This window comes from Actinoallomurus sp. NPDC052274 (genome assembly GCF_040679475.1).
In the GTDB taxonomy this organism is placed as follows: domain Bacteria; phylum Actinomycetota; class Actinomycetes; order Streptosporangiales; family Streptosporangiaceae; genus Actinoallomurus; species Actinoallomurus liliacearum.
This window is the reverse complement of sequence record NZ_JBFAUT010000029.1, coordinates 54,688-106,913: the sequence shown is the minus strand read 5'-3', so window position 1 is coordinate 106,913 and position 52,226 is coordinate 54,688. Positions and strand designations below refer to the sequence as shown.

The following is a 52,226-nucleotide window of genomic DNA, read 5'->3' as shown; positions in this document are numbered from 1 at the left end:
TGATGTCCGCCTTGTTCGGCGGGGCGATGACGTCGTCGATCGCGATGGTCACGCCGGAGCGGGTCGCCCACCGGAAGCCGGTGTCCTTCAGCGCGCCCGCGCCCTCCTGGCGGGCGCCGACGCGGGCAAGGTGCTGGCCGCGGTGCTGCCCGAGCCGGTCGACCACGTGCTGATCCAGGCCGACCTGACGGCGGTCGCCCCCGGCCCGCTCGTCAGCGACCTGGCCCGCGAGCTGGCGCTGGCCGCCGACGTCGAGTCGACCGGCGGCGCCACCGTCTACCGCTTCACGCCCACGTCCGTACGCCGGTCCCTCGACGCGGGCCGTGGCGCGGCGGAGCTGATCGACCTGCTGAAACGGCATTCGGCGACCGACGTGCCGCAGCCGCTGACGTACCTCATCGAGGATGTCGCCCGCCGGCACGGCCGGCTGCGGGTCGGCGTCGCCTCGGCGTACGTCCGCTGCGACGACCCGGCCGTGCTCGACGAGATCCTCGCGGACCGGCGGTCGGAACAGCTCCGGCTGCACCGCCTCGCGCCGACCGTCCTGGCCTCGCGCGCCTCCCGGAGCGAGCTGCTGGAGTCGCTGCGCACGCTGGGGTACGCGCCGGTGGCCGAGTCGCCGGAGGGCTCGGTCGTGATCACCCGTCTCGACGCGCGGCGCGCCGAGACGACTCACGGCACGTACGAGCCGGCGCACCACTCCCAGATCAGCGTCGCGGGCCCGGACGAGTCGGTCGTGACGGCCGCCGTACGCGCGCTCCGGGCGGGCGAGCGCGCCTCCCGGACCACCGCCCCGGCCGGCGCGCCGCCGCGCTCCCCCGCCATGGCGATGGTCAAGCAGCTACGGCAGGCCGCGGACCGGGGCGCCCGCGTGTGGATCGGCTATCTCGACCAGCAGGGCCAGGCGTCCAGCCGCATCATCGAGCCGGCCCGGGTGGAGGGCGGGTTCCTCACCGCGTACGACGCGACGCGGGCCGCCGTCCAGCGGTTCGCGCTGCACCGCATCACCGGCGTCGCGGAGGTCGACGGGTCGTCCTGAGCAGGGCCGTCCTGTTCGCCGTCGGTCACTCCGAGCGTTTGCCGAAGTCGGCGCTGCACCAGTGTTCCGGGCGGACCCGGAAGAGTGCGAGACCCTCGTCGCTGGTGCTCCGCAGGTAGCGGTCGCCGAGATCCTGTCCCAGGTACCGGTGGGCCAGTTCGGCGCGCTCGGCCTCGCCGGCCGGCTCGTCGACGGCCGTGACCGGCCCCTCGACGGTGACGTACCGGTAGGGCGGGTCGTCGTTGTGCACGCACAGCGAGACCCGGCCGGCCTCCCGGATCGACTCGGCCTTGCGGCTGTGCGCGCCGGTGATGAAGTACAGCTCGCCACCCGGCCGGTAGGCGTACCACAGGGGCGTCGTGACCGGCCCACGGTCGCCGCCGTCACCGGTGACGCTGAGCACGCCGATCCGCACGCCCGCCAGGAACGCCTCGCGCTCCTCGACGCTCATCACCTGGCTCACGCGGGGATCCTTACCGCGCCGCGCCCATCGCCAACGCCCGCGGCGGCAAAGATTCGGCGCGGATCCTCTCTGCGCGTCGCGCGGCCGGACGAGGATCCACCGGACATCCCCTAACCGCCCGCGTACCGGCCCGGGGTGACGCCGAAGGCGTGCCGGAACACCTCGATGAACGCGCTGGGGCTGCGGAAGCCGCTGGCGGTGGCGACCTCGGTGACCGAGGCGCCGGTGGCCAGCAGGGTGAGGGAGTGGTGCAGCCGTAGCTGGGCGCGCCACTGCGGGAAGGTCATCCCGGTCTGTTCCCGGAAGAGGCGGCTGAGCGTGCGTTCGGACGCTCCGACGGCCCGGCCCAGCTCCGCCAGCGTGCGCCGGTCCGCCGGGTCGTCGGTGAGGATGCCGGTGAGGTCGCGCAGCCGCGGATCGGCCGGGGAGGGCAGGCGCAGGGCGAGCGACTCGACCCGGCAGAGCTGGTCCAGGGCGACCGCCTGGAGGTTGCGCCGCTGCGGGTCGGTCAGTCCGGTGTCGTCGGTCAGCGCGACGATCACCTCGCGCATCAGCGGGGTGACGGCCAGGACGGTGGGCTCGTCGAGCCGGAGCGGATTGACCTCGGGCTCGAACAGCAGGGTGCGCATTTCGGTGGGGCCGTGCGCGCGGTGGGAGTGCGCCACCGTGGCGGGGATCCACACGGCGCGGTGCGGCGGGACCACCCAGGTGCCCGCGGCGGTCGAGACCTCCAGCACGCCCCGGCTGGGATAGATCAACTGGTGCCGCGCGTGGTCGTGCCAGTCGATCCGGGAACTGGGCGGCAGCGCTCTCCGGGTCGAGCCCTCGAGGTCGAGGCGGGAAACCGACATCGATCGGCAGAATAGCGGAAGCCCGCCGAGGTCACCGCTCGGGATCCTGTGGTCATGCCTCACTCAGGACTTCGATCATGAGCACCGACGAGCACGCCCCCGGCGCCGGAACCCTCGAGCGGCCGCCCGGCGACCCGCCCTCGCGACCGTCACCGTGGCGCCGCATGTGGCTGTGGGGGGTCGCGCACGCGGTCGACGACCTCTACCAGGGCCTGGTCCCCGCGAGCGTGCCGTACTTCGTGCTCGACCGGCACTACGGGTACGTCGCGGCGTCCGGGCTCACCATGGCCGCGACCCTGGGCAGCGCGGTGCCCCAGCCGTTCATCGGCCTCGCGGTCGACCGGATGCGGCTCGGCTGGCTGGCCGCCGCGGGCGTCGCGATCGCCGGGACGGGGCTCGGACTCGCGGGCCTCGCCGGTTCGTACTGGCTCGTCTGGACACTGATCCTGGTCTCGGGGCTGGGCGTGTCGATGTTCCATCCGGCGGCCGGCAAGGGGGCCCGCGAGACGGCCGGCGACAGCGCCGCCGCGATGAGCGTGTTCGCGGCGGGCGGCAGCGTCGGGTTCTTCATGGCGCCGGTGCTGGCCACCCCCGCGCTCATGTCGATGGGCGTCGGCGCCCTCGCGCTGTTCATCCCGCCCGCCCTGCTGGTCGGCTTCGTCCTGTTCCGGCGGCGGCCCCGGCAGGGGGCCGACGCCGCCGTGGCGACCGCCCGGTCGGGCACCGACCACTGGCCGCCGTTCCTCGTGCTGACCGGCATCGAGGTCGTACGCTCCGTGGCGTTCACCGGCGTCAACACCTTCATCGGGCTCTACTGGATCCGGCACCTGCACGCGTCGCGGGAGGTCGCGGGCGCGGCGCTGGCGTGCTTCCTCGTCGGCGGCGTCTGCGGGACGCTCCTCGGCGGCCGCATCGCCGACCGGATCGGCCTGGTCCGCACGGTCCAACTCGGCGGGGTCGTGGCCCTTCCCGCGCTGGCGGGTCTCCGTCTGGTCCCCGGGGCCGCCTTCCCGCTGCTGTTCGCGGTGCTGAGCGGCGTCGCGCTGAACATCCCGTTCGCGGTGCTCGTCAAGCTCGGCCAGGACTACCTGCCGACGCGGCCCGGTACGGCCGCCGGCGTCACCCTCGGGCTGGGGGTCAGTGTCGGCGGTCTGATCGCGCCGGTGTTCGGCCTGGTCGCCCGGGCGTACGGCCCGCAGGGAGTCTTCGTGGCCCTGTGCGGGGTCCCGGTCGCCGCCCTGGTGCTGGGCCGGTTCCTGGTCGAACCGAGCGGGGCCAACGGCAATTCACCATCACCACGGCAAGATGGAACCAAACGGTGATCGGATGAGTCGGATTTATCCGCCATGCTTGGCGTGTCGATTACATTCCTCGACCTACGAGCTGGGGGCTCTCCGTGACATGGCAGGACCCGTATGGGCAGTACGGCCAGGGCGGCCAGAACCCATACGGCCAGGACCCTTACGGTCAGCAGGGCCAACAGGGGTGGCAGCACACCCAGCCCGGCTGGCAGGACCCGTACGCCCAGCAGCAGAACGCGTACGGGCAGCAGGGGTACGGCTACTACGGGCCGCCCGGAGCGCCGCCCGCCGGCTCGAACGGGAGCGCGGTCGGGGCGCTGATCGCCAACATCGTCTCCGCCCTGTTGTGCTGCGGCGGCATCGCCTGGCTGCCCGGGATCATCCTCGCCGCCATGGCGATGAACCGGAACAACACCGACCCGCAGTCCGCCAAGCAGCTCAGCATGTGGTCGTGGATCTGCTTCGGGATCAACATCGTCCTGGTGATCGTCCTGTTCGTGGTGCTGTTCGCCATCGGCACGTTCAGCCACACGGGCGGTAGCACGCCGACGTACTGACCGATCGGGCGTGGGAAGCCTCACGGGGTCTCCGGCTGTTGGACACTGAGACCCCACCGCCAGAAAGGCATCACGTGACCGACGGCCCGCTGATCGTCCAGTCCGACAAGACCCTGCTGCTCGAGGTCGACCACGACGCGGCGAACGCCTGCCGGAAGGCGATCGCGCCGTTCGCCGAGCTGGAGCGCGCGCCCGAGCACGTCCACACCTACCGGATCACCCCGCTCGCGCTGTGGAACGCCCGCGCCGCGGGCCATGACGCCGAGCAGGTCATCGACGCGCTCATCACGTACGCGCGGTACCCGGTGCCGCACGCCCTGCTCGTCGACGTCGCCGACACGATGGGCCGGTACGGCCGGCTGCGGCTGGAGAAGCACCCGACGCACGGCCTCGTGCTCGTGTCGTCGGACCGCGCGGTGCTCGAAGAGGTGCTGCGCGCCAAGAAGCTCAAGGCGATGTTCGGCGAGCGCGTCGACGACGACAGCGTGGCCGTGCACCCCAGCGAGCGCGGCGCCCTCAAGCAGGCGCTGCTGAAGCTCGGCTGGCCCGCCGAGGACCTCGCCGGGTACGTCGACGGCGAGGCCCACGCGATCAGCCTGGAGGAGAACGGCTGGGAGCTGCGGACGTACCAGCGGGACGCCGCCGAGTCGTTCTGGCACGGCGGCTCGGGCGTCGTCGTGCTGCCCTGCGGCGCGGGCAAGACGATCGTCGGCGCCGCCGCGATGGCGCACGCCTCCGCGACCACGCTGATCCTCGTCACCAACACCGTCTCGGCCCACCAGTGGAAGCAGGAGCTGCTGCGCCGCACCTCGCTGACCGAGGACGAGATCGGCGAGTACACCGGCACGAAGAAGGAGATCCGGCCGGTCACCATCGCGACGTACCAGGTCCTGACCACGCGCCGGAAGGGCGTCTACGCGCACCTGGAGCTGTTCGACGCCCGCGACTGGGGCCTGATCCTGTACGACGAGGTGCACCTGCTGCCCGCGCCGATCTTCCGGATGACCGCCGACCTGCAGACCCGCCGCCGCCTCGGGCTGACGGCGACGCTGGTGCGCGAGGACGGCCGGGAGGGCGACGTGTTCTCGCTCATCGGCCCGAAGCGGTACGACGCGCCGTGGAAGGAGATGGAGGCGCAGGGCTGGATCGCCCCGGCCGACTGCGTCGAGGTCCGCGTCACGCTCACCGACTCCGAGCGCCTCGCCTACGCCACCGCCGAGCAGGAGGACCGCTACCGCTTCTGCGCGACCACCGCGACCAAGACGGCGGTCGTGGAGGCCCTCGTCGAACGCCACCGGGGCGAGCAGCTCCTCGTCATCGGGCAGTACATCGACCAGCTCGACGAGCTCGGCGAGCGTCTCGACGCGCCGGTCATCAAGGGCGAGACCAAGATCAAGGAGCGGGAGCGGCTGTTCGACGCGTTCCGCAGCGGCGAACTCCAGGTCCTGATCGTCTCCAAGGTCGCGAACTTCTCGATCGACCTGCCCGAGGCCGCCGTCGCCATCCAGGTGTCGGGAACGTTCGGGTCGCGGCAGGAGGAGGCGCAGCGGCTCGGCCGCGTCCTGCGCCCGAAGGCGTCGGGCAAGGGCGCGCGGTTCTACTCCGTCGTCGCCCGCGACACGCTGGACCAGGACTACGCCGCCCACCGCCAGCGCTTCCTGGCCGAGCAGGGCTACGCCTACCGCATCGTCGACGCCGACGCCGTCCACAGCGACGAGGACATCTGATCCGCCGGCGCGGGCGGCCCGCCAGGCCCTGCATCGGCGATTGCACCGGTGTCGCCGGTGACGCCGGGCTCAGTCGATGCGGAAGACCGGGACGGTGGCGGCGATGGCCTGGAGCCGCTCACCGTCGGCCTTCTTGATGTCCTCCTCGAAGAACCGGGCGACCTCCCAGCCCCACCGCTTGAAGTACTGGCGCAGCAGCGCCGGCTTGTCCTCGTCCGGCACCTCGGTGACCGTGATCGCCTCGGTTCGCCGGCCGAGCCGCAGCTCGCCCCCGCCGGCGGCGCGGATGTTGCGCACCCACTGGGTGTGGCCGCGCGGGGCGACCAGGTACCGGGTGCCGTCGTAGGTGAGCACGTTGACCGGGTTGGTGCGCCACTCGCCGCTGGCCCGCCCCCGTACGGCCAGGATGCGCGTGCCGAGAAGGCTGATCCCCTTGCGGGTCAGGAAGTGCACGAACCTGTTGAAGTAGACCTCGAACCCGGCGGCCTGAACGTGACGCGGCTGAACGGCGGTCATCTCGACTCCCTTATGTGAGCAGTGCTCTCGTCTGAGAGCAGTGTGCACCCAGAACATGGTCGAAAGCAAGAGCAGTGCTCTCGTATTTGTGCACCGATCTGTCCGCTGTCAGACTGGGGACATGAACGCGAGCCGCACCGCACGCGAGCGGGCCAGGTCCGAGCTGATCAGCGAGATCAAGGAGGCCGCCCGCCGCCAGCTCTCGGTCTCCGGCGCCCAGGGACTGTCGCTGCGCGCCGTCGCCCGCGAGCTCGGCATGGTCTCCTCGGCGCTGTACCGCTACTTCGCGAGCCGCGACGAGCTGCTCACCGCGCTGATCATCGACGCGTACGAGGCGCTCGCCGCCGAGATCGAGGCCGCCGACCGCGCCGCTCTCTCATCCGGCTTCCGGGGCCGCTGGGAGGCGGCCTGCCGGGCCACCCGCTCCTGGGCGACCGCGCATCCGCACGAGTACGCCCTCCTCTACGGATCGCCCGTGCCGGGCTACCACGCCCCCGAGGCGACCATCGCCCCGGGCTCCCGCGTGCCCACGGCACTCCTGGCCATCGTCCGCGACGCCCACGAGGCCGGCGCGCTGACCGTACGGACGGACGAGCCGCCCCCGCCCCCGGCCCTCATCGACCAGGCGGACCGGATCGCGGCCGTCCTCGCGTCCGATATCCCGCACAGCGTGGTCATCCGGAGCGCCACGGCCTGGACCCAGCTGTTCGGCATGATCACCTTTGAGCTGTTCGGCCAGTACGCCAACAGCCTCGACCCGGCTGACGCCTTCTTCGCCTACAGCGTCGACCGCCTGGCCGACCTGATCGGCCTCCGGGAGACCTAGCGGATTTCCGCCCCGGTTCTCCGTCGCTACGGCGACGAGAAGCCAGGGCGATAACCGCTGTGTGCGCCCCGAGAGCGTGCGAGGCTGCCAGCGTTGATCTGGCGCGTTATGCCCGCCACCACCTCGCCGAAGGCACTCACCGACGAGGGAGACGATGAACCGGAAGTGGGATGACGTCAAGCGGGAAGCCGCGCAGATCCGCGAGGAGCAGGGACGAGAGTTCACCGACGAGATGCGGGCGGTGATTCGGCGGCAGATGCTGGACGAGATCCACGCCTACGAGCCGGCTTCGGCGACGACTCTCGCATCGTCGCCTGAGCCGGAACGATGCGGATCACTGGCGATCGCTGCGCTCTATCGGCAGCGTTGGCCAGGGATCAGGTGGTGACGGCTACTTCTTGTTCTCCCTCAGCACCACGTCGATGGTGATGGCCGTTGAAATGACCAGGCTGCGCAGCGGGTCCGGGAGCTGGTACGGGATCTGGACCGCGTAGCGGTCGGCCGTCGTGAACCAGGCGGCGGCCAGCCCCTCCCACTGCTTGTTCACCCGGGCGACCTCGACGCCCTGCCAGTCGGTGATCGTGAAGTCCCAGGCGAAGAAGTCGCCGCGGATCTCGCCGAGCTGGCGGTCCTGCGGGTCGAGCAGCGTGAACCGCGGCCGGAGGCCGAAGTGGCACTGGATCGCGCCGATGGGCGCGCCGTTCGGCCAACTGATCTGCACCTTGGGCGTCACCAGGGCGAAGGGCTTGTCGATGATCAGCATCGGCATGCCATCGGGCCGTACGACGTGCAGAGTGTGCCGAGTGTTGCCCGAGTACTCCGAGAACATGAAGCGCATGGCCTTCTTGCCACCGGAGAGGTTGGGCTCCCCCACCGTGGCGACCGGCTGGCCCTGACCGTTGAAGACCGTGTACCGGGACTCGACGGCGAAGACCTTCTTGGGCTGCTCGACGAGCAGGATGGGGGAGTTGAAGAGATCCACGGCCGGAAGCTTACGACCTTGATCGGACCGATGTCCTAATGACTCCGCGCACCGTGGATCACCTGGTCGAAGACGGCGGAGGCCGACGCGGCCGGGGCCGGGACGCCCAGGGCGATCGGCCGGTACAGGGACGGGCCCACCACCACGTCCATGAGGAGGTCCGGGTCGATGTCGCCGCGCAGCAGGCCCTGGTCGATCGCCCGGCCGATCAGCGTACGCGCGTGCTCCCGGAGCGGGCGGACGAAGCGGCGGCGGTACTCCTCCGCGAGGACCGGATCCCCCGTGATCTCGGCGGCGAGGGCCGGGAGCGCCCGGCCGGCGACGGTATCGGCCAATCGCTCGTACGTGACCTCGAGCAGCCGGCGGAGGTCGTGCAGGGGGTCGCCGGTCTCCTCGATCGACCGGTCCCCCAGTTGCGCGGCGATGGCGTCGAGGACCATCTCCCCCTTGGACGGCCAGCGCCGGTAGATGGTCGGGGTGGCGGCCGTCGCCGTCGGAACGACCGGCCGCCCCGCCCTGTGGAAGCCGTACCTGCCGGCCGGGATGGCCGGGGTCATGCTGCTCAACGTGGCGCTTCCGCACGTCCCCGCGGCCGTCGTCGCGCGCGGCTACGCCCCCGGCCTCGTCACCGCGGTCGGACTCAACCTGCCGATCGGCCTCGCGGTGCTGCGCGGCGCGGTACGGGAGGGCGCGGTCACCCGGCGCGGCCTGCGCCGCACCGTGCCCGTGGCGCTCGGCGTGCTGGCCTGCACTCCCCTCGCCGTGGCCGCGACCCGGGGCAGCCTCGGCCCGAGGGGCCGGCTGAGTCCCGACCGGACATGCGAAAGGGGCGGTCCCAGCACCCGGGACCGCCCCTCAAGCGAGTGGGCTCAGAAGTCCATGCCGCCCATGCCACCGTTGGGGACGCCGGCCGGAGCCTGGTCATCCTTAGGCCGTTCGAGTGCCTCAGCAATGGCGGTGAACTCGGCGAGCGCGGCGGTGAGGTCTTCGACGATCTCGCGGGCGATGACGTCGGGCGGCAGGAGGCTGTCGGCGTCCTCCAAGCTCGGGTCTTTCAGCCAAGTGATATCGAGGTTGACCTTGTCGCGGGCGATCAGCTCCTCGTAGGAGAACGGTTTGAAGCGCTCGGTCTCCTCTCGGGTGTCGAGGGGTTCCCCGGGCCGATAGCACTTGACGAAGTCGTCCAGGTGCCCGCGAGTGAGGCGATTCTGCTTGAGGGTGAAGTGCTGGCCGGTACGGAAATCGTAAACCCACAGCGTCGAGGTCCACGGCGCGTCAGGCCGGGCCGGCTTCTTGTCGAAGAACAGCACGTTGGCCTTGACACCGCCCGCATAGAAGATGCCGGTCGGCAACCGCAGCAACGTGTGCACGTCGAACTGCTTGAGCAGCCTCCGGCGGATCGCCTCACCCGCTCCGCCCTCGAACAGCACGTTGTCGGGCAGGACGACGGCCGCGCGGCCGGGGATGCCGAGCATCGAGGCGATGTGCTGCAGGAAGTTGAGCTGCTTGTTCTTAGTGGTGACCCAGAAGTCCTGCCGGGTGTACTCGATGTCCTCCCGGTTGGCCCGGCCGTCTTCTCCCACCACGGTGATGGACGACTTGCGGCCGAACGGCGGGTTGGCGAGTACAACGCTCGGGTACTCGTGCGGCGCCTCGGCCAGCGCGTCCCGTACCTCAATCAGCGAACGGCCGTTGGGCTTGCCGATCCCGTGAAGCAGCATGTTCATCGCCGCGAGCCGGGCCGTACCGTCTACCAGCTCTATCCCCCGGATTCCTTCACCGGCCAGCCGGTCCCGCTGCTCGGGTGTCAGGTCTCTGCCGTGTTCCCGCTGAATGTAGTCGTGTGCCGCAAGGAGGAAGCCTCCCGTACCGCAGGCCGGGTCACAGATCGTGTCCTCCGGGCCGGGCCGGACACAGTCGACCATCGCGGCGATGAGCTCACGGGGCGTGAAGTACTGTCCGGCCCCGGACTTGACGTCCTCAGCACCCTTGGCCAGCAGTTCTTCGTAGGCGTCTCCCTTGACGTCGACGCCCTGGCGGGACCACTGCTCCTTGTCGATCAGATCGACGATCAGCCTCTTCAGCTTGGCCGGGTCCTGGATCCGGTTCTGCGCTTTCCGGAAGATGACCCCGAGCGTGTCACCTCGCTGCCCGAACGCACGGAGGATGTGGTTGTACTCGTCCTCCAGCGCCTGACCGTCCGCGTCCAGCAGCGACTGCCAAGCGTCCCCTACTGGGTTGAGCTGCACATCCGGGAAGCTCTTACGGGTGGCTCGCTCGTGCCCCATCTTCAAAAACAGCAGGAACGTGAGCTGCTCGACGTAGTCGATCGTGGAGACACCGTCGTCCCGCAACACGTCGCAGTAGTTCCACAGTTTCGCGACCAGCCGCCGCGTCTCCGGACTGCTCACAACAACGTCTCTTTCTGAGGAGTCTTATCGCCCTTGCTGCGCCGCGCCCGCCGCACCGGCCTCCGCACCGCCCAATCCGCCCGGATCCGCTCCAGCAATACCGACGCAGGCTCATCTGCCGGGTCCTGCTCTACCAGCCGCCCCGCGAACGCCTCCGCCAAGAGCGACTTTCGCAATCCTTGCGCTCGCTTCGAACCGACCTCTACCGCATTAGCGAAGCGCTGGATCGAATCGAGTCTTTCATTGACTTCGACAACGATGCGTTCTTGCTCTTCTAGAGGAGGAACCGGAAACTCAACGTTCTTCAACCGAGTCGCTGACAGATGGGCGATGTTCGTAGTGATGCGAACCTCACGGAGGAAACGCCCGGCATGCATGTGGCGGCGGAACACCAATAGCGCCCACTCTGGCAGGATGCCAGACCTGGAACGGAACCGCAGCAAGCTGTTAGTGAACGCCACACCCTCAGGGATCCCTCGGTACATCGCAGGGCGGCCGAGATACTCGGGACTCTGCCCTTCATTAAGGAGGATGTCCTTTTCTGCAAGACGGTAGCGTTCGAAAATATCCGGAGGGAAGTTCATTTCCATCAGATCGGACGCATCAATCCGATCTTCGAAGACATTAGCCACTCGCAGATACGGACGCATGTGTGGGCCGACGTGCCAGTCGGGATGCCGCGCCCGTCCGAGCTCAACTCGCCCAGCCTCAGCGACGGTTACCAGTCTCCAGTGATCAGGCCCTGGGACTGGCACCGCCTCTACCAAGACTCGCTTGGTCAGTAGCCTCAAGCGCCGAGCAACGCGACCTATTCCTAGATTCGCAGCCCCAAGGCGGGAGAGGTGATCTTCGATGGTGGCGACGATGCGGCGCTGCTCGACAAGCGGAGGAACAGGAATCGGAATTTGACGAATCCCAGACATACCCAGGCGCGGACGCCCGACACCCTTGATACGCGAAGCCGCCCAATCTCGAGTCGACGGCGCCATCAGCGCGTAAAGCACCCATCGAGTATCCATTTGAGGATGAATGCGTGCGCGGATGCAGTCAGCTTTTACTATGGCAGAGGTTCCCAAGTCTGGAGCGATGCATACTCGAGGGAGTTCTTCCCCCAACGACGCAAGTAGCAAATCGCCCGGCTGGACCTCATGGTCACATAGCTCTTCGAAATACTCCCTGCTGATGAATGCCTTTTCATCGCGGAAGACTCCATCACCGATGTTCTGGAGTCGAATGACACGCGCACCGGAAGTAGTGTAGTGACGTGTAGCCAGCTTCGATCCAAAGGGGCCATCGGTAATCGGACGTTTATCGACCGCGAGTATGTCTTCCAACGTCGCCCATGCCCAGCCAGAGGGAAGGTCGGTCATGCAGTCAGGCCCCGGTTCAGGTCGACAAAAAGGCTCTTGTATGGTCGTTCACTTAAGGGCACAGAAGGCCATTGACTCCGCTACGATCGGCGAAGAAATGCCTGTCGAGTGCGGTGTGGCCGTGCCAGCGTGGTTGGTAACCGTGCCGCGGAAGTCGTCCAGCCACCCGTGCTCGTCCGTTGTGCGCTCAACACCGCCCTGCTGCTTCATGAGCCAAGCAGCGTAGCGCTTCGCTACGACACCGCGGGTGCGGGGTCACAGGCTAGCGAGCTTGGCGGTCAGCTTAGGGGTCGGGGCGTCGGTGCGAGCGCCAGTCGTAGCCGGCGACTTCTTCGGCCTGGAGCACGATCTTCGGCTCGTTCACCCGTAACAGCCAGCGGAAGTCGGCGTGCCAGTGTTCGGGCTCGCCCTTGACCGGGTTGGCCGGGATGGTGTGCAGGTCGATGTCCACCGGGATCACGTCGTGGACGGGCTGAACTACCGCGTCATGCCAGGAGATGCCGGTCTCCTCTTCCAACTCCCGCAGGGCCGCACCCGGCAGGTTGAGATCCCCCGGTTCCAGGTGGCCTCCGGGCAGCAGCCACCGCCCGAGTGCCTTGTGCTGGATCAGCAGCAGACGCCCGTCCTGATCGATCACGACGGCCCCGCACGTGGCGTGCCCGCCGTTGAATTGCTTGCGTGAAATCAGATCGGCTCCGACCTCCAGCGCCTCGGACAGGGACCGAAGATGGTCGGCCTCGTCAGGGTGGCGGTCCAGGTAACGCGCCAGGGCGGAACGGATCTCCTCGGTGCCGATGCTCATGGGGTCCCATCGAAGTAGCGCAGCCAGGCCGCCGCGATCAGGCTGCGTTCGGTCGCGTCCAGTTCGTGCAGTCCGGGTTCGTGCCTGGCAGCGGCCAAGAACCCAAGCGCGGCCAGGATCTCGGGCTGCGCAAGGAAGATGAAAGCACCTACGCTCACGCCCTGAGGGAAGTTGACGGCATTGGCTTCTGTCAGCAGGTACAAGTAGTGCCCGGTACGGAGGTACTGCGAGTGATGACCGCCTCGATCAAGGGCCCACTCGTATCATCTGCTGATCGGCGACGCGTCCCGATCACAGCACGCGCCTTTTCCATCACTGGTGTGATGTAAACTAGGCCGGCCGCCACGCTGGCGGGTAGGGCCAAGTGGCCGCCGTCAGGACCGCGCGGGTCAGTTCGTCGGGGTCCATGGCCTCGACCAGCCGCCATCCTTCTAAGACCCGCACTGTTGCCCACCAGGAGCGCGTGCGGTGGCCGTACCAGAACACCAGGCCGGGGAACCGACGCCGGAGCACGATGAACGGATCGGCCGCCATCGGCCTTGCCGGGCCACCGGGCAGGTGGAGCGTGGAGGGAGCCCGAGACCCGGCCGGGTCGGAACTCATGACCGACGGTCGGATTCGGCGCCGCGGGCCTTGAGGTAGTTGGCCAAGCACGCCGCCGCACCGGCCGCGTCGTCCACCGGGTGCCGTGCCAGGTCGTCCCGCCGCCACACGAACGATCCAGCGTCAATCTCGACCCACACCTTCCGGTCGGTCAGGTCACCGCGAACCGACAACGCCGGCCGCGCGTCGCTGACCCCCACGTGCACGCCGAGCTTCGCCAGCTCCCGGCACAGGTCGACCAGCCGGGACAACTCCCGGCTATGGCCACTTTCGTTCATCATCCGTTCTCCCCATTCGGTGTAGAGGCGGATCTGGGGCTCGTTCAGCGCGTCTGGGCCTTTTCCGAAAATTAGCGCTTTAGCGGTATCGATCAGGCGGTTGTATGTTCCGCCCACGTCAGAGCCTCGTTGAACGCCGGGTGCGCTGATAAGGACGCGCCGGGGAGCACATCGGTGACACACCGGACCCGCCACGGCTACACACAGGACGGGAAAGGGGTCACCAGGGGTCACCTGACAAAGATTCCGCAAATTTGTGATGCAAGCGTTTACCCTAATCCCGTGAGCGCATCATCTTCCCTTTCATCGTCCGCCGGACCAGCACGGCACCCGCTCGTCGAGGCACGCCGGAGCCGGGGTTGGTCGCAAGAAGTACTCGCCCATCTCCTCCGGCAGCGCGGCTTGGGCACGACCCGAAAAACGGTCATGCGCTGGGAACGAGGAGTCACACCGGACCAGGCGGCGCAAGCGGCGATGGGCGAGTTGTTCGAGGTCGATCCGGAGATGCGGGTACGCACTGAGTGGCCCAACTGGCTGCCCGTCGATCCGCTTGGCAACGTCAGCGCGCCCTGGAATCTCGCGGGTACGATCGAAGCACTCGTCGAGACAGCGGAGCATGCGATCATGGATCGTCGCCATTTCGTCCTCCTTATGGGCGCAGAACTCCTCCTCCCCGTCTACAACTGGCGTATCAACCCAGGTCCGTTCGTCGCTCTCCAGGCACGCGGACGGCACGTGAGCGAAGCCCTGGTCAGCGAGATAGAGAAGCTCGTCATGATTCGCGGCGAGATGAGCCAACACGGCGGCGGCGGGATGCTGAACATGCTCCACTCCGATCTTCGTTACGTCACGATTCTGCTGAAAAACGGCACTTACTCCGAATCAATCGGCCGACGACTCTTCGGAGCGGCTGCCGACCTCGGCATGCATGCAGGCTGGGCCGCAGCCGAGTACGAACGGGAATCCGCCGCGCAGCAATACCTCTTCGCCGCCCTCCGCGCGGCAGCCGCTGCAGGGGACCATGCGCGCGGTGTACGCATCGTGGGGCGCCTCGGAATGCGGGCCTGCGAGACCGACCGGCTGCGCGATGCGACGCAGCTGATGGACGCGGCGACCGCAGAGGCCGAACGCAAGACACCCGATGTCGTCCAGGCGATCGCCTGGACCTATGCCGGGCGTGCCTACGCCAAGGCCGGTGACGGCGCCACCGCCCGTCGTGCCCTGGCCGGCGCGAGCACACGCTTGGGCCGGGCAACGAGCGGGGACGCCCCCGCGTGGTCGCGCTGGTTCGACGAATCCTGGGTCGCAGCCGAGACGGGCCGGGCACTATGCGACCTGGGCGATCACAAGAATGGCCAGAAGGAGATCATCGCAGCGATCCGCTCGTGGGCTGGTGCGTATCCTCGCGACCGCATCGCGTGTCTCAGCGTTCTCGCCGTCTCGCATCTGCGGACCGGTGATGTTGATGCCGCCTGCGACTCCGGCACCCAGGTCGTGGACCTCCTCGCCGACCAAATCAACTCCGACCGCGCGCAGAAGCTTCTGCGGGACTTCCAAAAGGAACTCGCGCCCTTCAAGGATTCGGCGAGTGCCCGCGACTTCACCGACTACGCTCGTTCCCGTCTCGTAGCGGCCTGACGGGGCACCGCATTGGGAGGGCGTTCATGCACCCATGTACGCGCATGTCCTGGCCTCCTGATCAGGCCGACGTCACCGTCGGGCTGTAATACGACCCGATCACCACTACGTGAAGACACGCCTGTCCGGGTACGGCGCACAGAGGTCGAGGAGGGGTCACCACGGGTCACTTCACGAAGACTTATCCGAATCGATGGCATCGCCGTTTACCCTGGTGCCGTAAGAGCATCGTTCACTCGTTCATCACCCGCTGGGACAGTGCAAATTCCACTCGTGAGGCACGCCGCAGCCGGGGATGGAGATATCGACACACGTTCCCCGAAAAGGATCGTTCGTAATGCATGAAAGCCCCCTGATCAATCCATCCGACCGTTTCCCGCTCGGGCTCCCCGGGCACACGGTGCCCGTCAGTTCCCAGGCACCCACGGAGACGGCCCGTCCCTGGGGAATGGACCGCGCTATTCCTCCTACGCCTATCCGCTTCATCGGTAGGCATGAGAAGCCCACCAGCACCACGAGGGTAAACAAACCGACGGAATACTCCGACGACAGCAAGATTCGCAGAGATACGGTGACGGAGACAGTGACCGATTGATGTCCGCTGAGACGGTTCTCATGCTCGCGGAACGGGACGACAGAGAAGCCGTGTATGTCTCGGACGCGCTCGCAAGACGTGGCGTAGGGACCACGTGGTTCGACACGGCATGGTTCCCCTCCCAGGCCGGCGTCAGCGCCCGGCTTGGCCGAGACGGCTGGTATGGAGAGATCACCACTCCGGAAGGGGCCGTCCGACTGGAAACGATCAGAGCGGTGTACTACCGCCAGTCGCAGCCGTTCACCTTTCCCGCGTGCCTGAGCGAGCCAGAACGGCGATTTGCCACAGTCGAAGCCCGCTTCGGATTCGGCGGAATGTTCATGTCACTCCGGGCCAGGTGGGTGTCGCACCCGGCGCGGCTAGCCGATGCCGAGTACCGGCCGCTTCAGATGGCCACCGCTGCGCGGTGCGGATTCCGCACACCTGCGAGTCTTCTCACCAACCATCCCGGCGACGCCCGCGAATTCGGTCGCTCCGGTGACGGCGCCGTGTACAAGGCGATCATGCACAAGCTGATCAGCGAAGACGATCAGGTCAAGCTGATCTACACGACTCCAGTCGATCCGGTTACCATCGACGACCGGGTCGCCACGACGCTGCATCTCTTCCAGGGGAACGTGCCCAAAACCCATGATGTGCGCGTCGTCGCCACTCGCTACGGGCCGGTCCACGCTGTCGCAATACACACCGTGGATCCGGCCGCCCGTCAGGACTTTCGGACCGGCTACGACACGCTGACCTACGAGATCACCAGAGTTCCCGCCGACGTCACCGCGTCCTGTCACGCTTATCTCAAAACGCTCGGCCTGGAACTCGGTGTGTTCGACTTCAGCGTGACGGACGACGGGACATGGTGGTTCCTGGAATGCGGCCCCGGTTCGCAATGGGCATGGCTTGAAGCGGAGACCGGTGCGCCCATCGCCGATGCCATAGCCGACACCCTCATAGGAGCGCCCGTATGAGCAGCGCCACCGACGACTGGCGGGTCCACGCGGCGGCCCTTGCCGACCAGCTCACCGAGCAGCGCGTCATTACCGATCCGGCATGGCGCGACGTCGTCGCGTCGGTGCCCCGGCACATGTTCGTGCCCGAGTTCTACAGCGACGACGAACCATCTGGCCTCCGGAGCACCGGCAATCCTCGATGGCTCCCTGTCGTGTACTCCGACGACACCCTCGTGACCCAGCGCAAGGAACACCCGGATCAACCGGGGTTCGAGTGGTCCACCAGTTCCAGTACCCGGCCCAGCCTCATGCTCCGGATGCTGCACATCCTGGACGTAAGGGCGGGCATGTCCGTGCTGGAGATCGGCACCGGCACCGGCTACAACGCCGCATTGCTGTGCGAACGCCTCGGCTCGGAGCACGTCACCACCGTGGACATCGACCCCGAACTGATCGACGCCGCATGCGTCCGCCTCTCAGACGCCGGATACCGCCCGACCGTCGCCGCATGTGACGGTCTCCGGGGGTACCCGGCTCGCGCCCCCTATGACCGGGTCATAGCCACCGTGGCCGTCGAACAGGTGCCGCACGCATGGGTCGAGCAAACCCGCCCAGGTGGGCTGATCCTGGCCGATGTAAGGCCGCGGGGGATGACGTGGGCCGGGGCACTCGCACGGCTCACCGTTGCCCCTGACGGAACCGCGAGCGGCCCCCTCGTGTCGTGCACGTGGGGGTTCATGTCGGCCCGGCCCGACGCCGTACGGCCCGGCATCCCCGACGTGGTCCCCATCGATGCGACCAGCGTCCACAGGCGGAAGAGCGAGATCGGCAGCGAGGCGTTGCGCAGGCCCGGCCTGTCTCTGCTGACCTGGCAGCGTCTTCCAGGGATCAACGCATTCCCCGGTCCGGACGCGACACGGATCACCACTCCGGACGGATCATGGGCTGACGTCACCAGGGCCACCCCTGCAAAGGTCGAATACGGCGGCCCGGTGGACATATGGGGACAGGTCGAACAGGCCCACGCCTGGTGGACCGAGCACGCGAGCCCCGACGTGGAGGCTTTCGGACTGACCGTCGGTCCCACCGCACAACGTCTCTGGCATCTGAAGCCGGACGGGCACAGCTGGGTAGGACCCGGCCACCCGTAAGGTCGCGTTTCAGGCTCAGGATTCCGGCAGGACGCCCGTCACGCGGTGAGGTTCTGGTTCAGGTCGGTGAGGAGCGTGGCGGCGCGGTCGTCGCCGAAGGCGTGCAGGAAGCCGTCGACGCCGCCGCGTTCGGTGAAGGGGGACTCGTCGAGTTCGGTGTGGTCGATGGCGGCATGGGTGATCACCACGTCGCGGATGTGGTCCAGCCACCAGCGCTGGTCCGCCGTGAACTCGACGCCCGCCTGCCGCTGCTTGGCGAGCCAGGCGGCGTACCGCTCCTCCACGACACTGCGGTGGGGCCTGGGCTGCTCGTCGATGCCGAGTTCAAAGCGGATCAGGCCGATGAGATCGATCGGGCCATGCTCGACGCCGGGCCGGTCGGTGGCGAGCTGGAGGCGTTCGTAAGCCTTCCACAGCTCCTCGGGCGTCCACGCCTGCGGCGGGCGGGCGATGCGCGCAGCCAATTCCTTGAGCCTGGCGTAGGCGACACGACCGGACTGGCCACTGCGGTACGCGGCCTCGATCGCGGTGATCTCCTCGCGGTGTTCCTCCAGGTACGCCCGCCACGAGGTGACGACCTCCTCGGCGCGAATACGGGGATCCTGGGCGGCGGCCTCGATCAGGGTGTCGCGGTTGACCTCGTCCCAGTACACGTCGTGGGCGCGGCGGATCTCCAGCAGGCGGCGACGCAGCTCGGCGTTCTCGGCGAGCGGGCGCACGGCCTGGACCACCAGGTCATGGACGGCGTTCTTGCCACCGGCGGCGAAGGCCTCCTGCACCCGGTCCGGATCGGCACAGCTCGACACCGACGCGATGACCTCGTTCAGCGGGCGACCGGCCAGGGTCTCCAGCTCAGCACGTTCCTCCAGAGTGATCTCTTTGTTGAGGCGAGCCAAACGGCCGGCCAGAGTGGAGACCTCATCCGGCCTGATGGTGAGCGTGCCTACTTTGTTGAGCAGAGCCTCCAAGCTGATCTGGCGTTCGCTGTGCTGGACGAGCGGCGTGGCGTCCACCCGGGGCGAGTCGGTGACGCCGACGGCGTCAACGATGACGAAATGGGTTTTGGCGTCGGTGTCGGGGGTGACCTGCTTGAGCTCGGCCGGGTCGATGGTGCGGGCACCACGGCCCTTCATCTGTTCGAACAGTGCCCAGCTCTTGACCTCGTTGAGAAAGAACACGCACTCCAGCGGGCGGATGTCGGTACCTGTGGCGATCATGTTGACGGTGACGGCGATCCGCAGGTCCGGAGAGTTGCGGAACGCAGCGATCAGGGCGTCGGGGTCGGCGGCCTTGTAGGTGATCTTCTGGCAAAAGTCGTTGCCCTGGCCGAACACCGTCCGCGTCATCTGCACGATCTCCTCGGCATGGTTGTCGTCCACGGCGAAGATCAGCGTCTTGGGCACGTACTTGCGGCCAGGGAAGATCTCGGTGAAGAGCCGGTCGCGGAATGTTTCCAGCACCAGCCGTAGCTGCCCGGTGCTGATCACCTTGCGGCCGAGCTGGCAGCCGGTCCAGGTGAAGTCGTCGTCCAACTCCTCGTACCGCCTGCGACGGGTGGGCCGGCTCATGATCGGCACGACGGTGCCCCGGCCGATGGTGGCACCCTGCTCGGCCTGCTCCGTGCGAATCCGGTAGACGTCGAAGTCGACGTTGACCGAGTCGACGACCGACTCTCGGTAGGTGTATTCGCTGACCAGGTTCTGGCGGAAGAACCCGAACGTCTGCTTGACGGGGGTGGCGGTCAGCCCGACCAGGTAGGCGTCGAAGTACTCCAGCACCTGACGCCACACGCCATAGATCGACCGGTGGCACTCGTCCACGATGATCAGGTCGAACGTCTCCGGCGGCAGGTCGGCGCTGTACTCGACGTCGACCACGCCTCCGGCATCGTAGGAGTCGAACGCCTCGTCCTCGACGTCCGGGTCAACCGCCTGACCACGCAGTCGGGCGTACAGGCGTTGCACCGTGGAGATCACGACCTTGGTCGAGTCCTTCATCGCGGCGCCGCCTAGGCGCTCGACGTTGTACAGCTCGGTGAACTTACGGCCGTCGTCGGGCGTGATGAAATTGTCGAACTCGGTGTACGCCTGCCTGCCAAGGTTGTTGCGGTCCACGAGGAACAGCACTCGGCGGGCCTTGGCGTGCTTGAGCAAGCGGTAGATCTCGGTGACCGCCATATAGGTCTTGCCCGCGCCGGTCGCCATCTGGATCAGCCCGCGCTGCTCATCGCGGGCCAGTGACTCCTCCAGCCCGGTGATGGCACGGACTTGGGCCTTGCGCAGGCCTCGAGTGTCCAGCGGCGGCAGGGTGCGCAGCCTGGCGCGCAGCGTGAGGGCCTCGGGCTCGGCGTCGGCCTCGCGCATCCAGCGGTACAGCGTCTCCGGTCGGTGGAAGGAGAACACCTGGCGGGCACGGGGAATGGGATCGAGACCGTTGGTGAAGTGCGTCTCCACCGCTGTCGTCTCGTACCGGAACGGCAGTGGAATCCGCCAGGAGGCGAGCTGCTGAGAGCCCGTGAGCGACTCGGCGTAGCGGGCCGACTGGGCCTCCACCGGCGACAGGATTCGCCCCTCGCGCTTGGCCTCGATCACCCCGACCAGCTTCTGGCGCACGTACAGCAGGTAGTCGGCCACGCCATCGGCGGTCGCCACCTCCCGAACGGCCACGCCCTCGCCGGCGAACAGGTTAGTCCCCTTAGGGTTTTGCACGTCCCAGCCGGCCGACCGCAGCATCTCGTCCACGCGCGTGCGGACCTCGGCCTCGGTCAGCGGCTCGCCCGCCGCCTGCTGGGCGCGCGCGATGAAGGCGTCCCGCTCGACGGCCTCGACCTTCCGGGCGCTCCGCAGTTCCGCGTTGAAGCGGGCCTCCGCCTCGGCGAGGCGCTGCTCGGCCTCCTCGACCAGCGCCTGCAGCCGTTCTTGGTCGACCAGGGCCTGCGCGAGCTCCTCTTCGACCTGCTGGCGGGCGCGGGCCTCGGCCTCCAGCTTGGAAAGCTGGCCGTCCCGGTGCACCATCACTTCGGCCAGCCGCTCGCGCATTCGCTCCAACTCCGCGCGCAACTCGCCGAGCTGAGCGCGTTCCGTGGACGTCGCGGCGGCCCGTTCGGCGGGATCGGGCGGCGGCACGAAACCCTGCGGAGCCTGGCCACCGGTCACCACACGGTGGAACCAGACGCCCAGTTCGAAGCACGAGCGTACGCATGACAGCGCCGCACGTACGTCTCCCCAATGTGAATGGACCGCCCGATTACCCGAGATTCGGACATCGTCGAACGCCTGGCGAATCTTGGGCACAAGGACACCCGCGTCAGCGAGGGCTTTGACCCGGGCGTGCTGCGTATTGCCCACAACCGTCGTCTGCGTGTGGCTGACCAGTAGTTTCGCCAGAGTTTCCGTGAACCGCCGAGCCTTGGCCATCGCCGCGTCCGGGTCGCGGTAGAGGTACGACTCCGCGGCGGCCCCGTCGATGACCAGCAGTGGTTCGTGCTGCAGGAGGAAACCGAAATTCCGCGACCGTTTCGCCAGCTCATCGATCGGTTGCGCCATGACCCCTCAGCTACCCGTGGAGTTGCGAAGAACGTTGCAGAATATCGCAAGGCTCCACTTGTGCCCAGTGATCGCCGAAAATGAACCCCCAAGGGCTTTACCGGCAGCGATTCGGGCCTGGACGAAGGGACGGGCATGCGAAAGGGGCGGTCCCAGCACCTCGGACCGCCCCTTAAGCGAGTGGACTCAGAAGTCCATGCCGCCCATGCCACCGTCGGGAGCGCCGGCCGGAGCCTTCTCCTTCTCCGGCTTCTCGGCGATGACCGCCTCGGTGGTGAGGAACAGCGCCGCGATGGACGCGGCGTTCTGCAGCGCCGAGCGCGTCACCTTCGCCGGGTCGATGATGCCCGAGTCGAACATGTTGACGTACTCGCCGGTCGCGGCGTTCAGGCCGAAGCCCGGCTCGAGGTTGCGAACCTTCTCCGCCACGACGCCGCCCTCGAGGCCGGCGTTCACCGCGATCTGCTTCAGCGGCTCCTCCAGCGCACGGCGCACGATCTGCGCACCGGTCGCCTCGTCGCCCTCGAGGTCGGTCTTCTCGAACGCCCGGACGCTCGCCTGCAGCAGCGCGACGCCACCGCCGGGGACGATGCCCTCCTCGACGGCCGCCTTCGCGTTGCGCACGGCGTCCTCGATGCGGTGCTTGCGCTCCTTCAGCTCGACCTCGGTCGCCGCGCCGGCCTTGATGACGGCCACGCCGCCGGCCAGCTTGGCGAGACGCTCCTGGAGCTTCTCGCGGTCGTAGTCGGAGTCGGAGTTCTCGATCTCCGCGCGGATCTCGTTGACCCGGCCCGCGATGTCGTCGGGGTTGCCGGCGCCGTCGATGACCGTGGTCTCGTCCTTGGTCACCACGATGCGCTTGGCCTGGCCGAGCATGTCCAGCGTGGTGTTCTCCAGCTTGAGGCCGATGTCCTCGCTGATGACCTGGCCACCGGTCAGGATCGCGATGTCCTGCAGCATGGCCTTGCGGCGGTCGCCGAAGCCCGGGGCCTTGACGGCGACGGACTTGAAGACACCGCGGATCTTGTTGACGACCAGGGTCGCCAGGGCCTCGCCCTCGACGTCCTCGGCGATGATGACCAGCGGCTTGCCGGCCTGCATGACCTGCTCCAGAACCGGCACCAGGTCCTTGTTCGCCGAGATCTTCGAGCTGACGATCAGGATGTACGGGTCGTCGAAGACGGCCTCCATACGCTCCGGGTCCGTCACGAAGTAGTGCGAGATGTAACCCTTGTCGAAGCGCATGCCCTCGGTCAGCTCGAGCTCCAGACCGAAGGTCTGGCTCTCCTCGACCGTGATGACGCCTTCCTTGCCGACCTTGTCCATCGCCTCAGCGATCATCTCGCCGATCGAGGTGTCGCCGGCGGAGATCGAGGCCGTGGAGGCGATCTGCTCCTTGGTCTCGACGTCCTTGGCGATCTGCGCGAGCTGCTCGCTGACGCGCTCCACCGCGGACTCGATGCCCCGCTTCAGGGACATCGGGTTGGCGCCGGCGGCCACGTTGCGCAGGCCCTCGCGGACCAGCGCCTGGGCCAGCACGGTCGCCGTCGTCGTGCCGTCACCGGCTACGTCGTCGGTCTTCTTCGCGACCTCTTTGACGAGCTCGGCCCCGATCTTCTCCCACGGGTCCTCGAGCTCGATCTCCTTGGCGATGGAGACACCGTCGTTGGTGATCGTGGGGGCGCCCCACTTCTTCTCCAGAACGACGTTACGGCCCTTGGGACCGAGGGTCACCTTCACGGCGTCGGCAAGCTGGTTCATGCCGCGCTCGAGGCCGCGCCGCGCGTCCTCGTCGAACGCGATCATCTTTGCAGCCATAGGCTCCAGATCCTCCCGGAACGGGGTGGCTTTCACGCGGATCGAGTCGACGCCCGCGACGGACGACCTCACCCGACGACTTCCATTCCGTCGCCGGATGCGAGGCCTCATCGCCTCGATCACTTGGTTGGCACTCTCAATACTAGAGTGCCAACCGCTTGTTTAGCACTCTCCCCCTGAGAGTGCAAGCGGGCTCGACCCTCACCAGGGTGAACATCTCGCCAATGCCGCTCCCACCCGCATAGGCCGAGGTGAGGAGGCGTGGGGCGTACGGGGAGGACGCACGCCGGACGGACGGCCGGGGGGATGGTCCCGGTGATCCAGGCGGCGCGCGCGTGTACCCGTGGACCCGGGGCGGGGCGGCGGCCGCCGGAGCGCGCTCCACGGCCGGAGGCCCGGCGCCGAAGCGCCGGGCCTCCGTCAGGCTATGGGACTTAGAGCGCCCGAACCGCGTCCGCCTGCGGTCCGCGGTCGCTCTGCGTGATCTCGAACTCGACCCGCTGCCCCTGCTCGAGGCTGCGGTAGCCATCCGCGACGATGGCCGAGTAGTGCACGAACACATCCCTGCCACCGTCGACCGCGATGAAGCCGTAGCCTTTGTCCGCGTTGAACCATTTGACGGTGCCTTGCGCCATTCCAAACAACTCCCACCAGGGCAATTCCCGTGACCATTGGCCACGGTCACTGATTCGAGCCCGCGGACCACTGCGGAACCCGTCGATCGCCCGCCGACTCGGCTGCGGCGGCCATCGCCGACCCTACACACGGCTACCGTCCGTGGAACAGCCTTTACCCCAGAAGTGCGGGCGGCCGATGCTGGTCAAAAGTCGGGATCCTTGAACCGGAACTAACCACCGATGTCCAAAAATCCGGATAAGGAAAACGCAATTCCCGCTCAGGAGCGTGGAGCAGACCACCTTGAGTCCGACATTTCGGCGGCCCAACGCACGATCCCCGGTGCTCACCGAGTCGATGGACTCGGTGAGCACCGGGGATCGCGGGGAGTCTCGCTACAGGGTGTAACCCGTGAGTGCCGTCGCCACCCGGAGCGACCGGCCGCGGGCTCCGCGGCTCAGTCACAGGCTCGCGACTGGACGCGGGCTGAGCGGCTCGGACGCGGGCTGAGCGGCTCGAACACGGGTCCAGCGGCTCAGCCGCCGGCGACGGCCGGGATGATGGAGATCTGGACGCCGTCCGGCGTCGGCGTGTCGAGGCCGTCGGCGAACCGCACGTCCTCCTCGCCCACGTACACGTTGACGAACCGCCGGATCCTGCCGTTGTCGTCAAGGATGCGGGCGGCGATGCCCGAGTAGTTGGCCTCCAGGTCGGCGACGACCTCGCGCACGGTCGATCCCGTCGCCTTCACCTCGGCCTCGCCGCCCGTGTAGCTGCGCAGGATCGTCGGGATGCGGACACTGATCGAGCTCACGCCAGACCTGCCTTTCGGAATGCCTCGAGGGTCGGGGCGATGTTCGCGGACGGCTTGGCGACCGGGGCCACCGCGTCCAGGGTCTTGAGGCCGTCGCCGGAGTTGATGAACACGGTCTCGGCGTCGGGGTCGAGCACGCCCGCCGACAGCAGCTTGCGCAGCGCGCCCAGCGTCACGCCGCCCGCCGTCTCACCGAAGATGCCCTCGGTGCGGGCGAGCAGGCCGATGCTGTCGACGACCTCCTCGTCCGAGACGTCCTCGACGGCCCCTCCGGTGCGGCGCACGGCGTCGAGGACGTACGGCCCGTCGGCCGGGTTGCCGATCGCGAGGGACTTGGCGATGGTCGAGGGCTTGACGGGCTGCACGACGTCGTGGCCGGCCTTGAACGCGGCCGAGACGGGCGAGCAGCCGGTCGCCTGGGCTCCGAAGATCTTGTACGGCCGGTCCTCGACGAGGCCGAGCTTGATGAACTCCTGGAACGCCTTGTCGATCTTCGTGAGCTGCGAGCCGGACGCGATCGGGATCACGATCTGATCGGGCAGCCGCCAGCCGAGCTGCTCGGCGATCTCGTACCCGATGGTCTTGGACCCCTCGGCGTAGTACGGCCGCACGTTCACGTTGACGAACGCCCAGTCCTCCTGCTCACCGGCGAGCTCGGAGGCCAGCCGGTTGACGTCGTCATAGTTGCCGTCGACGGTGACGAACGTCCCGCCGTACACGGCCGTCGTGATGATCTTCTGGCTCTCGAGGTCGGAGGGCACGAAGACGGCGCTGCGGATGCCGGCGCGCGCCGCCGCGGCCGCGACCGCGTTGGCGAGGTTGCCGGTGGAGGGGCAGGCCAGCACCTTGAAACCGAGCTCGCGGGCGGCGGCGAGCGCGACCGCCACCACGCGGTCCTTGAAGGAGTGGGTGGGGTTGCCGCTGTCGTCCTTGACCCACAGCGACCGCAGGCCCAGCGACTCGGCGAGGTTGTCGGCGCGTACGAGTCGGGTGAAGCCGGGCTCGGTGTTCGGCGTGTCGATGACGTTCGACGGAACCGGCAGCAGGCCCCGGTAACGCCAGATGTTGCGCGGCCCGGACTCGATCCGCTCCCGGGTCACGCCGGTGTGGTCGTAGGAGACCTCAAGGGGGCCGAAACACAGCTCACAGGCGTAGCGAGGGCCCAAATCGTAGGATTGTCCGCATTCACGGCACGTCAATGCGGTCGCGGGGCCGAGGTTTCGGGCGGCGGTCTGCGACATGAAGCGAGGCCTTTCTCCTCATCTTTCCCGTGCCACCTTGGTCACGAGCCGGAGTTGGCACCTGTCCCGGGCGGCCTCGCTGGGGCGAGTCGGCGACGTGTCGTCGCACGCTGTGAACCGCATGTCCGGGAGGGTTGCCGGGGCTTCAACGGGCCGGTCCCTCCACCCCTCTGGATGAGCGTTATTAAGTTGTCGTCTGACGACTTGTATACGTGACCGACCGGTTCTCCGCCAAGCGCGTCTCAGGTCGCGAGACGCCGGCGCGGCCGGTTCCGGCCCGCTCCCGTCCCGGGGGCGCGTCGTCGCCAGGCCCTGCCCACGTGGGGATTCAGCGCAGTGACATGCCCGGACGGCCCGGAGTGCGACCTGTGTGGAATGTCATCCCGAAGTGTCCGACCACTGGACCTTCCTCGCCCCCCGTTCACGTCCTCCGGTTACGCTCCCCACATGGATGACTCGCAGGTCCTGGTCGCGTCCAACCGCGGACCCGTCTCCTTCAAGCTCGCCGACGACGGCACGCTCTCGGTCCGGCGGGGCGGCGGCGGTCTGGTCTCGGCCATGGCCGGCCTGGACGGGGACATCCTGTGGATCTGCGCGGCGCTGTCGGACGCCGACCGCGCCGCGGTCCGCCAGGCGGAGGACGGGCGGCTGGACGAGTACGGCGCCGGTGCGGTCCGCATGCTGGACATCCCGGTCGGCACCTTCCACCGCGCGTACAACGCCGTCGCCAACTCGACGCTGTGGTTCGTCCACCACATGCTGTACGACACGCCGAACAGCCCGCACTTCGACGCGCGCTCCCGGCGGGACTGGCAGTCCTACGAGGCGTACAACGCGGCGTTCGCCGACGCGCTCGCCCGGGACGCCCGCCCCGGCGCGAAGGTGGCGATCCAGGACTACCACCTGACGCTCGCCCCGGGCATGCTGCGGGAGCGCCGCCCCGACCTGAAGATCGCGCACTTCTCGCACACGCCGTGGGCGCCCCCGGAGTACTACCGCCTGCTGCCCGACGACATCGGCCGCCAGGTGCTCGAGGGCGTTCTCGGCGCCGACCACGCCGGCTTCCACGCCGAGCACTGGGCCGACGCGTTCATCGACTGCTGCGCCTCCGTGCTGCAGGCGAAGGTCGACCGCGTCGCCCGTACGGTCGTCCACGCCGGGCGCGTCACCCGGGTCGGCGTGCACGGGCTCGGCGTCGACGGCGCGTCACTGCGCGCCCGCGCCGCCGAACCCGACGTGCGGGCCCGCAAACAGGCCCTGCGCGAGCAGGTCGGCGACCGCAAACTGATCGTTCGGATCGACCGCACCGAGCTGTCCAAGAACATCGTGCGGGGGCTCGCGGCCTACCGGGAATTGCTGGCCAAGCATCCGGAGTGGCACGGCCGGGTCGTGCACCTGGCCTTCGCCTACCCCTCGCGGCACGACCTGCCGGAGTACCGCGAGTACACCGCCGCCGTGCAGCGGATGGCGGCCGAGATCTCCGACGAGTTCGGCGACGCGGGCTGGGAGCCGCTGATCCTCCAGGTCAACGACGACTATCCGCGCTCGCTCGCGGCGTACGGCCTGGCGGACGTCCTGCTCGTGAACCCGATCCGGGACGGCATGAACCTCGTCGCCAAGGAGGGGCCGGTGCTGTCCGAGGACGGCTGCGCCCTGGTGCTGTCCCGCGAGGCGGGCGCCGCCGCCGAGCTCGACGAGGACGCGCTGATGATCAACCCGTTCGACGTGTCACAGACGGCGGAGGCCCTGAACCAGGCGCTGCTCATGCCGCGCGCCGAGCGCGCCGAGCGCTGCGCCCGGCTGACCGCCGCCGCGACGGCCCTGCCGCCACAGCGCTGGTTCGCCGCGCAGCTCGACGCCCTGGACCGCCGACCGTAGCCCGCACGCGCCGCCGGTCCGCCGCACAGCCCGACACCCTGGACCTAGCCCGCACGCGCCGCCGGTCCGCCGCACAGCCCGACACCCTGGACCGCCGACCGTAGTCCTCGCGTTCGCCACGCCGGGCGGACGTCGGGACCACCGGCGTCCGCCCGTCGCGAGCGCCGGTCCGCCGCGCCCGGCCTCGTGCTCGACGCCGGTGCCGGAGCCCGGAGGCCCGTCACCCGGTCGCGCTCGTGAGCCGGGCGGCCACCTCGGACGGTTCGTCCCGGCGCCGCAGAAGATCCTTCGCCTCGCGCTTGCGGGCGGCGAGCCTGCGGTGCGCGGCCACGCGCAGGTAGCGCGTGTAGTCCGGCAGCGGTGGCCGGCCCGCGCCGTCCGGTTCGTACCCGTGCGCCCGCAGCCGGTTGGCCGCCACCGTCTCGCACAGGGCGAGTTCGGCCGGTGTCAGCCGCTCCCGCCAGGTGCCCGACCGCGCCGTGCTGACCGCGCCATGGGTCCGCGCGTGCCAGGTCTTGCGGCCGGGGACGGCGACGGCCGCCACCTTCTCCGGCTCGCACATCGCCGGGTCGAAGTCCTCGCTGAGGAAGGCGCACAGCGCGGCGAGCTCGGCCTGCGGGTCGGCGATCAGCCGCTCGTAGTACATCCGGTGGTAGGTGCCGGGACCGAGCGTCCGCGCCGCGCGTTCGCCCGCGTCGATCGACTCCATCCAGGTGGCGAGGGCGTGCTGGACGTCCAGCTTGTACCAGGCCATCTCCTTCAGCGACGCCACGCAGTCACGCGCGTCGCGGACCAGGTGCACGATCTGCGCGTCGGGGAACATCCGCCGCAGCGTCGGGATGCGCTGGAAGTAGCCGGGCCGTTTGTCCCCCCAGCGGGGTTTGCCGAACCGCGCGGCGTAGGCGCGCAGGACGATGCCCAGCGCGGAGCCGAGGGTCGGCGGTCCGGCGACGATCTCCTCGATCACGGCCCGGCCGTCCAGTCCGAGGTCCGCGAAGCGCGTCTGCTTCCGCTCGACGATCCAGCGCGCCAGGGCGCGCCGGTTCTCAGGGTCGTTCAGGTCCCCGAACCGATGGCGTTCGTCGTACGCGGCCATGACGAAGCGGTTCTCGGGCGGGATGGCGATCCGCGGGTGTGCGTGCAGCATCAACTGCAGCATCGTGGTCCCCGACCTCGGGCAGCCGACGACGAAGACGGGACGTTCCGGCTTGGTCATGCGCCGGGACGTTAAGGAAGGTTAATGAAAGGTAAGTGATAATTAACCTAAGATCCACTTTTCGTTATTGCAGGTCGGATAACTAGGTAATGGCCCGACCGGAACAGGGCCGTGATTCCCGGAGAACCCGGGTAATGCCTCAGGACCGGTGCCAACGGCCCCGGTCGTCCTCGCCGGTCAGGACTGGGCGGCCGATCCGTAGTCGTTGCCGAGTGCCTGCCGGAACTGCTTGCGGGCCTCGTGGATGCGCGACTTCACCGTGCCGAGCGGCAGGTTGAGCTGCTGGGCGATCTCGCTGTACTCCAGCTGGGACACGTCGCGCAGCACCAGGGCCTCGATCAGGTCGGGCTTGCGCCGCTCCAGGTCCTCCATCGCGTCGAGGATGTCGACGCGCGATCCGGCGATGACGCTCGTACGGTGCGGGTCCGGGCGCTGCTGGGGCAGCTCCCCCGCCTGCTCGACCGAGCGGCGCTTGAGCGACCGGTACGTCGAGCGCGCGGAGTTGGCCACGACCACGTGCAGCCACGTGCTGAACCGCGACCGCCCTTCGAACCGGCCGATGTTGCGGGCGACCTGCATGAGGGCGTCCTGGCAGGCCTCCTCGGCGTCCTGGCGGCAGGGCAGGAACCGGGAGCAGTGCCGCAGAACGTCCGGTTCGATCACGCGGAGCAGTTCGTTCAGCGCGTTCCGGTCACCTCCCGCGGCACGTGTCGCCAGTTCCTCGGTCCGCTCGTCGTACGCCATGACCCCGCCTCGCCCTCGATATCGCCCGGCTTTGGGCATGATACGGGGGTGTCCATGCCTTCAGCCGTCGGTCGTTACCGAATCGATCGTGTCCTCGGATCCGGAGCATTCGCCTCCGTGTGGCTCGCCCACGACGAGTTGCTCGACGCCCCGGTGGCCATCAAAGTGCTGGCCGGAGGTCTCATCGACGACCTTGACGTACGCAACCGGTTCCTGGAAGAAGCCAGGATCCTGCGCCGCGCCGACTCCGAACGCCTGGTGCGGGTCCATGACATCGGCGAGCTCGAGGACCGCCGGCCGTACTTCGTCATGTCGTACGCCGACCGGGGAACGCTCGCCGACCGAATGCGGGAGCGGGAGCTCTCGGTCGCCGAGGCGCTGCGGCTCGCCATCGAGATCGGCCACGGTGTCGAGGTGATCAACCGGCTCGGTGTCATCCACCGTGACCTGAAACCGTCGAACATCCTGTTCCAGTCGACGACCGACGGCGGCGAACGCCTGCTCATCGCCGACCTCGGGCTCGCCAAGGCGCTCGCGCACGCCTCCGGCGCGTTCACGATGCCGGTCGGCACGCCGGGGTACATGTCCCCGGAGCAGGCGCGGTTCGGCGGCGGCCTCGACGTCCGCGCCGACGTGTACGGTCTGGGCGCGCTGACGTACCACCTGCTCACCGGGGACCCGCCGGGCCCGGCGCCGGTGCAGTCACCGCCCAGCGCGGCGCGGCGCGGCCTGCCACCGGCCCTCGACGAGATCGTGATGCGGGCGCTCGAAGGCGACCGGGAGCGTCGCTGGCCGACCGCGGAGGCGTTCGCGGCGGCGCTGAGCGTTCCGCTGATGTCCGTCGCCGACGACGCGACGGCGCGGGACGCCCCCGACAGGGCGGACGAGGCGACGATGGCGGACCCCGGGTCGGGCGGGTGGCCCTCGGGCGGCCCGCAGGGCGCGGGGCCGGCGGACCGGACCGGTGACGAGGGCTCCGGCCGGACCCTGCGGGTCTCCCCGATCCCGGACGATCCGGCGGGGCCGGGCGGTTCGACAGGGCCGGGCGGCCCGACGGCGCCGGGCGGTCCGCCAGGATCGGGCGGCCCCGACGATGGGCCGTCGAGCCGTACGCTGCGGGTTCCCCCGGTCGGCGACGATCCGGGCTCGGCGCCGCCGTACGACAACGCCCGCGACGCGACGATCCGGACATCGCCTCCCTCGGTGGGCGGCAACGAGACCGTGGTGGACCTGCGCGTCGAGCGGCCGCGCGGCCGGCGCGACGCCGGAGGCCACCATCCCTCGGACCCGTCCGGATCCGGGCCGCGCCGGCCCGGTGATACGGGCGGCGGCTCGTCCCGAGAACCCAACCGCAAGCGGCTGCTGGTCGTGGCCGGACTGGCCGCGGTGCTGGTCGTGGGGGGCGGTGGCGCCTTCGCCATCGGCAAGCTCACCGGCTCCTCGTCGGATCCCAAGCCCGGGGACGGCCTCGTCACCGTGACCGACGTGACGGGCCGGCTGAGCATCCGCGTACCCGCGGCCTGGAAGCTGCAGACCGAGCACACCACCTGGCCGGTCACCGTCTCGGACCGCGCGAAGGCGCCCGCGCTGCGCGCGACCCCCGACTACGCCCAGTTCGTCAAGGACGACGTCCCGACGCCGGGCGTCTTCGCCGGGCTCACCCACGACCTGAACGTCACCCTGCCGCCGCGCGCCCTGGGCAGCCATCGGGCCAAGTGCACGCCGGACGCCGCGCAGCCGTACAAGCACGGCACGCTGGTCGGCCAGATCAATCCGTGGCGGTGCGGCTCGATCACCATCAACGAGGTCGGCCTGAAGGACAAGAACGGACGGTACGCGATGTGGGTCCGGGTGAAGCTGACCGGCTCGCCGGACATCACCCGGAAGATCCTGGACAGCATCCAGGCCAAGGGCTGACCGCCGTACGATATATCGTTCGACATATCGGCGGAGAGAGGTCATGCGCAGAGGATCAACACACCGGGAGGAGCGCGCGGCGTTCGGCGACTGGGGGCCGGCGTTCGGCCCGCGCGGCCGTGGCGGGCGCGGCGGGCGCCGTACGAAGCGCGGCAACGTACGGGCCGCCATCCTCGCGCTGCTGGCCGAACGCCCGATGCACGGCTACGAGATGATCCAGGAGCTGGAGAGCCGAACCGGCGGGATCTGGCGGCCCAGCCCCGGCTCGGTGTACCCGACGCTGCAGCTTCTGGAGGACGAAGGGCTCATCTCCGGACAGGAGTCGTCCGGCAAGCGGCTGTTCGCGCTGCCGGACGCCGGCCGTGCCGAGACCGCGACCGCCGCCGGGCGGACGCCGCCGTGGGCGGAGATCACCGAGGACGCCGGCGCGGCCGCCACCCACGTCCACTCCGCGACGGGTCAGCTGATGATGGCGCTCCGGCAGGTCATGCACGCGGGCAACGAGGAGCAGCGCGAACGCGCCCTCGACGTCATCAACGACGCCCGGCGCCGCCTGTACGGCATCCTCGCCGACGACGACTGACCCGCCGCCGGGAGGCTCGCCCTCAGGCCAGCTCGTCGGCGAGGCTCTCGACGAGCTCGACCACGCCCGCCGGGCCGTCGACGATGACGTCCGCGCGCTCGGCCAGCGCGGTCACCTCGTCGGAGGAGCTGCACACCTTCACGCCGGGAGTGCCCTCCTTGCGCAGTGCGTCGATCGCGTCGTACGCCGCGAGGTCGCCGAGGTCGTCCCCGGCGAACAACACCGCCGACGCGCCGCGCTCGGCGGCCAGCCCGCGCAGCGCCGCGCCCTTGTCCATGCCCGGCGGCCGCAGCTCGAGCACGAACCGGCCCGGCTCGACGACGAGGCCGGTGCGCTCGGCGAGCGCCTCGAGCAGGCTCCGCAGGCGTTCGAGGGCGACCTGCGGCTCGGCGGCGCGCCGCGTGTGCACGGCCAGCGCGAGCCCCTTGTCCTCGATGGCGACGCCCTCGGGGGCGTTCGCCAGGATCCGGGGAAGCTTGGCGCGGACCTCCGCGACCCCCGGCGGCGGCTCCGGAGCCCGCAGGACGCCGTTCTCCCAGCGCTCCCGGCCGTACTGGCCGAGGACGACCAGGCCCTGGAGGTCGGCGAACCCGCCGACCTCGACGGCGGTCGCGGCGGGACGGCCGGTGATGACCGCGACCGTACCGACGAGCGGCGCCAGCCGGCGCAGCGCCGGCACGACGCCCGGATGGGCCCGCGCGGCGGCCGGGTCGTCGACGATCGGCGACAGCGTCCCGTCGAAGTCGAAGCCGATCAGGGCCTCCCGCGGGCGGTCGCGGATCGCGTCCAGCCCATCGGCTCCGGCGTCCGTCTGCGACTCCACCGCCACGGTCATGCGACCTCCTTCGTCGGCGAAGTGACCAGAGGCACTGTGCTCATGGTTCGCTCGCTGCGCTCACTCACGGAGCCTCCTGAGTAGGCGTCAGGTTCGGATACCGAGCCTACGCGCCGCCCGCTGGCGCTGACGGGCGGACCGCTGACGACGCAGCCGTTTCACCAGCATCGGATCGTGCTCCAGCGCCTCGGGGCGGTCGATCAGCCGGCCCAGGATCTGGTAGTAGCGGGTCGACGACATGTCGAACAGCTCCCGGATCGCCTGCTCCTTGGCGCCGGGGTGCTTCCACCACTGTCGTTCGAAGTCGAGGATCTTGCGGTCGCGCTCGTCCAGGCGGCCGTCGTCTTCCTTCTTGTCAGGGCCATCGCCCCGGGCGTTCGCCGGTTGCATCAGGTCCCCTCTTAACGGGTCGGGGGGCTGTCATGCTACGCGTGATCGGCGACTTGTTCGCGGTGTTCGCCGGGACGGGCCTCGACGTAGTCTGCAAGCGTGGCGCTCACCAATTGCGTATCGCTGCTGACCGACTACGGGCTGGAGGACGGGTTCGTGGCGGCCTGTCACGGGGTGATCGCGCGGATCGCCCCGGCCGCCCGCGTCATCGACATCAGTCACCTGGTCCCGCCCGCCGACGTACGACGCGGGGCCGCCATCCTCGCCCAGACGGTGCCGTACCTCCCCGAGGGCGTGCACGTCGCGGTCGTCGATCCCGGTGTCGGCACGACGCGGCGGGCCGTCGCGGTGGCCGGCGACGGCCGGATCTTCGTGGGGCCGGACAACGGCGTGTTGTCCTGGTGCGTCCCCGACAGCGGCGCGCGCGCCTTCGAGCTGACCAACCGCACGCTGTGGCTGGAGCCCCTGTCGGCGACGTTCCACGGCCGCGACATCTTCGCGCCGGTGGCGGCGCACCTGGCGGCGGGCCTGGACATCGCGGCCGTCGGGGAGGAGTTCGACGTCGCCGACCTCGTGACGCTGCCCCGGCCGACCCGTCGCGTCCAGGAGGGCACGGTCGACGGCGAGGTGCTGACCGTGGACCGGTTCGGCAACGTGCAGCTCTCCGTGACCGCCGAGGACCTGCGCCGGATCGGCGCGGTCATCGGCGTGCCCTTGGGCATCGTGCTCGGGCGCCGGACCCTCACGGTGCCGTACCGCGAGACGTTCGGCGCCGTGCCTCCCGGGGAGCTGGTCGCCTACGTCGACTCGGCGGGCTGCCTGGCGCTCGCGGTGAACTCCGGAAACGCGGCGCAGCGCCTGGGTCTGCCACCGGGGGCGCACGTCCGCGTCGCCGCCGCGCTCACGTCGACGCACTGAACACCAAGGAAACGTCAAGTCCGCTGGTCCTGATGCGGCATGATTCTCCGCCATGGGATTCTCGCGTTCCGACCGGCGCCTGATCGTCATCACCGTGATGGCGTCCGCGGCGGCCGGTGTCACGCACTTCGGCGAGGTCGGCGGGACGGTCGTCCCGTTCGTCGTCGCGGCGATCGCCCTGGCGCTGCTGGCGAGCCTGGTCGGGCGCAGCGTCGAGAACCTGGCCGACCGGCTGGGCGCGGGGGCGACCGGCGTCGTCCAGAGCGCGCTCGGCAACCTCCCCGAGCTGTTCGTCGTCCTGTTCGCCCTGCAGAAGAAGCTGTACGACGTGGCGACGGCCACGATCGTCGGCAGCATCCTCGCCAACGTCCTGCTCGTCCTGGGGCTGGCGTTCCTGCTCGGCGGGATCAAGAACGGGCCGCAGAAGTTCGGCAGTGAGGCCGCCCGCACCCTGTCCACGCTGCTGGTCCTGTCGGTCGCGGCGCTGCTGGTGCCCTCCCTCACCGCGGCGCTCGGCTCGCACGCGACCAAGGCGGCGCTGCACGAGCGCAACCTCTCGGTCGTGGTGTCCATCCTGCTGCTCTGCCTGTTCGCCGTGTCGCTGCCCAGCTCGATCAAGCGGCAGAAGGCCGACGAGGCGCACGCTCCGGCGGAGCGGCCCGTGAAGGCCGCCGCCCTGAGCGCGGCGGGGACCGCGGTAGGCGACGACGTGGCCGGGACCGCCGAGCCGACCGCGGCGAAGCCGGAGAAGCCCGCCGCGGACACGGCGAAGGAGTCCGCCCACGGACCGACGTGGCCGCTGGCCGTCGCCCTGACCATGCTGGCCGTCACCGGAGTCGGCGCGGCGTTCGTCTCCGACTGGTTCGTGGCCGCCCTCGAGCCCGCGATGGACTCCCTGGGCATCTCCCAGGCGTTCGCCGGACTCGTCATCGTGGCGATCGCCGGCAACGCCGTCGAGAACGTCGTCGGCATCCAGCTCGCCCTCAAGAACCAGTCCGACTTCGCGTTGTCGGTCATCCTGCAGAGTCCGCTGCAGATCGCCCTGGTCGTCGCGCCCGCCCTCGTCCTGCTCTCCCCGCTGGTCGGCGCGTCCTTCACCCTCGTGCTGTCGCCGCTCCTCATCGCCGTGCTCATCATGGCCGTCGTGATCACCGTGCTGGTCGTTCTCGACGGCGAGTCGAACTGGCTCGAGGGCGCGACGTTGATGGTGCTGTACGGGATCATCGCCACGGCGTTCTGGTGGGGATGATCCCGCCAGATGCGTGCGGAGGTGACGCGCTGAATTACTGTGACGATGTGGGTACCGACATCGACCCGAGCGTCGCGGAGATCGAGCAGGCCGCGTTCCAGCTCCGCAGGCTCTGGGTCAAACCGCAGCTACTACGGCGGCTGCGCGAGAGCTGCGAAAACGGACGAAGCATCCAGCTGTCCAACCTGATGGTCATCTACGCCGTCGCCCGGCAGGGCGAGGAGCGCGGTGACGTCACCGTCGGCGCCGTCGCCGAACTCCTCGATGTCGACCCGTCGACCGCCAGCCGGCTCGTCGGCCACGCCATCGACGCCGGCTTCGTCTCCCGCCGGGCGTCGCCCGTCGACGCCCGGCGCGCCCACCTGCAGCTGACCGACGCGGGCCGCCGGATCAAGCTGATGGCCGACGAGTTCCGCCGGCACTTCATCGGCCGGCTCGTCGCCGACTGGACTCCGGACGAACGCTCGCAGTTCGCCCGGCTGCTGCGGCGCTTCAGCGAAGCGGCGGCCGGTGTCTCCATCGACGAGGAGGAGGCCGGCCGGCTCCTGGAGGCGGCGACACCGGCCGCCGACCGGTCCCACGAGACCTCCCCGGAGGCCACGCGGCACCGCCCGAGCGGCCCTTAGTGTCCGTCTCAGGAGCGCAGGACGGCCAGCCGCTCCCGGTACTCCTCCTCGTCGATCTCGCCCCGCGCGTACCGCTCGGCGAGCACGGACTCCGCGCCGCCCGGTGACTTCGCGCGCCGCCAGAGCAGGTAGCCGCCTCCGCCGAGGACGAGCAGCCAGAACAGACCGAACGCGAGGGGGATGACGGGCCACCAGCCGTGGCCGCCTCCGTCGTGCCAGGGACCATGCCCGGCCAGGATCATCGCTTCCATGCCCCGATCGTGCGCCCGCGTCACCCGCCGGGTCGTCATACGGCGGGAGGCTTCCGGCGTACGCCGGGCGGAGCAAGGCTCCCGGACCGACACCGCCGAACAGACGAGACCAAGCCCCGCATGGGCACCGCCGTACAGGCGAGACCAAGCCCCGGACCGGCACCGCCGTACAGGGAGATCAAGCCCCCGCATGGGCACCGCCGAGCCCGCCCGTCTCGCTCCGGGCCGCCGGAGCGGCTTTGCGACGCCGCGTGACGGGTCGGGTCCCCAGCGCTCCGAAAACGGTACTTCGTGGGAGCGTTCCGCGGCCCTCCCATGGCAGAATGACGCCCGCCGCCGATACCGGGGAGGGATCCGGTGCCCGTGTCCGAGCCCCGCCGCACCTTTCCTCGCCTCGTCTCCGCGCTCCTGGCCGGAGCCGCCGTCGCGGTCCTGTCCGTCCCGGCCGCCCAGTCCGCCGTGCCCGGTCGGCCTCAGCGTCCGGCCGCCCGTACGGCGACGCCCGACCTCTACCGCGGCCAACAGTGGACACTGAACGCTCTGCACCTGCCGCGGGCCTGGAAGTACTCCCGCGGCAACGGGGTGACGGTCGCCGTGCTCGACACCGGGGTCGACGGCCACCAGCCGGACCTCACGGGACGTGTGATCGACGGCCCCGACTTCACCGGCCACGCACGCAAACCGGGCACTCGCTACTGGGGCCGCCACGGCACCGAGATGGCCAGCCTGATCGCGGGACACGGTCACGGCACCGGCGGCAGCGCGGGCATCATGGGCGTGGCGCCGGAGGCGAAGGTCCTGTCCATCCGGGTCACCTGGGAGCTGGGCGACCCGATGCGGAACGACCACGCGCAGGTGGCGCACTCCCGTGACTCCATCGCCAAGGGCATCCGGTACGCCACCGACCACGGCGCGCAGGTCATCAGCATGTCCCTCGGCGGCGGCAAGCTGTTCTACAACGGCAACCCGCTGGAAGAGTCGGCGATCAAGTACGCCCTGGACAAGGGCGTCGTCCTCGTGGCGTCCTCCGGCAACGACGGCGCCACCGGGAACCGCCGCAACTATCCGGCCGCCTACCCCGGCGTGATCGCCGTCGGCGCGGTCGACCGGGCTTTCAAACCGGCCAAGTTCACGAACCGCCACGCGTACGTCTCGGTCGCGGCGCCCGGCGTCGAGATCGTCAGCGCCGACGTGGCGGGCCACGGCTACGTCCTGGGCACCGGGACCAGTTCGTCGGCCGCGCTCGTCGCCGGGATCAGCGCGCTGGTGAAGGCCCGCTATCCGCGCCTGTCTGCGGCCGAGGTCAAGCAGGCGCTCGAACAGGGCACGACCCACCACCCGGCCGACGGCCGGAACACCGCGATCGGCACCGGCGTCGCCGACGCCCTGGGTTCGCTGCGCGCGGCCGCGCGCGTCAACAAGGCCGAACACGGCGGCGCGACCGTCGACCAGCCGCAGTCCTCGTCCACCCGACCGGGCGCCGCCGGGCATCCGGCGGGCGGCGGCCCGGATCTCATGCTCGTCGCCGTCCTCAGCGGCGGCGGCACGCTCCTCGTGCTCAGCCTGATCCTGGGCTGGCGGCAACGCCGCAGGCGGCTCGCCCGCGCCCAGGCCGACGACGAGGAGGACCTCGCCCTGCCGGTCGCCGCCTCCAGCCGGGCCGAGGACGATCCCCGGCGGCCGCGTCCGCCCGCGGGCGCCGCTCGGCAGCAGGGCGGATCGTCGGGCCGCTCCCCCTGGGAGCCCAGGGCGGCCGAGACGCCCTCACCCTGGGAACCACGGTCGACCCGGTCGCCGTCACCGTGGGAACCCCGCTCCCACGAGCCGCCGTCACCGTGGGAGGCCCGCTCGCCCGAGCCGTCGTCGGCCCGGGAGCCGCTGCCGCCGGACCGCACGCCGGGACTCTCAGGTCGCCCCGGCCTCTCACCCCGGCCGGGTCAGGACGAGCCCGGCTCCGCCACCGCCCGGTGGCGGTCCCGGCAGTCGGAGCCCCCGCCCGGGAGTCCGACATCGCCCGGGAGTCCGACATCGCCCGGCAGCCCGGCGTCGCCCGGCAGCCCGGTGTCCCCCGGCGGCGTGCTCCCCGACGCCGGTCCGCCCGCCGCGCCCGGGGCGCCCGATCCGGCGCCCTTCTCCCGTACGAGCGACCGGTTCCCCGCCGAGCCGTCGCCCCGGCCCGCGGCCACCCCGGCGGAGCCACCCCGCACCGAGCCCTTCTCCGCCCCGGCATGGTCCCCGGCGGCGGACCGCGCGCCCTCCTCCAGCCCGGGGCTACCGCCGGCTGCGGACGGCGGCCTCTCCTCCGGCCCGGAGGTGCCGTCGGCGGCCGGCAGGAGGTCCTCCTCCGGTCCGCCGTCCTTCGTGCCGCCGGCCGGGCCGTCGGCATCTCCGGCGGAGCCCTCGGGAGCCCCGGACGAGCCGTCGCCGGCCGACCCCGTACGCCCGCCGTCCACACCGGAACGCCCGCGGATCTGGACGCCGCCGGGCGAGCGCGGTGACGAGACGACGTCCGGCGGCCGGTTCCCGGACGTCCGGGGCGCGGATCCGCTCAGCGACGGGCCGATCGACTCCTCCGACGTCGGCACTCCGCTCGCGGACGAGAGCTGGGACAGCATCCACCGCGGGTTCGACCGGTTGAAGGAGGACACCCGCAACTGGGGGTCACCGCTGAACGGCGGAATGTTCGGCTGGTCGAGCTCGTGGAGTTCGTCGGAGGAGACCACGGACCCGTCGGCCGAGCCCGACGACGGCGCCGAGACCTGACGGGGGGCTAACCCCACCTCCGCGACGCCTGCCGTCCCCATGGGCGGGGCCGGGCGTTCCCGATAGCGTGCTGAGCAGTCCGACGGGGAGGGAGTTCGCTCGTGCGCAGAGGTGGCCTGGCCCTGCCGCTGCTCGCCGTCCTCGCCCTTTCCGGGTGCGGCTTCGGGGTGCGCTTCGGCGAGTACAAGCACGAATTCACCTCCGACGTCACCGTGAGCGGTCCGGTGAAGGTCGTGGACGTCAACTCGGGCAGCGGTCGGGTGACCGTCACGCCGGGCGGCACCCAGGTGAGGATCCACCGGATCGTCCGCTACCAGGACGGCAGGCCGCACTTCGGCCAGCGGCTCGACACCGGAACCCTGACGTTCACCAAGGACTGCTCGCGCTGCACCATCGACTACGAGCTGGCGGTGCCCGCCTCCGTCGCCGTCCGGGCCCACTCCGACAGCGGCGGGATCGACGTCCGCGGGAGCGCGACCGCCGACGCGAACAGCGACTCGGGCTCCGTGACGGTCCGTTCGGTCAAGGGCGCGGTCCGGGCCCACAGCGACTCGGGCGCGGTCGTGGTCGAGGACGTCGGCGGCCCCCTCGACCTCGCGACCGACTCGTCGTCGATCCGCGCCATCCGGCTGGGCTCGCCGACCGTACAGGCGATGTCCGACTCCGGCAGCATCCGACTCGAGTTCGCCACCGCGCCCACGAACGTACGCGCGACGACCGACTCCGCGTCACTCCGCGTCGCGGTTCCCGGCGGCCCGTACGACGTGGACGCCGAGACCGGCAGCGGCGGCAAGGACGTCTCCGACGTTCCGCACAACCCGAACGCTCCGCGACGGCTCTACCTGCGCACCGACTCAGGCCACCTGACCGCCGAGCAGACGACGCCCTGAGGCGGCGCCGCGCGCCCGCTTCCTGAACCGTTGATGGCCGCGAAGCATCCTTCACAAGAAGCCTCTTTTGCCACAAGACTTCCGATCAGGGGGTCGGAGGGTGAACCATGCTTCTTATGCGGGAAACAACGGTTCCGGCAACGTCGTACGCCGATCGCGCGATGGCGCGGGTGGCCTCGTGGCCCGGCGTACGCAGCGGACGCGCCGCCTGCGGCCTCGGTACGGCGCTGAAGGTCGGCGGTCGCCAGCTCGCGCACGTGCACGCCGACGGCTGCGCTGAGTTGCGGCTGACCTGGCCGGTCATCGGCCGCCTCCGCCGCCCTCTCCTGGAGTCCGGCCGCGTGCAACTGGCCCCCGGCGGGGACTGGATCCGCGTACGGCTCGACACCGACGGCGACGTCGACCTGTTCACCTCCCTGGCCAGCGTCGCCATCAAGGCGAACACCTCCGGAGGGCGCCGGAGAACCGCCGGGGCCTGCATGACGATGGCGCAGGCCAAGGTCAAGGAGGCCATGCGGTCCGGCCGTCCGGCCGCCGTACCGGACGACCTACGCGAACCCCGCCTCCGCACTCCGTAGAGCTCCCCGCCGTGATCCCTGGCGGCTGCTGCCCGAAGAGCGCGGCGTGCGCCAGTGAGAACTGAGCACGCATCTACCGCATGCGAGGACGCGGTTGCTCCGAACGGCCACAGGCGTGACGGCGACTGCCAGTGGCATGATCTGGAGCGTGACGGTCGATGGAGCCGGGGCGGCGGTCTTCCGTGAAGGGGCCACGGTGGTGCGCCGGGACGTGCTGCGCGGGAAGGTGTGGTCGGCGGCGCCCTTCCGGGTGATCCGGGACAGCGGCGCCACGTTGATGCTCGCCTGCTGGCCAGGTGTCGAGATGCTCGCGCCGACCACCTGGATCGAATGGCTGCGCACCGGTGACGACGCCGTGCGCGAACAGGCCGTCGCGAACCTCGCCGCCGGCCGCTGGGAACTCGACCGGTGGGTGTGGCGGGACACCACCGTGCTCCTGCGGTACGAAGCCGGTCGACACTTCAGCGTCAGCCGGTTCTTCGACGCCGAGGGCCGCTGCGGCGGCTGGTACGTCGACTTCATCCGCCCCGTCCAGCGGACACCCCTCGGCGTCGACACCTTCGACCTGCTGGTGGACCTGGTCGTGACCGCGGACCTGTCGGAGCGCCGCTGGAAGGACGAGGGCGAATACGCCCAGGCGCGCCGCCTCGGGCTGATCGACGACGCGCTCCACCAGCGCGTCGAGACCGCGCGGCAGCAGGTCGTCTCCCTCGTCGAATCCCGCCAGGGCCCCTTCGCCGACGACTGGTCGTCGTGGAGACGCGATCCGGCCTGGCCGGTGCCCAGGCTTCCCCGGGAGACGCCCGCCGGTTGAGGACGCGACACGCGCGGCCCGGCCGAGCAGCGATCGACGAGTCACGGCTGTTGGCCCGGCGAGCCCGGCGGAACCGGCGTCAATGACCCATCGCGGCCAGGAAGGCGAGCGTCCTCGGCCAGCCTTGCGCCCTCGCGGCGGCGTCACCGGCACGGGTGCCGCCGTGCTCGAGGAGCGCGCCGGTGGCCGTCAGGCCGCGGATGCCCGTTGCGAGGTAGGGGTAGGTGCCGACGCCGTGACCCGATCCCGGGTAGATGAGCGCCTGGTGAGGGAAGCGGTCGTGGTCGTGATCGAGCTCGGTCATGATCTGCAGGGCCAAGGTCCGGGAGTCCCAGAGAAGGTCCTGGGTCCCGGCGATCGCCAGGAGCGGGCCGTCGACGTGGTCGAGTGGGATCACGTCCTGCGGGAGGGGACGGCCGTGCCAGGTCCAGGCGTTCACATCCTCTCCGCCGGTGCCGATGCCCGGGTTGACCCTGTTCGACGGCGCGTACACGATGACGCCGTGGATCAGCCGGGGGTAGAGCTGGCCGAGCAGCAGAGCCGCCTCGGTGCCGCGTGAGTAGCCACGGGCGACCACATGGGCCGGGTCGACGCCCGGTTGGGCCGCGAGGAGCCGGGCCGCGCCGGCGAAGTACTCCAGCGGGATGTTCTGGAGGGCGGCGGGCAGGCCGGGATCGCCGAAGTAGGCCAGGGACAGCGCCGGGTAGCCGTGGGAGGCGAGCAGGGCGGCGTCGAGGTTTCCTCTGTTGCCGCCTTCGGAGCCGCCGAACAACAGCACCGCCGGGCGGCGGCCCTGGCCCGGCGGAGGGAGGAACAGGTCGCCGTCCACCTTGTCGGCCGCGACCGTGAGGCTTTTGTGGGTGACGCCGCCGGCGCGCCACTGCCGGATCAGGGTCCGGGCCGCCAGCCGGCGGCCGTGTGCGGTCACGGTGATCTGCACGTCATAGGCGGACTGCCGCTCCGTGAGCAGCGGGAGGAACACCTTGTCATCGGCGTTTCCGCTGGGCGGGACCATCGACCAGAACAGCCCCATCCCGTCCACGCCCGTGTACGTGCCCGCCTGCGGACGGGCGCGGTACAGGTCGACCGTTCCGTGGCCGTCCGCGCGGAAGACGGCCCGGCTGCGCCAATCACCCCGTTGGTAGTCCCGTGCGGCCGCGCCGACCTCGACCGTGTCGTGCGGCGCGAGGCCGCTGATCGTCAGGTGGATCGGCCGATCGGCTAAGGCGACCGGGGCGTCGACGCCGATGACGGCATGGTCGCTGTGCCGCGGACCGCACCCCGCCACCGCGCAGCCGGCCGCGACGAGAAGAGCCGCCGGCACACGGTTCCTCAAGCCCATCTCATCCCCCGGGCACCGCGTTGACCACCGCGAGATCAGACGATAACGCCGGTGCTCCCCGACCAGGAACGGTCCGGCCGAAGGCGGCCACGGCGTCCGGGATCGCGTCGCTCCGGAGCTCAGTCGAGGGCCTCGTACTCGGGCGATGGGTCGACCAGTTCCGGACGCTCCCGCCAGTAGTGGGCTCCGTGGATGGTCAGCATCGCCCAGTGCCATGCCTCGTCGTGGAAGACGAGTCCGCGGAACGGCGCGTCGCTCGGCTCGTAGGGATAGCGGTCCAGAGCCGCCGCCTCCGCCTGAGCCGGGGGAAGACCTCCGTACCGTCGCATCACCCACGCGAAGCGTCGACGCTCGGCCTGGAGGTATTCGGCGTATTCCTCGTCCGACCAGTCGGCCACGCTCCACCATAGAACGACGCCCGCCGACCGGCGTCACCCACGCGGGCGTGACCAAATTGCCGCCTTTGCATGCCTTGCCCCATTTGTGGCTGCCCATGAGGATGGCATGATCGCGGGGCCGGTGAGGAGGGCGGCGGGGTGCGGGGAGCGGAGTTCGTGGTCCGGCGCGCGCTCGGCCATCGGCTCCTCGTGCTGGCGGCCTCCGCGACCGTGCTGTTCGCCGTCACGATCCTGACCTCGCTCGGCGGCTACGCCGCCACCGTGACCGGTGACGGACTACGCGCCACGCTGGCCCGAGCGTCCTTCGACGACACCGGCTCCCGGATCACCACCAGCGTCGCCGCGCACGACATTCCCGCCGCGCAGCGCACGGTCACCGCCGCCGTCGGCAGGACGTACGGGCACGTCCCGGCGGCCGTCTCGCTCAGCGCGCGCGGCGACTCGTACGCCCTGCCCGGCCAGGAGCGGAGCCCGCACCCGGAGCTCACGACGTTCGCGACGTACGACGGGCTCGAGGGTCACGCCCGGCTCGTCGCGGGCCGCTGGCCGGGCACCGCCGGGATCGAGGCCGCGCTGCCCGTGCCGGCCGCGCGGGCGATGCGGCTGTCCCCCGGCCGCACCGTCACCCTGCACAGCCGGGTCGGCGGCCCGCCGGTCACGGTCACGATCACCGGGCTGTTCGAGGCGCGGCACGCGGACGACTGGTTCTGGGGCGGCGACCGGCTCGTCACGACCGGCGTCGAGCGCCTCGGCTACACCACGTTGGGCCCGCTCGTGGTGCCGCCGGCCACGTTCAGCGCGCGCTTCACCACGTCGGTGACCGCGCGCTGGCTCGTGTTCCCCACCATGCGGGACATCCGCGCGGGCGAGCTGGCGGACGTCACCGCGCGGGTCCGCGCCCTGCCCGCCGCGCTCGGCGGCTCCTACAGCGTGAAATCCGCCGCGCCGGACCTGTTGACGCGGGTCGGGCGGGCGCTGCTGGTCGCCCGGTCGACGCTGCTCATCCCGGCGTTGCAGCTGGTGGTCCTCGCCGTGTACACGCTGACGCTCGTCGCCCGGCTCCTCGCGGAGCACCGGCGGGTCGAGGTCATGCTCATGCGCGCCCGTGGCGCGTCGACGCGTCAGATCGCCGCCCTCGCCGCCACCGAGGGTCTGCTGCTCAGCCTCCCGGCGGCGGTGGCCGCGCCGTTCCTCGCGCCCCCGCTCGTACGCGCCGTCGAAGGAGGCGCCGCCACCGCCCCGTCGCCCGTGCTGGCCTGGGCGATCGCCATCGCCGGCGCGCTCGCGTGCGCCGCCGCCCTGAGCCTGCCGGCGCTGAGCGGCGTGCGGCGCACGTACGTCGCGACCCTCGCCGAGCGCGGCCGGGGCGAGCGGCGGGCCGCGATCCAGCGGGCGGGGGGCGACCTGGCCCTCGTGGTCCTGGCGGCGCTGGCGGTCTGGCAGCTCGCGCACTACGGCGGCCCGGTGACCGCGACCGCGACGCGAGGGCTCGGCGTCGACCCGCTCATCGTCGCCGGTCCGGCGCTCGCGCTCCTCGCCGGCGGCGTCCTCATCCTGCGGCTCGTCCCGGTCGCCTCGCGCGCCGGGGAGCGGGCCACCACGCGCGGCCGCGGGCTGGCGCCCGCGGTGGCCACGCGGCAGGTCAGCCGCAGGCCGCTGCGTACCGCCGGCCCCACCCTGCTGCTGGTGATGACGGTGGCCGTGGGCGTGCTGTCGGTCACGACCGGCGTGACGTGGCGGCAGTCGCAGGCCGACCAGGCGGACTTCCAGGCCGGCGCCGACCTGCGGGTCACCGCGCCGACCGACGACACGTCGCCGCGCACGGCGGGTCAGGGCGGCCGGTACGCCACGCTGCCCGGCGTGACGGCGGTCAGCCCCGTCCTGCGGGCGTTCGGCGGGACCGCCAGTTCGGACGTCACGGTGCTCGCGGTCGACGGCGCCAAGGTCGGCGGCATGCTGCGGACACCGTTGCCGGCCGATCCGGCACGGCTCGCGGCGGGCCGTACCGGCGCGGCGGTGCCCGTCCCGGGACGGCCGTCGCGGCTGTCCGTCGAGCTGCGCGCCGACCGGACGGGGATCGGCCCCGTACAGCTCTCAATGATCGTCACCGACGCGTTCCACGTGACGTACGAGGTCGACGCCGGCAGCGTGCCCGCCGACGGGCGCACGCACACCGAGGACGTCGACCTGTCCACCGCCGCCGGGCCCGGCGGCGTCATCGCCTACCCGATCGCGGTCCGGGGCTTCCGGTTCTCGTACGTCGGCGCGCCCGGCACCCGCCCGGGGGACCTCACGGTCACGATCCCGGCGCTGCGGCCACCGGCCGATGCGCACTGGGCCGGGCAGGTCACGACGGTCACCGGCGTCGGCCAGAGCCTGCGTTTCGGATCCGGCGGGCTGATGAGCGTGCGCCTGCCCGCCGCGGCCGTCGCCGACTGGCAGTCGGCGCAGCTCATCGGCAGCGCCGTGCTGCGCGGCGGACCGGACACCGCCGCGCTACCGGCGATCATCACGCGTGACCTCGCGACCCGCGCGCGCGTCGGCGTCGGCGGCCGGCTCGGTCTCGACCAGGGCGGCGTCCAGCAGCCGATCACCGTCACGGGCATCGTCCCCGCGCTGCCGTCGGTTCCGCCGGACACGCCCGCGGTGCTGGTCGACTGGGCCGCGCTGGGCGACCGGACCCTCGCCGCCGGCGTCGCCGTGCCGACGCCGACCGAATGGTGGCTCACGGCCCGCGACACCGCGCCGGCCGTCAAGGCGCTCGCCGGGACGACCGTCGTCGACCGGCTCGCGCTGCGGCGCCAGTTGCGCGACGCGCCGCTGGGCCGCGGGTTGCGGGGCGCCCTGGTCCTCGGGTTCGGCGCCGCGCTGGTGCTCGCGGCGATCGGGTTCGCGGTTCACACGGCCGTTTCGGCGCGGGAACGCGCCGGTGAGTTCGCGATCCTGCGGGCGCTCGGCGTCGGCGGGCGGCAGGTCCTCGGGCTCGTCGCCGTCGAGCAGGCGTTCCTCGTCGGGCTGGGCCTGGCCGGTGGCCTGCTGCTCGGCGTCGTGCTGGCCCGTCTCGTCGTGCCGCACGTCGTGCTCACGGCGGGCGCCACGACGCCGTACCCGCCCGTGCACGTCATCCTGCGGTGGCCGACGATCGCCGCCCTGCTCGGCGCGACCGTCGTGCTGCTCGGCGCGGTGCTGCTGCTGTTCGCCCGTTCGCTGCGGCGCACCCGTCCACTGGAGGAGCGATGATCCGGCGGACCGCGCGGGCGCACTGGCCGGCGCTGCTCGTCCTCGGGCTGCTCGTGCTCGTCACGACGTTCCTGGTCGACGCGGGCCCGCGCACGCTCGTCGCCGGGTACGACCACGCCGCGCGCGAGACGGTGGCCGGTGCGCCGCCCGGCTCCGCCGACCTCGTCGTGGCGTCCGGGCTGCCGTCGGTCGCGCCGTCCGACGAACAGGCGCGCGGCGCGCGTCTCATCGCGAGCGCGGACGGGCTCGCGACGGCGGCGCGGCAGTGGCGCGCGACGTTCCCCAAGCCGCTGCGGGACACGATCGTGACGGCCGACCACTTCGCCGGCTCGTCGTTCCTGCCGCTCGCGCACGGCGTGAACCAGACGCTCTCCCTCGGCTTCTCCAGCAGCGCGAACGCCCACATCCGATACGTGTCGGGGCGCCCGCCCGGCCCCAGGCTCGAGACCGCCCTGCCGGAACGCGCGGCGCGGCGGCTGGGCCTGTCGGCCGGCGACGTCGTGCGCACCGCGACCCAGCCGACCCTCAGCGTGCGCATCACGGGGCTGTTCGTCCCGGCGGATCCCGGCAACGCGTACTGGGCGTCGCAGTCGCACGCGAAGTTCGCGGACGCCGAGCTGAAGAAGACCCCCGACGAGAACGACGTCGTCCTGGCGACCGGGCTGCTCGACCCGGCCGGTTACCGCGCGCTGTGCACCGAGACCCCGTTCGGCGTCAACGCCGCCTGGACGTACACGCCCGGCACCGCCCGGATCACCGGACGGTCCGCGACGACGCTGCGGAACAACGTGCACCAGGCCGCCGAGGCGATCGCGGGCGACGCCTCGCTGAGCACGCGGCTCGACTGGGTGCTGGACGACTTCACCCAGCGGCTGCGGACGACGCAGGCGCTGCTGTTCCTGTCCGTCTCGGGGCTGTTCGCCGCCGCGCTCGGCGTGTTGGTCCTCGCCGTCGGGCTCCTGCTCGGGCGGATGCGCACGGGCCTGCGCCTGCAGGCGGCCCGCGGTGCCTCGCGGCTCCAACTCGCCGGGCTGACGGCCGGTGTGACGAGCCTGGTCACGGTGCCGGCCGCGGCCGCCGGCCTCGCGCTGTCCGCGCTGCTCGTCGACGGCCCGGCGCAGACCACGTCGTACGCCGCGGTGGTGATCCTGGTCGGCACGGCGGTCGGCGGGCCGGCGGCGGCCGGGCTCCGTCTCCCGGGGCGCCGGCTGGTCGCCGAGGGCCTGGTCGTCGTGCTCGCGGTGGCCGGGACGTACCTCGTCCGGCGGCGGGGTCTGCCCGCCTCCGGGGACATCGATCCGTTCCTGTCCGCCGTGCCCGTGCTCCTGGCCGTGGCCGCCGGGCTGGTGATCCTGCGCGCCCTGCCGTACGTCCTGCGGCCCGTCAAGCGGACGCTCGCGCGGGGGCGGTCGGCGGTCCCGTTCATCGGCATCGCCCGGGTGTCGACGGCGACGCTGCCCCTCATCGTCGTGCTGCTGGCCGTCGCGGTCATCGGCTTCGGCTCGACGGTCCAGGCCAGCCTGAGCCGCGCGCAGCGGCTCGCGACGTACGCGTCGGTGGGCGGTGACGCGCGGGTCGACGCGATCACCATGAGCCGGGACGTGATCGACCGGGTACGCCGCTCGCCGGGCGTACGGGCCGCCGTGCCCGCGCAGACCGTCCACGCCGCCCGGCTGTCCGTGGACGGCGCGCTCAGCAGCGAGCTGACCGTGATCGGCGTCGACCTTTCCGCCTACCGGCGGATGATGGCCGACACTCCCCTGCGGCCGCCGACGTGGCCGCGCGGCCCGGGGATCCCGGCGCTCTTCTCCCCCACCGTGCACGCCCCGAAGACGGGGATCAGCGTGTCGACCGACTACGGCATCGCGATGCCGCTGCGCAACGCCGGCACGGTCACGAACTTCCCGGGCCAGTCCGCCGACGACCCGTTCGTCCTCGTGCCGGCCGACGCGCTCGGCCGCGCCACCGGCGGCGGGAACACCGGTTCGGTGTCGATCTTCGTTCGCGGCGACCACATCGACGTGGCGGCACTACGGCGCGCCGCCGCCCAGCCGTCGCTCGGCGCCGCCGAGAAGAACGCGGTGTCGACGTACCGGCAGGAGCACGCCGCACTCACCGAGGGGACGCTCGGCCACCTGGTCGGACAGGGGTTCGGCGCGACGGCGGTGCTCGTGACCTGTTACGGGACGCTCGCGATCCTGGTGCTGCTGTTCGCGGGAGCGCGGGGACGCGGGCGCGCCGTGTCGTACCTGCGGACGCTCGGGCTGAGCCGTCGGCAGGCGCACTGGCTGGCCGTCGTCGAGATCGCGCCGGTGCTGCTCGTCGCGTTCGCCGCCGGATGGGCGCTCGGGCTCGTCCTGCCCCGTCTCCTGGGCCCCGCCATCGACCTGAGCCCGTACACGGGCGGGTCCCCGGTCCGGCACTTCGTGCCGGACCTGACGATCTCCGTGCTGCTCGGCGGCGGACTGCTGGTGTTCGCGGCCCTGGCGGTGCTCATCGACGCCCTGGTCGCGACGCGGCGCGGCCTCGGCGGTGTGCTGCGGATCGGAGAGGTATGAGCCTGGACGAACCCGACCTGGCGGAGCTGGAGCGCCGTGCCGGCGGCACCGGGCCGGCGTACGGCGCGGACGCCCACGTCGTCTGCGACAACCTGGTGCGGATCTACCAGACGCAGGGCGTCGAAGTGATCGCGCTGCAGGGGCTGGACCTGCTCATCGGCGAGGGCGAGATGGTGGCGCTCGTCGGCGCGTCCGGGTCGGGCAAGTCGACGCTGCTGAACATCCTGGCCGGGCTGGACGTGCCGACCGCCGGGGTCGCGCGGGTGGCCGGGGTGGACCTGCTCGACATGTCAGGCCGCGACCGGCTGCGGTTCCGGCGGGAGCTGGTCGGGTTCGTGTGGCAGCAGACCGCGCGGAACCTCATCCCGTACCTGTCGGCCGTGGAGAACGTCGAGATGCCGATGCGGTTCGCCGGTCTCCGGCGGAAGGCGCGGCGTTCGCGCGCCCTCGAACTGCTCGACCTGGTCGGCCTGGCCGACCGGGCCGCGGCGCGACCGGCCGAGATGTCCGGCGGCGAGCAGCAGCGCGTCGCCATCGCGGTGGCCGTCGCGAACGGGCCGAAGGTCGTCCTCGCCGACGAGCCGACCGGCGAGCTCGACACGGCCACCGGCGCGTCGGTGTTCGCCGCCCTCCGCACGGCGAACCGGTCGCTCGGCGTCACGACCGTCATCGTCACCCACGATCCGGACGTCGCCGGCAACGTCGACCGTACGGTCGGCATCCGGGACGGCCGGACGAGCAGCGAGATCCTCCGCCGCACCTCCGAGTCCGGGGACGTGGTCGTCGCGGAGTACGCCGTGCTCGACCGCGCGGGGCGGCTGCAGTTGCCGCGGTCGTTCACCTCGGCGCTGGAGATGAAGGACCGGGTACGCCTGGAACTGGAGACGGACCACATCGGAGTCTGGCCTGATGATCACCGTTGAGGGGCTGAACAAGTCGTACGGCGCCAACCACGTCCTCCGGGACGTCGGCTTCACGGTCGACGCCGGAGAGCTCCTGGCCGTGCGCGGCCGCTCCGGCTCGGGCAAGACGACGCTGCTGAACCTCATCGGCGGGCTCGACGCCCCGTCCTCGGGCCGGGTCGTGATGGGCTCGTGGGAGGTGACCTCGCTCGGCCCGGCCGAATTGCAGCGCATGCGGCGGGAGACGGTCGGGTTCGTGTTCCAGTCGTTCGGGCTGATCCCGGTGCTGTCGGCGGCGGAGAACGTCGGCGTGCCGCTGCGGCTGACGCGTACCCCGGCCCGCGCCCGCGAGGAGCGCGTGCGGCTGCTGCTGGCCATGGTCGGCCTCGCCGACCACGCCCGGCAGCGCCCGTACGAACTGTCCGGCGGCCAGCAGCAACGCGTCGCCATCGCCCGCGCCCTGGCCCGGTCGCCCCAGGTGCTCATCGCGGACGAGCCGACGGGACAGCTCGACTCCGAGACGGCCCAGTCGATCATGCAGTTGATCCGTGCCGTGGTCCGCGACCAGGGCGTGACCGCCGTGGTCGCGACCCACGACCCCCTCCTGGTCCGCCAGGCCGACCGCGTCATCGAACTCCGCGACGGCGCCGTGCGCTGAGGTCGGTCTCTGATCGTCCCAGCGCGACCACCGGCGTTCGACGGACCGTGACCGCACAGGAGCCACCCGTGCTCGGGGCCCGCCTCGGGCCCGGCAGCCGAGTCGACGCGCAGAATGCTCGGCGAAGCGCTCCCACCAGCGGTGCCATGCCGGAAACTTCCGAGGCGGAGCGGGCTTCGCCGAGCCTTCGGCCGTCGGCTCGGGGCGGATACTGGCGCGGCGCGTCGCTCCTGTCGAAGGCCGCGCTGGCCGGATTGCTGCTGTTCGCACTCGTTCATCCCGAGTGGGACCGGTTCGCCGACAAGGCGATGGGGACCCGCGCGATCGCCTACCCGCTCGCGGCGTTGCTCGTGCCGGCCGACGGGCGGTGGCGCGGACCTGGCGGCATAGCGGCCGTCTCGGCGGCGCGGGCGGCTATGCGTCGTGTCCGTCGGGGATGAACGGCAGCTTCTGGGTCAGCACGCTCTCGGACGCGACGGTCGCCTTGGCGAACACGGTCTTCTGGTGACGCAGTGCGCCGTTCTCCCGCAGCAGGTCGTCGGCTTCGGCGCGCAGCCGGGCCACCCTCGCGCTCATCCGTACGTGGACGGCCACCCCGCCCACTCCGACCCCGACCGCGAACGCGGCCAGCGCGGGAATCCACGGCGCGGCGACCGCGGCGACCGCCAGAGGCAGAACGATCAGGATCACGCGGGCATTGTCGGCCACCCGGTCCAACGCGGCGTTGAGACGCCTCGGGATCTTCACGCTTGCTTCCTCCCCCGACCGCACCTGATCCGACAGCGAAGGTCGTTCTTCCACCAGGAGGCGGAACATAACCTCGGGGATCCGCGGGCGGCCTGACGCCCGTGGGCGACGGACGCGCAGCTCAAGAGCCGATGCTTCAGGCACGCCCGCGCGACGACGCGGCCACGCTCTTCGACGCCGCCTCCGCGGGGAACCCGCTGGCCGCGTCGATCATCGATCAGGTCGGCGCCCGGCCGGCCCGGGGTTTGGCCGCCGTCTCCCTGCTGCTGGACCCCGACCTCGTCGTGATCGGCGGCGGTGTCTCCCACCGCCGCGACGGCCTCCGGCAGCCCACGCAGCCGGGCCACGGGGGCGACCGCCCCGGCCGCCGACAGTGCGCGCGTCACCGCGTGACGTGCCGAAGACGCTGTACGAGGCGGCGGCGATCGACGGGGCGTGCGCGGAGGAAACGCTGCTGACGGTCGACTCGGGGTTACGGGCACGAGTGGGGAGACGCGCATCACATCCGGCCGGCATGTCACATATTCGCGGGCCGTGCCGTCAAGGAGGTGTAACAGCGACCCCGGCAAGGAGATCACGATGGAAGCCCGGCTCAACTACTACGGCAACCCGGTCGCGGCGAAGTTCGCGAAGTACATCAAC

At 70.7% G+C, this 52,226-nt stretch carries 50 protein-coding genes, 1 pseudogene and 1 riboswitch (1 of these 52 running past the window's edge); of the genes and pseudogenes, 27 read left to right on the top strand and 24 right to left on the bottom strand.

Features of this window, described 5'->3' with window-relative positions; genetic code table 11:
* The first annotated feature begins 142 nt into the window (after nt 1-142).
* Nucleotides 143-1,039, top strand: a complete 897-nt coding sequence (locus AB0K82_RS24550; protein WP_364400758.1) for a helicase-associated domain-containing protein — start codon at nt 143-145, stop codon at nt 1,037-1,039.
* A gap of 25 nt (nt 1,040-1,064) precedes the next feature.
* Here AB0K82_RS24550 and AB0K82_RS24545 read toward each other — a convergent pair whose 3' ends face one another.
* Together AB0K82_RS24545 and AB0K82_RS24540 are read right to left on the bottom strand one after the other, a co-directional pair.
* Entirely contained in the window at nt 1,065-1,502 is a 438-nt protein-coding gene (locus AB0K82_RS24545) for a pyridoxamine 5'-phosphate oxidase family protein (RefSeq protein ID WP_364400756.1), read from the bottom strand.
* A gap of 110 nt (nt 1,503-1,612) precedes the next feature.
* On the bottom strand, nt 1,613-2,353 hold the full coding sequence (locus tag AB0K82_RS24540) for a helix-turn-helix transcriptional regulator (RefSeq protein WP_364400753.1): 741 nt from the start codon (nt 2,351-2,353) through the stop codon (nt 1,613-1,615).
* A gap of 77 nt (nt 2,354-2,430) precedes the next feature.
* On the opposite strand from AB0K82_RS24540, the gene AB0K82_RS24535 reads away from it, so the two are divergent.
* The 3 genes from AB0K82_RS24535 to AB0K82_RS24525 all read left to right on the top strand — a co-directional run bounded on the left by AB0K82_RS24535 (nt 2,431) and on the right by AB0K82_RS24525 (nt 5,938).
* The gene (locus AB0K82_RS24535; RefSeq protein ID WP_364400750.1) at nt 2,431-3,675 is read left to right on the top strand and encodes an MFS transporter; all 1,245 of its coding nucleotides are present in this window, start codon (nt 2,431-2,433) and stop codon (nt 3,673-3,675) included.
* A 74-nt stretch (nt 3,676-3,749) separates the two neighbouring features.
* Nucleotides 3,750-4,211 (top strand): hypothetical protein, encoded by a 462-nt coding sequence (locus AB0K82_RS24530; RefSeq protein ID WP_364400747.1) that lies wholly within the window; start codon nt 3,750-3,752, stop codon nt 4,209-4,211.
* 74 nt (nt 4,212-4,285) lie between these two features.
* Complete coding sequence (locus AB0K82_RS24525; protein WP_364400744.1) at nt 4,286-5,938, top strand: DNA repair helicase XPB; 1,653 nt, start codon at nt 4,286-4,288, stop codon at nt 5,936-5,938.
* A gap of 69 nt (nt 5,939-6,007) precedes the next feature.
* On the opposite strand, the gene AB0K82_RS24520 is transcribed toward AB0K82_RS24525, so the two are convergent.
* Nucleotides 6,008-6,454, bottom strand: a complete 447-nt coding sequence (locus AB0K82_RS24520; protein WP_364400741.1) for a nitroreductase family deazaflavin-dependent oxidoreductase — start codon at nt 6,452-6,454, stop codon at nt 6,008-6,010.
* A gap of 121 nt (nt 6,455-6,575) precedes the next feature.
* On the opposite strand from AB0K82_RS24520, the gene AB0K82_RS24515 reads away from it, so the two are divergent.
* Both AB0K82_RS24515 and AB0K82_RS24510 read left to right on the top strand, forming a co-directional pair.
* Nucleotides 6,576-7,280, top strand: a complete 705-nt coding sequence (locus AB0K82_RS24515) for a TetR/AcrR family transcriptional regulator (RefSeq protein ID WP_364400738.1) — start codon at nt 6,576-6,578, stop codon at nt 7,278-7,280.
* Between the two features lie 154 nt (nt 7,281-7,434).
* Entirely contained in the window at nt 7,435-7,668 is a 234-nt protein-coding gene (locus AB0K82_RS24510; RefSeq protein ID WP_364400735.1) for a hypothetical protein, read from the top strand.
* 3 nt (nt 7,669-7,671) lie between these two features.
* Here AB0K82_RS24510 and AB0K82_RS24505 read toward each other — a convergent pair whose 3' ends face one another.
* Together AB0K82_RS24505 and AB0K82_RS24500 are read right to left on the bottom strand one after the other, a co-directional pair.
* Nucleotides 7,672-8,262, bottom strand: a complete 591-nt coding sequence (locus tag AB0K82_RS24505) for a phospholipid scramblase-related protein (RefSeq protein WP_364400732.1) — start codon at nt 8,260-8,262, stop codon at nt 7,672-7,674.
* 35 nt (nt 8,263-8,297) lie between these two features.
* Complete coding sequence (locus AB0K82_RS24500; RefSeq protein WP_364400729.1) at nt 8,298-8,819, bottom strand: TetR-like C-terminal domain-containing protein; 522 nt, start codon at nt 8,817-8,819, stop codon at nt 8,298-8,300.
* On the opposite strand from AB0K82_RS24500, the pseudogene AB0K82_RS24495 reads away from it, so the two are divergent.
* Nucleotides 8,779-8,865: pseudogene (locus tag AB0K82_RS24495) on the top strand (hypothetical protein); the annotation flags it as partial. The gene AB0K82_RS24500 and the pseudogene AB0K82_RS24495 overlap by 41 nt on opposite strands.
* Before the next feature lie 266 nt (nt 8,866-9,131).
* On the opposite strand, the gene AB0K82_RS24490 reads toward AB0K82_RS24495, so the two are convergent.
* From AB0K82_RS24490 to AB0K82_RS24465, 6 genes are all read right to left on the bottom strand, one after another.
* Nucleotides 9,132-10,673 (bottom strand): class I SAM-dependent DNA methyltransferase, encoded by a 1,542-nt coding sequence (locus tag AB0K82_RS24490; RefSeq protein WP_364400726.1) that lies wholly within the window; start codon nt 10,671-10,673, stop codon nt 9,132-9,134.
* Complete coding sequence (locus tag AB0K82_RS24485) at nt 10,670-12,043, bottom strand: restriction endonuclease subunit S (protein WP_364400723.1); 1,374 nt, start codon at nt 12,041-12,043, stop codon at nt 10,670-10,672. Before AB0K82_RS24485 ends, AB0K82_RS24490 begins: the two co-directional genes overlap by 4 nt.
* Before the next feature lie 283 nt (nt 12,044-12,326).
* Entirely contained in the window at nt 12,327-12,845 is a 519-nt protein-coding gene (locus AB0K82_RS24480; RefSeq protein WP_364400720.1) for an NUDIX domain-containing protein, read from the bottom strand.
* Nucleotides 12,842-13,048: a hypothetical protein gene (locus AB0K82_RS24475; protein ID WP_364400717.1), complete on the bottom strand. Its 207-nt coding sequence runs from the start codon at nt 13,046-13,048 to the stop codon at nt 12,842-12,844. The genes AB0K82_RS24480 and AB0K82_RS24475 overlap by 4 nt, the downstream gene beginning before the upstream one ends.
* A gap of 127 nt (nt 13,049-13,175) precedes the next feature.
* A complete protein-coding gene (locus AB0K82_RS24470) occupies nt 13,176-13,358 on the bottom strand; it encodes a hypothetical protein (RefSeq protein WP_364400714.1) in 183 nt (60 codons plus the stop codon).
* 86 nt (nt 13,359-13,444) lie between these two features.
* Nucleotides 13,445-13,843 (bottom strand): hypothetical protein, encoded by a 399-nt coding sequence (locus tag AB0K82_RS24465; RefSeq protein WP_364400711.1) that lies wholly within the window; start codon nt 13,841-13,843, stop codon nt 13,445-13,447.
* Between the two features lie 285 nt (nt 13,844-14,128).
* Between AB0K82_RS24465 and AB0K82_RS24460 the strand changes: the two genes are divergently transcribed.
* The 3 genes from AB0K82_RS24460 (at nt 14,129) to AB0K82_RS24450 (ending at nt 18,054) form a co-directional block, all read left to right on the top strand.
* On the top strand, nt 14,129-15,364 hold the full coding sequence (locus AB0K82_RS24460; protein WP_364400708.1) for a hypothetical protein: 1,236 nt from the start codon (nt 14,129-14,131) through the stop codon (nt 15,362-15,364).
* 594 nt (nt 15,365-15,958) lie between these two features.
* Nucleotides 15,959-16,921 (top strand): MvdC/MvdD family ATP grasp protein, encoded by a 963-nt coding sequence (locus tag AB0K82_RS24455; RefSeq protein WP_364400706.1) that lies wholly within the window; start codon nt 15,959-15,961, stop codon nt 16,919-16,921.
* Nucleotides 16,918-18,054, top strand: a complete 1,137-nt coding sequence (locus AB0K82_RS24450; protein WP_364400703.1) for a methyltransferase domain-containing protein — start codon at nt 16,918-16,920, stop codon at nt 18,052-18,054. The genes AB0K82_RS24455 and AB0K82_RS24450 overlap by 4 nt, the downstream gene beginning before the upstream one ends.
* Nucleotides 18,055-18,092: 38 nt before the next feature.
* Here AB0K82_RS24450 and AB0K82_RS24445 read toward each other — a convergent pair whose 3' ends face one another.
* The 5 genes from AB0K82_RS24445 to thrC all read right to left on the bottom strand — a co-directional run bounded on the left by AB0K82_RS24445 (nt 18,093) and on the right by thrC (nt 26,087).
* A complete protein-coding gene (locus tag AB0K82_RS24445) occupies nt 18,093-21,599 on the bottom strand; it encodes a DEAD/DEAH box helicase family protein (RefSeq protein ID WP_364400701.1) in 3,507 nt (1,168 codons plus the stop codon).
* 186 nt (nt 21,600-21,785) lie between these two features.
* Nucleotides 21,786-23,417 carry a chaperonin GroEL gene (groL, locus tag AB0K82_RS24440; RefSeq protein WP_364400698.1) on the bottom strand — a complete coding sequence of 544 codons (1,632 nt, stop codon included), beginning with the start codon at nt 23,415-23,417 and terminating at the stop codon, nt 21,786-21,788.
* 434 nt (nt 23,418-23,851) lie between these two features.
* Entirely contained in the window at nt 23,852-24,052 is a 201-nt protein-coding gene (locus tag AB0K82_RS24435) for a cold-shock protein (protein ID WP_252778085.1), read from the bottom strand.
* 515 nt (nt 24,053-24,567) lie between these two features.
* The gene (locus tag AB0K82_RS24430; RefSeq protein ID WP_364400695.1) at nt 24,568-24,846 is read right to left on the bottom strand and encodes a MoaD/ThiS family protein; all 279 of its coding nucleotides are present in this window, start codon (nt 24,844-24,846) and stop codon (nt 24,568-24,570) included.
* Nucleotides 24,843-26,087, bottom strand: a complete 1,245-nt coding sequence (gene thrC / locus AB0K82_RS24425) for a threonine synthase (protein ID WP_364400692.1) — start codon at nt 26,085-26,087, stop codon at nt 24,843-24,845. Before thrC ends, AB0K82_RS24430 begins: the two co-directional genes overlap by 4 nt.
* Nucleotides 26,088-26,102: 15 nt before the next feature.
* A riboswitch (SAM riboswitch) is annotated at nt 26,103-26,268 on the bottom strand.
* Nucleotides 26,269-26,534: 266 nt separating this feature from the next.
* Here thrC and AB0K82_RS24420 point away from each other — a divergent pair.
* On the top strand, nt 26,535-27,965 hold the full coding sequence (locus AB0K82_RS24420) for a trehalose-6-phosphate synthase (protein ID WP_364400689.1): 1,431 nt from the start codon (nt 26,535-26,537) through the stop codon (nt 27,963-27,965).
* Between the two features lie 220 nt (nt 27,966-28,185).
* On the opposite strand, the gene AB0K82_RS24415 is transcribed toward AB0K82_RS24420, so the two are convergent.
* Together AB0K82_RS24415 and AB0K82_RS24410 are read right to left on the bottom strand one after the other, a co-directional pair.
* Complete coding sequence (locus AB0K82_RS24415) at nt 28,186-29,181, bottom strand: sulfotransferase (RefSeq protein WP_364400687.1); 996 nt, start codon at nt 29,179-29,181, stop codon at nt 28,186-28,188.
* 177 nt (nt 29,182-29,358) lie between these two features.
* Complete coding sequence (locus AB0K82_RS24410) at nt 29,359-29,925, bottom strand: RNA polymerase sigma factor (protein ID WP_345355312.1); 567 nt, start codon at nt 29,923-29,925, stop codon at nt 29,359-29,361.
* Nucleotides 29,926-29,979: 54 nt separating this feature from the next.
* Here AB0K82_RS24410 and AB0K82_RS24405 point away from each other — a divergent pair, with 54 nt between their 5' ends.
* A complete protein-coding gene (locus AB0K82_RS24405) occupies nt 29,980-31,842 on the top strand; it encodes a serine/threonine-protein kinase (RefSeq protein WP_364400768.1) in 1,863 nt (620 codons plus the stop codon).
* A 43-nt stretch (nt 31,843-31,885) separates the two neighbouring features.
* Nucleotides 31,886-32,425, top strand: a complete 540-nt coding sequence (locus AB0K82_RS24400; RefSeq protein ID WP_364400684.1) for a PadR family transcriptional regulator — start codon at nt 31,886-31,888, stop codon at nt 32,423-32,425.
* Between the two features lie 22 nt (nt 32,426-32,447).
* Here AB0K82_RS24400 and otsB read toward each other — a convergent pair whose 3' ends face one another.
* Together otsB and AB0K82_RS24390 are read right to left on the bottom strand one after the other, a co-directional pair.
* On the bottom strand, nt 32,448-33,260 hold the full coding sequence (gene otsB / locus AB0K82_RS24395) for a trehalose-phosphatase (protein ID WP_364400681.1): 813 nt from the start codon (nt 33,258-33,260) through the stop codon (nt 32,448-32,450).
* Nucleotides 33,261-33,347: 87 nt separating this feature from the next.
* A complete protein-coding gene (locus tag AB0K82_RS24390) occupies nt 33,348-33,650 on the bottom strand; it encodes a DUF3263 domain-containing protein (RefSeq protein WP_364400678.1) in 303 nt (100 codons plus the stop codon).
* A 99-nt stretch (nt 33,651-33,749) separates the two neighbouring features.
* Here AB0K82_RS24390 and AB0K82_RS24385 point away from each other — a divergent pair, with 99 nt between their 5' ends.
* Genes AB0K82_RS24385 through AB0K82_RS24375 form a run of 3 tightly spaced genes read left to right on the top strand, consistent with a single transcriptional unit; the run spans nt 33,750 to nt 36,443 of the window.
* Nucleotides 33,750-34,568: an SAM-dependent chlorinase/fluorinase gene (locus AB0K82_RS24385; protein WP_364400675.1), complete on the top strand. Its 819-nt coding sequence runs from the start codon at nt 33,750-33,752 to the stop codon at nt 34,566-34,568.
* A 52-nt stretch (nt 34,569-34,620) separates the two neighbouring features.
* The gene (locus AB0K82_RS24380) at nt 34,621-35,817 is read left to right on the top strand and encodes a hypothetical protein (protein WP_364400673.1); all 1,197 of its coding nucleotides are present in this window, start codon (nt 34,621-34,623) and stop codon (nt 35,815-35,817) included.
* A 47-nt stretch (nt 35,818-35,864) separates the two neighbouring features.
* A complete protein-coding gene (locus tag AB0K82_RS24375; protein ID WP_364400670.1) occupies nt 35,865-36,443 on the top strand; it encodes a MarR family winged helix-turn-helix transcriptional regulator in 579 nt (192 codons plus the stop codon).
* 8 nt (nt 36,444-36,451) lie between these two features.
* Here AB0K82_RS24375 and AB0K82_RS24370 read toward each other — a convergent pair whose 3' ends face one another.
* Nucleotides 36,452-36,694: an SHOCT domain-containing protein gene (locus AB0K82_RS24370; protein WP_345355333.1), complete on the bottom strand. Its 243-nt coding sequence runs from the start codon at nt 36,692-36,694 to the stop codon at nt 36,452-36,454.
* 363 nt (nt 36,695-37,057) lie between these two features.
* Here AB0K82_RS24370 and AB0K82_RS24365 point away from each other — a divergent pair, with 363 nt between their 5' ends.
* The 4 genes from AB0K82_RS24365 (at nt 37,058) to AB0K82_RS24350 (ending at nt 41,739) form a co-directional block, all read left to right on the top strand.
* Nucleotides 37,058-39,457, top strand: a complete 2,400-nt coding sequence (locus AB0K82_RS24365) for a S8 family serine peptidase (RefSeq protein ID WP_364400667.1) — start codon at nt 37,058-37,060, stop codon at nt 39,455-39,457.
* A gap of 101 nt (nt 39,458-39,558) precedes the next feature.
* On the top strand, nt 39,559-40,347 hold the full coding sequence (locus AB0K82_RS24360; protein ID WP_364400665.1) for a DUF4097 family beta strand repeat-containing protein: 789 nt from the start codon (nt 39,559-39,561) through the stop codon (nt 40,345-40,347).
* Nucleotides 40,348-40,463: 116 nt separating this feature from the next.
* Nucleotides 40,464-40,925, top strand: a complete 462-nt coding sequence (locus tag AB0K82_RS24355; protein WP_364400663.1) for a luciferase family protein — start codon at nt 40,464-40,466, stop codon at nt 40,923-40,925.
* Nucleotides 40,926-41,073: 148 nt separating this feature from the next.
* Entirely contained in the window at nt 41,074-41,739 is a 666-nt protein-coding gene (locus tag AB0K82_RS24350; RefSeq protein WP_364400660.1) for a DUF402 domain-containing protein, read from the top strand.
* A gap of 79 nt (nt 41,740-41,818) precedes the next feature.
* On the opposite strand, the gene AB0K82_RS24345 is transcribed toward AB0K82_RS24350, so the two are convergent.
* Together AB0K82_RS24345 and AB0K82_RS24340 are read right to left on the bottom strand one after the other, a co-directional pair.
* Nucleotides 41,819-43,075, bottom strand: a complete 1,257-nt coding sequence (locus AB0K82_RS24345; protein WP_364400658.1) for an acyl-CoA thioesterase/BAAT N-terminal domain-containing protein — start codon at nt 43,073-43,075, stop codon at nt 41,819-41,821.
* A gap of 125 nt (nt 43,076-43,200) precedes the next feature.
* Nucleotides 43,201-43,479 carry a hypothetical protein gene (locus AB0K82_RS24340; RefSeq protein ID WP_364400655.1) on the bottom strand — a complete coding sequence of 93 codons (279 nt, stop codon included), beginning with the start codon at nt 43,477-43,479 and terminating at the stop codon, nt 43,201-43,203.
* 138 nt (nt 43,480-43,617) lie between these two features.
* On the opposite strand from AB0K82_RS24340, the gene AB0K82_RS24335 reads away from it, so the two are divergent.
* From AB0K82_RS24335 to AB0K82_RS24315, 5 genes are all read left to right on the top strand, one after another.
* The gene (locus tag AB0K82_RS24335) at nt 43,618-46,719 is read left to right on the top strand and encodes an FtsX-like permease family protein (protein WP_364400652.1); all 3,102 of its coding nucleotides are present in this window, start codon (nt 43,618-43,620) and stop codon (nt 46,717-46,719) included.
* Nucleotides 46,716-49,277, top strand: coding sequence for an FtsX-like permease family protein (locus tag AB0K82_RS24330; protein WP_364400649.1), 2,562 nt, complete (start codon nt 46,716-46,718; stop codon nt 49,275-49,277). The genes AB0K82_RS24335 and AB0K82_RS24330 overlap by 4 nt, the downstream gene beginning before the upstream one ends.
* Entirely contained in the window at nt 49,274-50,200 is a 927-nt protein-coding gene (locus AB0K82_RS24325) for an ABC transporter ATP-binding protein (RefSeq protein ID WP_364400647.1), read from the top strand. The genes AB0K82_RS24330 and AB0K82_RS24325 overlap by 4 nt, the downstream gene beginning before the upstream one ends.
* Nucleotides 50,187-50,837 (top strand): ABC transporter ATP-binding protein, encoded by a 651-nt coding sequence (locus tag AB0K82_RS24320; protein ID WP_345355360.1) that lies wholly within the window; start codon nt 50,187-50,189, stop codon nt 50,835-50,837. The genes AB0K82_RS24325 and AB0K82_RS24320 overlap by 14 nt, the downstream gene beginning before the upstream one ends.
* 146 nt (nt 50,838-50,983) lie before the next feature.
* A complete protein-coding gene (locus AB0K82_RS24315) occupies nt 50,984-51,277 on the top strand; it encodes a hypothetical protein (protein ID WP_364400644.1) in 294 nt (97 codons plus the stop codon).
* Here the strand turns inward: AB0K82_RS24315 and AB0K82_RS24310 are convergent.
* The gene (locus AB0K82_RS24310) at nt 51,252-51,584 is read right to left on the bottom strand and encodes a hypothetical protein (protein ID WP_364400641.1); all 333 of its coding nucleotides are present in this window, start codon (nt 51,582-51,584) and stop codon (nt 51,252-51,254) included. The genes AB0K82_RS24315 and AB0K82_RS24310 overlap by 26 nt on opposite strands.
* A 131-nt stretch (nt 51,585-51,715) precedes the next feature.
* Here AB0K82_RS24310 and AB0K82_RS24305 point away from each other — a divergent pair, with 131 nt between their 5' ends.
* Together AB0K82_RS24305 and AB0K82_RS24300 are read left to right on the top strand one after the other, a co-directional pair.
* Complete coding sequence (locus AB0K82_RS24305) at nt 51,716-52,042, top strand: ROK family protein (RefSeq protein WP_364400639.1); 327 nt, start codon at nt 51,716-51,718, stop codon at nt 52,040-52,042.
* Nucleotides 52,043-52,163: 121 nt separating this feature from the next.
* Nucleotides 52,164-52,226, top strand: partial view of a carboxymuconolactone decarboxylase family protein gene (locus AB0K82_RS24300; RefSeq protein WP_364400636.1) — the start only. Its footprint extends 411 nt past the window's final position; 63 of the gene's 474 nt are visible here — the first part of the coding sequence; the start codon lies at nt 52,164-52,166; the stop codon falls past the right edge of the window.

Coding starts and splice junctions, on each gene's coding strand:
- AB0K82_RS24330 (WP_364400649.1), top strand. CDS start 46,716: ATGATCCGGCGGACCGCGCGGGCGCACTGGCCGGCGCTGCTCGTCCTC.
- otsB (WP_364400681.1), bottom strand. CDS start 33,260: ATGACCGTGGCGGTGGAGTCGCAGACGGACGCCGGAGCCGATGGGCTG.
- AB0K82_RS24445 (WP_364400701.1), bottom strand. CDS start 21,599: ATGGCGCAACCGATCGATGAGCTGGCGAAACGGTCGCGGAATTTCGGT.
- AB0K82_RS24305 (WP_364400639.1), top strand. CDS start 51,716: ATGCTTCAGGCACGCCCGCGCGACGACGCGGCCACGCTCTTCGACGCC.
- AB0K82_RS24520 (WP_364400741.1), bottom strand. CDS start 6,454: ATGACCGCCGTTCAGCCGCGTCACGTTCAGGCCGCCGGGTTCGAGGTC.
- groL (WP_364400698.1), bottom strand. CDS start 23,417: ATGGCTGCAAAGATGATCGCGTTCGACGAGGACGCGCGGCGCGGCCTC.
- AB0K82_RS24435 (WP_252778085.1), bottom strand. CDS start 24,052: ATGGCGCAAGGCACCGTCAAATGGTTCAACGCGGACAAAGGCTACGGC.
- AB0K82_RS24405 (WP_364400768.1), top strand. CDS start 29,980: ATGCCTTCAGCCGTCGGTCGTTACCGAATCGATCGTGTCCTCGGATCC.
- AB0K82_RS24510 (WP_364400735.1), top strand. CDS start 7,435: ATGAACCGGAAGTGGGATGACGTCAAGCGGGAAGCCGCGCAGATCCGC.
- AB0K82_RS24390 (WP_364400678.1), bottom strand. CDS start 33,650: ATGCAACCGGCGAACGCCCGGGGCGATGGCCCTGACAAGAAGGAAGAC.
- AB0K82_RS24535 (WP_364400750.1), top strand. CDS start 2,431: ATGAGCACCGACGAGCACGCCCCCGGCGCCGGAACCCTCGAGCGGCCG.
- AB0K82_RS24500 (WP_364400729.1), bottom strand. CDS start 8,819: ATGACCCCGGCCATCCCGGCCGGCAGGTACGGCTTCCACAGGGCGGGG.
- AB0K82_RS24455 (WP_364400706.1), top strand. CDS start 15,959: ATGTCCGCTGAGACGGTTCTCATGCTCGCGGAACGGGACGACAGAGAA.
- thrC (WP_364400692.1), bottom strand. CDS start 26,087: ATGTCGCAGACCGCCGCCCGAAACCTCGGCCCCGCGACCGCATTGACG.
- AB0K82_RS24380 (WP_364400673.1), top strand. CDS start 34,621: ATGGGATTCTCGCGTTCCGACCGGCGCCTGATCGTCATCACCGTGATG.
- AB0K82_RS24315 (WP_364400644.1), top strand. CDS start 50,984: ATGCCGGAAACTTCCGAGGCGGAGCGGGCTTCGCCGAGCCTTCGGCCG.
- AB0K82_RS24480 (WP_364400720.1), bottom strand. CDS start 12,845: ATGAGCATCGGCACCGAGGAGATCCGTTCCGCCCTGGCGCGTTACCTG.
- AB0K82_RS24540 (WP_364400753.1), bottom strand. CDS start 2,353: ATGTCGGTTTCCCGCCTCGACCTCGAGGGCTCGACCCGGAGAGCGCTG.
- AB0K82_RS24400 (WP_364400684.1), top strand. CDS start 31,886: ATGCGCAGAGGATCAACACACCGGGAGGAGCGCGCGGCGTTCGGCGAC.
- AB0K82_RS24370 (WP_345355333.1), bottom strand. CDS start 36,694: ATGGAAGCGATGATCCTGGCCGGGCATGGTCCCTGGCACGACGGAGGC.
- AB0K82_RS24485 (WP_364400723.1), bottom strand. CDS start 12,043: ATGACCGACCTTCCCTCTGGCTGGGCATGGGCGACGTTGGAAGACATA.
- AB0K82_RS24415 (WP_364400687.1), bottom strand. CDS start 29,181: ATGACCAAGCCGGAACGTCCCGTCTTCGTCGTCGGCTGCCCGAGGTCG.
- AB0K82_RS24515 (WP_364400738.1), top strand. CDS start 6,576: ATGAACGCGAGCCGCACCGCACGCGAGCGGGCCAGGTCCGAGCTGATC.
- AB0K82_RS24450 (WP_364400703.1), top strand. CDS start 16,918: ATGAGCAGCGCCACCGACGACTGGCGGGTCCACGCGGCGGCCCTTGCC.
- AB0K82_RS24355 (WP_364400663.1), top strand. CDS start 40,464: ATGCGGGAAACAACGGTTCCGGCAACGTCGTACGCCGATCGCGCGATG.
- AB0K82_RS24325 (WP_364400647.1), top strand. CDS start 49,274: ATGAGCCTGGACGAACCCGACCTGGCGGAGCTGGAGCGCCGTGCCGGC.
- AB0K82_RS24420 (WP_364400689.1), top strand. CDS start 26,535: ATGGATGACTCGCAGGTCCTGGTCGCGTCCAACCGCGGACCCGTCTCC.
- AB0K82_RS24410 (WP_345355312.1), bottom strand. CDS start 29,925: ATGGCGTACGACGAGCGGACCGAGGAACTGGCGACACGTGCCGCGGGA.
- AB0K82_RS24320 (WP_345355360.1), top strand. CDS start 50,187: ATGATCACCGTTGAGGGGCTGAACAAGTCGTACGGCGCCAACCACGTC.